General features: G+C 51.7%; 41 protein-coding genes and 1 pseudogene. 23 read left to right on the forward strand and 19 right to left on the reverse strand.

Annotation, left to right across the window (positions count from 1 at the left end; all coding sequences use genetic code 11):
* The first annotated feature begins 256 nt into the window (after positions 1-256).
* On the forward strand, positions 257-1,492 hold the full coding sequence (locus WG622_RS17940) for a hypothetical protein (protein ID WP_339404755.1): 1,236 nt from the start codon (positions 257-259) through the stop codon (positions 1,490-1,492).
* A 247-nt stretch (positions 1,493-1,739) separates the two neighbouring features.
* Here the strand turns inward: WG622_RS17940 and WG622_RS17945 are convergent, their stop codons facing one another.
* The gene (locus tag WG622_RS17945) at positions 1,740-2,573 is read right to left on the reverse strand and encodes a hypothetical protein (RefSeq protein ID WP_339404756.1); all 834 of its coding nucleotides are present in this window, start codon (positions 2,571-2,573) and stop codon (positions 1,740-1,742) included.
* 1,063 nt (positions 2,574-3,636) lie between these two features.
* On the opposite strand from WG622_RS17945, the gene WG622_RS17950 reads away from it, so the two are divergent.
* A complete protein-coding gene (locus WG622_RS17950; protein WP_339404757.1) occupies positions 3,637-4,281 on the forward strand; it encodes a DUF6915 family protein in 645 nt (214 codons plus the stop codon).
* Positions 4,278-5,396: a hypothetical protein gene (locus WG622_RS17955; protein ID WP_339404758.1), complete on the forward strand. Its 1,119-nt coding sequence runs from the start codon at positions 4,278-4,280 to the stop codon at positions 5,394-5,396. The genes WG622_RS17950 and WG622_RS17955 overlap by 4 nt, the downstream gene beginning before the upstream one ends.
* A 402-nt stretch (positions 5,397-5,798) precedes the next feature.
* On the opposite strand, the gene WG622_RS17960 is transcribed toward WG622_RS17955, so the two are convergent.
* Positions 5,799-6,925, reverse strand: a protein-coding gene (locus WG622_RS17960; RefSeq protein ID WP_339404759.1) for an IS3 family transposase whose coding sequence is annotated in 2 segments (ribosomal slippage) — positions 5,799-6,661 and positions 6,661-6,925 — 1,128 coding nt in all. Because the reading frame shifts where the segments join, the coding sequence is not laid out codon by codon here.
* Between WG622_RS17960 and WG622_RS17965 the strand changes: the two genes are divergently transcribed.
* The 4 genes from WG622_RS17965 (at position 6,915) to WG622_RS17980 (ending at position 9,240) form a co-directional block, all read left to right on the forward strand.
* A complete protein-coding gene (locus WG622_RS17965) occupies positions 6,915-7,235 on the forward strand; it encodes a 2OG-Fe(II) oxygenase family protein (RefSeq protein ID WP_339404760.1) in 321 nt (106 codons plus the stop codon). The two genes, WG622_RS17960 and WG622_RS17965, sit on opposite strands and share 11 nt — an antisense overlap.
* Positions 7,236-7,770: 535 nt before the next feature.
* Positions 7,771-8,169 carry a hypothetical protein gene (locus tag WG622_RS17970; RefSeq protein ID WP_303963516.1) on the forward strand — a complete coding sequence of 133 codons (399 nt, stop codon included), beginning with the start codon at positions 7,771-7,773 and terminating at the stop codon, positions 8,167-8,169.
* 456 nt (positions 8,170-8,625) lie between these two features.
* Positions 8,626-8,958 (forward strand): type II toxin-antitoxin system RelE/ParE family toxin, encoded by a 333-nt coding sequence (locus tag WG622_RS17975; protein ID WP_339404761.1) that lies wholly within the window; start codon positions 8,626-8,628, stop codon positions 8,956-8,958.
* 3 nt (positions 8,959-8,961) lie between these two features.
* Complete coding sequence (locus tag WG622_RS17980) at positions 8,962-9,240, forward strand: helix-turn-helix domain-containing protein (RefSeq protein WP_303963522.1); 279 nt, start codon at positions 8,962-8,964, stop codon at positions 9,238-9,240.
* Between the two features lie 231 nt (positions 9,241-9,471).
* On the opposite strand, the gene WG622_RS17985 is transcribed toward WG622_RS17980, so the two are convergent.
* Positions 9,472-14,556: an AAA family ATPase gene (locus WG622_RS17985; protein ID WP_339404762.1), complete on the reverse strand. Its 5,085-nt coding sequence runs from the start codon at positions 14,554-14,556 to the stop codon at positions 9,472-9,474.
* A 724-nt stretch (positions 14,557-15,280) separates the two neighbouring features.
* Here WG622_RS17985 and WG622_RS17990 point away from each other — a divergent pair.
* From WG622_RS17990 to WG622_RS18010, 5 genes and pseudogenes are all read left to right on the forward strand, one after another.
* Entirely contained in the window at positions 15,281-15,661 is a 381-nt protein-coding gene (locus WG622_RS17990) for a hypothetical protein (RefSeq protein WP_339404763.1), read from the forward strand.
* Positions 15,651-16,358 carry a nucleotide-binding protein gene (locus WG622_RS17995; RefSeq protein WP_339404764.1) on the forward strand — a complete coding sequence of 236 codons (708 nt, stop codon included), beginning with the start codon at positions 15,651-15,653 and terminating at the stop codon, positions 16,356-16,358. The genes WG622_RS17990 and WG622_RS17995 overlap by 11 nt, the downstream gene beginning before the upstream one ends.
* Entirely contained in the window at positions 16,351-16,947 is a 597-nt protein-coding gene (locus WG622_RS18000) for a hypothetical protein (protein WP_339404765.1), read from the forward strand. The genes WG622_RS17995 and WG622_RS18000 overlap by 8 nt, the downstream gene beginning before the upstream one ends.
* A gap of 149 nt (positions 16,948-17,096) precedes the next feature.
* Positions 17,097-17,591: pseudogene (locus tag WG622_RS18005) on the forward strand (HU family DNA-binding protein); the annotation flags it as partial.
* Positions 17,592-17,656: 65 nt separating this feature from the next.
* The gene (locus WG622_RS18010) at positions 17,657-18,157 is read left to right on the forward strand and encodes a hypothetical protein (RefSeq protein WP_339404766.1); all 501 of its coding nucleotides are present in this window, start codon (positions 17,657-17,659) and stop codon (positions 18,155-18,157) included.
* Positions 18,158-19,023: 866 nt separating this feature from the next.
* Here WG622_RS18010 and WG622_RS18015 read toward each other — a convergent pair.
* From WG622_RS18015 to WG622_RS18060, 10 genes are all read right to left on the reverse strand, one after another.
* On the reverse strand, positions 19,024-19,662 hold the full coding sequence (locus WG622_RS18015) for a hypothetical protein (RefSeq protein WP_303963334.1): 639 nt from the start codon (positions 19,660-19,662) through the stop codon (positions 19,024-19,026).
* On the reverse strand, positions 19,659-20,645 hold the full coding sequence (locus tag WG622_RS18020) for a CHC2 zinc finger domain-containing protein (protein ID WP_303963336.1): 987 nt from the start codon (positions 20,643-20,645) through the stop codon (positions 19,659-19,661). The genes WG622_RS18015 and WG622_RS18020 overlap by 4 nt, the downstream gene beginning before the upstream one ends.
* Before the next feature lie 8 nt (positions 20,646-20,653).
* Positions 20,654-21,046 (reverse strand): thermonuclease family protein, encoded by a 393-nt coding sequence (locus tag WG622_RS18025; protein WP_303963339.1) that lies wholly within the window; start codon positions 21,044-21,046, stop codon positions 20,654-20,656.
* Positions 21,047-21,066: 20 nt separating this feature from the next.
* The gene (locus tag WG622_RS18030; protein ID WP_303963341.1) at positions 21,067-21,453 is read right to left on the reverse strand and encodes a hypothetical protein; all 387 of its coding nucleotides are present in this window, start codon (positions 21,451-21,453) and stop codon (positions 21,067-21,069) included.
* Positions 21,454-21,606: 153 nt separating this feature from the next.
* Entirely contained in the window at positions 21,607-22,152 is a 546-nt protein-coding gene (locus tag WG622_RS18035) for a hypothetical protein (protein ID WP_339404767.1), read from the reverse strand.
* A gap of 1 nt (position 22,153) precedes the next feature.
* Positions 22,154-22,390, reverse strand: a complete 237-nt coding sequence (locus WG622_RS18040) for a hypothetical protein (protein ID WP_303963344.1) — start codon at positions 22,388-22,390, stop codon at positions 22,154-22,156.
* A 1,247-nt stretch (positions 22,391-23,637) separates the two neighbouring features.
* Positions 23,638-23,847: a hypothetical protein gene (locus WG622_RS18045; RefSeq protein WP_339404768.1), complete on the reverse strand. Its 210-nt coding sequence runs from the start codon at positions 23,845-23,847 to the stop codon at positions 23,638-23,640.
* A gap of 705 nt (positions 23,848-24,552) precedes the next feature.
* Positions 24,553-24,795, reverse strand: a complete 243-nt coding sequence (locus WG622_RS18050; protein ID WP_339404769.1) for a hypothetical protein — start codon at positions 24,793-24,795, stop codon at positions 24,553-24,555.
* 446 nt (positions 24,796-25,241) lie between these two features.
* Positions 25,242-25,550 carry an SLOG family protein gene (locus WG622_RS18055; RefSeq protein WP_339404786.1) on the reverse strand — a complete coding sequence of 103 codons (309 nt, stop codon included), beginning with the start codon at positions 25,548-25,550 and terminating at the stop codon, positions 25,242-25,244.
* Between the two features lie 9 nt (positions 25,551-25,559).
* Positions 25,560-25,709 carry a hypothetical protein gene (locus WG622_RS18060; protein ID WP_339404770.1) on the reverse strand — a complete coding sequence of 50 codons (150 nt, stop codon included), beginning with the start codon at positions 25,707-25,709 and terminating at the stop codon, positions 25,560-25,562.
* 363 nt (positions 25,710-26,072) lie between these two features.
* On the opposite strand from WG622_RS18060, the gene WG622_RS18065 reads away from it, so the two are divergent.
* From WG622_RS18065 to WG622_RS18075, 3 genes are all read left to right on the forward strand, one after another.
* On the forward strand, positions 26,073-26,387 hold the full coding sequence (locus WG622_RS18065) for a hypothetical protein (protein WP_339404771.1): 315 nt from the start codon (positions 26,073-26,075) through the stop codon (positions 26,385-26,387).
* Positions 26,388-26,406: 19 nt separating this feature from the next.
* A complete protein-coding gene (locus WG622_RS18070; protein ID WP_339404772.1) occupies positions 26,407-27,003 on the forward strand; it encodes an HNH endonuclease in 597 nt (198 codons plus the stop codon).
* 201 nt (positions 27,004-27,204) lie between these two features.
* Positions 27,205-28,062 carry a glycoside hydrolase family 75 protein gene (locus WG622_RS18075; RefSeq protein WP_339404773.1) on the forward strand — a complete coding sequence of 286 codons (858 nt, stop codon included), beginning with the start codon at positions 27,205-27,207 and terminating at the stop codon, positions 28,060-28,062.
* Positions 28,063-28,428: 366 nt separating this feature from the next.
* Here the strand turns inward: WG622_RS18075 and WG622_RS18080 are convergent, their stop codons facing one another.
* A complete protein-coding gene (locus tag WG622_RS18080) occupies positions 28,429-29,115 on the reverse strand; it encodes a GntR family transcriptional regulator (protein WP_339404774.1) in 687 nt (228 codons plus the stop codon).
* A 225-nt stretch (positions 29,116-29,340) separates the two neighbouring features.
* Between WG622_RS18080 and WG622_RS18085 the strand changes: the two genes are divergently transcribed.
* From WG622_RS18085 to WG622_RS18110, 6 genes are all read left to right on the forward strand, one after another.
* Positions 29,341-30,324: an ABC transporter ATP-binding protein gene (locus tag WG622_RS18085; protein ID WP_339404775.1), complete on the forward strand. Its 984-nt coding sequence runs from the start codon at positions 29,341-29,343 to the stop codon at positions 30,322-30,324.
* 36 nt (positions 30,325-30,360) lie between these two features.
* On the forward strand, positions 30,361-31,626 hold the full coding sequence (locus WG622_RS18090) for an ABC transporter substrate-binding protein (protein WP_339404787.1): 1,266 nt from the start codon (positions 30,361-30,363) through the stop codon (positions 31,624-31,626).
* A gap of 68 nt (positions 31,627-31,694) precedes the next feature.
* The gene (locus WG622_RS18095; protein WP_339404776.1) at positions 31,695-32,546 is read left to right on the forward strand and encodes an ABC transporter permease; all 852 of its coding nucleotides are present in this window, start codon (positions 31,695-31,697) and stop codon (positions 32,544-32,546) included.
* 2 nt (positions 32,547-32,548) lie between these two features.
* On the forward strand, positions 32,549-33,388 hold the full coding sequence (locus WG622_RS18100; RefSeq protein ID WP_339404777.1) for an ABC transporter permease: 840 nt from the start codon (positions 32,549-32,551) through the stop codon (positions 33,386-33,388).
* The gene (locus WG622_RS18105) at positions 33,388-34,038 is read left to right on the forward strand and encodes an aspartate/glutamate racemase family protein (protein ID WP_339404778.1); all 651 of its coding nucleotides are present in this window, start codon (positions 33,388-33,390) and stop codon (positions 34,036-34,038) included. The genes WG622_RS18100 and WG622_RS18105 overlap by 1 nt, the downstream gene beginning before the upstream one ends.
* 92 nt (positions 34,039-34,130) lie before the next feature.
* Positions 34,131-34,766 (forward strand): tyrosine-type recombinase/integrase, encoded by a 636-nt coding sequence (locus tag WG622_RS18110; RefSeq protein WP_339404779.1) that lies wholly within the window; start codon positions 34,131-34,133, stop codon positions 34,764-34,766.
* 417 nt (positions 34,767-35,183) lie between these two features.
* Here WG622_RS18110 and WG622_RS18115 read toward each other — a convergent pair whose 3' ends face one another.
* On the reverse strand, positions 35,184-36,683 hold the full coding sequence (locus tag WG622_RS18115) for an anti-phage dCTP deaminase (protein ID WP_339404780.1): 1,500 nt from the start codon (positions 36,681-36,683) through the stop codon (positions 35,184-35,186).
* 120 nt (positions 36,684-36,803) lie between these two features.
* On the opposite strand from WG622_RS18115, the gene WG622_RS18120 reads away from it, so the two are divergent.
* On the forward strand, positions 36,804-36,974 hold the full coding sequence (locus WG622_RS18120) for a hypothetical protein (RefSeq protein ID WP_339404781.1): 171 nt from the start codon (positions 36,804-36,806) through the stop codon (positions 36,972-36,974).
* A gap of 113 nt (positions 36,975-37,087) precedes the next feature.
* On the opposite strand, the gene WG622_RS19260 is transcribed toward WG622_RS18120, so the two are convergent.
* From WG622_RS19260 to WG622_RS18135, 4 genes are read right to left on the reverse strand one after another with little or no spacing between them, the layout of a single operon-like run.
* Positions 37,088-37,492 carry a ubiquitination-like system serine protease family protein gene (locus tag WG622_RS19260; protein ID WP_369077076.1) on the reverse strand — a complete coding sequence of 135 codons (405 nt, stop codon included), beginning with the start codon at positions 37,490-37,492 and terminating at the stop codon, positions 37,088-37,090.
* Positions 37,482-38,675 carry a ThiF family adenylyltransferase gene (locus WG622_RS18125; RefSeq protein WP_339404782.1) on the reverse strand — a complete coding sequence of 398 codons (1,194 nt, stop codon included), beginning with the start codon at positions 38,673-38,675 and terminating at the stop codon, positions 37,482-37,484. Before WG622_RS18125 ends, WG622_RS19260 begins: the two co-directional genes overlap by 11 nt.
* Entirely contained in the window at positions 38,650-38,910 is a 261-nt protein-coding gene (locus tag WG622_RS18130; RefSeq protein ID WP_339404783.1) for a multiubiquitin domain-containing protein, read from the reverse strand. Before WG622_RS18130 ends, WG622_RS18125 begins: the two co-directional genes overlap by 26 nt.
* Before the next feature lie 12 nt (positions 38,911-38,922).
* Positions 38,923-39,144, reverse strand: coding sequence for a DUF2188 domain-containing protein (locus WG622_RS18135; protein ID WP_339404784.1), 222 nt, complete (start codon positions 39,142-39,144; stop codon positions 38,923-38,925).
* A gap of 500 nt (positions 39,145-39,644) precedes the next feature.
* Between WG622_RS18135 and WG622_RS18140 the strand changes: the two genes are divergently transcribed.
* Positions 39,645-40,775, forward strand: a complete 1,131-nt coding sequence (locus WG622_RS18140; RefSeq protein WP_339404785.1) for a HigA family addiction module antitoxin — start codon at positions 39,645-39,647, stop codon at positions 40,773-40,775.
* Positions 40,776-40,960: the final 185 nt, after the last annotated feature.

Below are 40,960 nucleotides of genomic sequence, written 5' to 3' on the forward strand. Positions count from 1 at the left end.
ACCGCGTGGGCAATGATCGAAGGCGGGAACCGGTGCCGCTTGTAGCTGATGGAAGGTGTCTGCATCGCCGTGACCTACGTAGCAAACAGCAAGGAGGCAATCGCTACCCGATTAACGTGACAACTCCCTCTACAGATATTGGACAAAGTGATAACTAATTGCTTTGGAAGCCGGTTTACTGCTTGCGGGATTACATTTTGCGCATCTGCGCCACCTCCCCGACTCTTGCCGAAAGCAATAAATGAAGGCCGTTTTCATGAAAATATTTTACTCGTGGCAGATGGATGCCCCTCGCAAGATCAACAAGAATTTCATCCATAACGCGCTGCTACTCGCTGTTGGGAAGTTAGGCGATGATCTAGATATTGATGAAGCAGAGCGTGAAAATATTGAAGTGGATCAGGACACCCAGGGCGTCCTTGGATCGCCAGACGTCGTTCGGGTCATCCTCGACAAGATCGCTTCATCAGATGTTGTTGTCGCGGATGTTTCCCTCGTGGGCACGGGGCAAGCTCAGAAAAAGCACATTAACAGCAACGTCGCCATCGAACTCGGTTACTCTTATGGGAAACTCGGTGACTCCGCTGTCATCAAGTTGATGAACACACATTACGGCGAGGCCACTGAACTCCCCTTCGACCTTCGAACTCGCCGCCATCCTGTCCAATATTCCCTTCCCCCGGACGCAGACAAAGACACCATCTCCGCGGAGCAAAGAAAACTTGCCAGAGAGCTGACACATATTCTCAAGCTTTATTTGAAGAAAGGATCGACTAAGCAGACCGCGCAACACCAAGAGGTGTCTAGTACCAACTTTCGAGGCGCCTACTGGACATCGGATCACCCCATCGTCCCAGCGCATCGACCCTACGTTCGGAATGATACCTACTGCGGCGCAGCGAGCGTAGTCTACACGAGGCTCATTCCTGAACTAGAGTTGCCGGACATTAGCAGCCGGGAAGCAGTAGACGCCACTGCCGGCCTTTGGCCTTTGTTGTCGGAAGGAGGATGCAGTCGTTCTCGCAATCGTTGGGGGGCAGTCTCACATTGTATCGCAAACGATGGAGACCTGATAGGTTTCACCCAAATTTTCAAAAACCGTGAAATTTGGGGAGTGGACTGCTACTACGCTGATTTGTGGACAAGCGCTGAGGATGAGGGTGAAGAATCCATTCGGTACTTACCTACAGGGGCCATTCAGCGCGAGTACTATCGATCAATTGCCAGCATGATAGACACTGCCCAGAAGCTCGGCTATGGCGATAGCTTTACTGTCGAGATGGGTATTTCGGGTGCTAACGGTTTGCACCTAGCAATCGACCGGCGATATTTCTCAAAGTTTCCAGGCCCAATTTACGAAGACGAAGTTTCCTTTCGCACCACCTTTAAGAAGGGGCAGAATATTGGGGAGTTGATGAACCAATTTTGGAAGATGTTGTTTGACGAAGTTGGAAGCGAAGTTCCTGAGGAATTGATCTACTCCGCGCAGTGACTGGCAGTATGGCTCCTAAAAGGGGTCGATTCCGGTAGGGGGCAGGTTCGTATCATAAGCCCTGATCCCCTCTACGACGCAACGAGTGACAAGCTTGAGCCCAAATTGACTGATGCTGCAGCGGGAACCTATGTCGGCTATCGATTTTCCGTCAGTTTTGCCCAGTAGCTTGGGATCAACTCTATCGGTTCGATTAGCACTGGATCGTCTGAAATTATTTGTTCGCGACGTGCACCAAGGATAGCGCTCACCCCATCAGCCATGATGAACGTAAGGCGACAGCTAGCACCAAGTCGATCAGTTTCCTTGGGGTTCGGACTGTAGAAACATGTGACGCGGCTGGGACCGAGTGCGCTGTCAGCGTAGCGTTTGGCCAGTTCTGGTTCTTCGCGATCAGATGGGCCGGGCGTAGCATCTGTTCTGAACCCAAATCGCATCGCCGTTTATCAAGGCACCAGATGCTATCGGCTTGGTCAGGACGGACCTGATTGCACCATCGCTCGACTTTCTCTTGCGTGAGGCAGTAGTCATTCCCCGTGCGGCAGTCCTGTTCAACCGTTGAAATGCTGATAGTGCGGAAAACGATGGGATCTCTACGTTCTTTCAAGAGCACTTCATCGGGTTTTGTTAAAATGGAAACAGGGTTGATCAGGTTTGTAGTGCATCCGAAAAGCCCAGCTTGGACTCCCGGAGCGCAGTCATCAATCACTGCTAAACGAGGACTGGCCGGAAATGCCACTTTGTGCCCAGATAACGTGCCCTTGAAATCTGCGCGTTTGATCGCGTCAGCCAGAACAATTCGATCCTTAGCGACTTGGCGCTTTGCAGTTTCACGCTGCGCAACGGGCCAGAGTGTCACCGATGCGGTCAGCCCCGCGATTGCAACCCCAGCCGCCCATGAGACCCACTTCGGTTGTTGGCATCCGATCCACAGCACAATTGCAGCGCCTGCCATGCCGAGTGCCGCGCTGCTTCCCACAAATGGAACCAGCATTATGGGCCCGAGCGGGAAGAAAGCAAAGTTCGGAACCGAACCAATGCCCTGAACAGGAGCATTGGCCGGACCCATTAGCAAAATCAAAGGGACAACTCCCAGTATCACTCCCCAGATGAAAGCTTTAAGCGGGTTTCTAACAAATCGCAAAGTAAGCGCGAACCCATTGAGAAATCCTAAAAAAATGAATAAAAGCATACGACTTAATAACACTGGCGTCGAACTGTTGCGCTAGATCTAATCGCTCTTTTATGAGAATTCGCACTTGAATGGTCTGCAAAACTGTCTTTGGTGATTGCACAGCTGCCGCTCGTGTAACACGCGGCATCGGTTCAAACGGGATCGAACTTGCCATTCCTTGCTTTGCAGCGCATGCGGACCCGCTAAATGACCGCTTTGCGGACTTTTTTGACCTTCGCGGCAGCTTCGCTAGTGACCGCTTTTGTTATTCTTGGAGTCAAAAAACGGCTTTTCAATAAGCCAACATGTCCAATCACCGGCAATTCCAGAAAGAAGCCCAATGGACAGAATACGCACCCAAGCGACATCTACCGTTGCGGCCTCAAACGCAAAAAACTGATGCTATTTAGCCGATCAAACCTCCTGCTATGTGGGCTACGAGAAGAGGTTGTTTAAAGAAAAATAAGCCCTTAGCCATGCGCAACAAAACTAACAATGGCATGGAACCAAGAACGATGAGAAGTATGAATGGTTGTGCGATTGCCCAAACGGCTATTCCCTTAAAAAAACTGCGAAGAAACCGGCGTCCAAGAACATTATAGAGATGCAAACGACTAGAGCGCCGGCTTGCAACGAAACAAAGCAATCAATCAATGCATGTACTAGACTGAATATTCTTTCTGCAAACTCATGCAGCCCTCGATGATCTGGCCGCCATACTTAATGCAATCGTCATTTTTTTCCATAAACTCTAAAACAGATCTTTTCCCTTTGCTAAATATCCGAATTTGACTGTCAATCCGACCGTTTTGGGCAAAATTCTTCCCCTAACGAACTAAGCACTAGATCAATTGGTTATAGTTTTGAGAAAACAGAACTAGCCCAACCTTGATTCTTGCTGCGTAGTGCTTGAGTGTCAGCTTTGACTATTGCTTTCGACCAGCATCCAATTGAAAAGAAATAAAAACCAATGCGCCCATTTCAGCATGCGCAAGCAAGCGCGCCGATTACCAATGACTGGAAGAAAGACTTGGCCGTCCACGAATTTATGGATTCAACCAAATTTGCTTGTGCGGATCGACGGCATCGGGTCGTTTTGCACCACATTGATTTAGGCGCAGCCATAGTAGCACGCGCTTTCCCTCACAGACAGGATACCGCGAAATTGGTAGAGCAACATGTCTGCGAAGACCTTGGACACGCGGTTTCACTAGAAGACTGGTTTGACATTGTAGACTCCGCTCGGCTGCCTTCGCCGATCCATCGACGCGTTGACAGTGGATACGGCAAGGTCGCACAATATGTCTCAGGGCGCCTGTCGCAATCTGCCCATCCAGAGGCCAATGCGGTCTGTGAATTTTTATTCAGCCCAACAACTTATCTGTCAGCTGATCCGTTGAGGGCACTATCTTTGATGATGAATTCGTGCGGTCCAATGATTGTTCGCAAAGTCTTTGGGAAGCCTCGCACAATGCCTGACGGCAAGATCGTAGATTTTGGCTGGATCGCAGAAGCAGCAATATTTACAGCCTTTGGCAGAATTCCCGATCTGCGAGAGATTATCGATTGCTGGGACTTTGAACCCACGAGAAAAGAAATGGCGACGACCAAATGACAGAAATTGCTAGGGAAACTGAACTCCTCACCGTCCTCAAAACGGTCACAGATCAACTCAACACTCTAGGTGAAGAGTTGATCTTTATTGGCGAATGCCCGAACAAATTCAACGACGCTGACCACGACGATATTTGGTACGCCGTGCAAGCAGGTAAGACGTTTTGGGAGCAATCACATTTTTTTAAGTACAGTAGCGTACCGACAGTCCGAGAACACTCTTCGTTCACGTTGGACGCAACCGAAGAGCAAATCTTAGAAGCTGGTTCAGCCGTCGCGAGTGATCGCATCGCTTTCTTGCGAGAGCAGCTTGGACAATTGCAAAAAGCAGATTGGCGCGGACTTTGTGGCTGGGATGCACTTGCTGCACTCGTATATGAGTTAGACAGATGGTGGTTGATTTTAGAACGCCCAAACATTTCTGACGGCGAGGTTTTCACCTGGGACTTCGATGGTTTTTTCTTTGTCGGGGCGGTAGAACGCATCGATCAGGTCGTCGGCGGTAACAGCGCCCTGACTTTCAAATCCGTATCGGACGAAGAACTTGATAGGCTGAGCGGCCCCTCAAAAGCCTTCTTCTTTCCTACTTGCAAAGAAATGAGTGCCCACAAGAAACTGTCCGAGATCACTTGGTCAGCGGTTCAGGAAATCCGACTTGCTACGAAAGACGCTGTAGCTCTCAAGTCAGGAAAATCGAAAGGTTTCCATTCAACTGGTGCTCGCGAATGGAGCGCAAACATGCCGATCAGCTACTCAGGTTCGCTAAGACATCGCGAAGGTGAATACCGCAAACCGACGAACGGCAAATGGCCTAAGTATCAACAAAACCCTCGCGCGGAGCCAACAGAGTACTCTGATTTGGCAAAAGCATTGCACACTACGATTGGAAGGCTGGAGGATCACGGTTGGAGGGGGCTCTTTTCGGAAGCCTTTGGCGAGACGCTGGAAATAGGACAAACGCTTGCAATTTTTGCCGACAAAGATCTTGCTGCACTTGTACGTGACAATTCCGCTTTTCTGATTGAGCCAAAACAAATTTCGTTTTTGGGAATAGTGGACTATCCGAATTGTGGTCGTCCTGATGAAGTTCTAAGTAAGTTAAGGCTGCGTCTATGAGGCGTTACGACTTACTGGCAAACTTAGGCGGCAACAGTGATTGTCGAACCGGTTTTCGAAATTCTACTTGAAAAGAACAAACCAGACTTATTCAAAATTTTGTACGGTTCTTAGCTCATTCCTGAGCTCGGACTCCAGCCTAAGCACTTCCGTATGAGAAAGCTTGTGGTACTGGACATTTCCGAGATAGGAAAATTTGAAAATGACCGGTGCATCTATTGATCTAGTATAGTACACAGTAAATGACTTAGACACAGAAGTCGTTTTGTAGACTGAATGTCGAAACAAGACGAGCCTGTCTAAGAGGTTTAATTTTGCCAAGCCCTAATCCCCACGAAGTTAATTTTTTGTCAATAGTCCTGCAGTACTGATCAGCCCCACCTGAGTGGTCCAGTTTGACTGTTAGTGCATTATTGGCCTGGGTTCCATCGGGACGATGGTTTCCGGGGCCGGTGGGCGGTAGCCCAAGGCACTGTGTGGTCGTTTCGTGTTGTAGTGTTTCCTCCATTCTTCAATCAGGATTTGCGCCTCCCTTAGCGAGTAGAAGACCTCGCCGTTAAGCAGTTCATCCCGAAGCCTTGCATTGAAGCTTTCGCAGTATCCGTTCTCCCAAGGCGATCCCGGCTCAATATAGGCGGTCTTAGCACCGACCGCTGCAATCCAATCGCGGACGGCCTGAGCAATGAACTCCGGGCCGTTGTCCGACCGAATAAAGGCAGGAACGCCGCGCAAGATAAACAAGTCCGTCAGCGCATCGATAACCTCTGTCGAGCTCAGCTTCCGTTTCACTCGGATCGCCAAGCATTCCCGGCTGTGTTCATCCAAGACATTGAGCGTTCGGAACGCTTTCCCGTCATCGGTTCGATGATGCACGAAGTCATACGACCATACATGGTTGCGGTACTCCGGTCGTAAACGAACACACGAGCCATCGTTGAGCCAGAGCCTCCCTTTCTTCGGCTGTTTCATTGGCACTTTGAGCCCTTCACGCCGCCACAGACGTTCGACACGCTTGTCGTTCACAAGCCATCCGGCGTCTCTGAGCAAAGCTGCGATCCGGCGGTAGCCATACCGCCCATACTGGCGGGCCAGTTCGATCATATCAGCCACGAGACGCTCCTCGTCAGCACGGCCAACCGGCAAACGACGTTGTGTGGACCGGTGCTGTCCCAGGACACGACAGGCTCGCCGCTCCGATACACTGAACTGGCTGCGTACATGATTGATACAGGCACGACGACGCGAAGGGCTCAGTAGTTTCCCCGTGCAGCTTCCGACAGGATGAGTTTGTCCAACGTAAGATCTGACACAGCTCGACGCAGCCGATCATTCTCTTTTTGAAGCCTCTTTAGTTCCTTCAGTTGGTCGGTTCCCATGCCGCCGTATTGCTTACGCCAGCGATAGAATGTCTGTTCCGTTATCTGAACCTGCCTGATTGCATCAATGCGCGGCATTCCCTGGCCGCACAGCACCTCAACCTGCCGTAACTTAGTGACAATCTCTTCCGGCTTATGACGCTTGATTCCCATATCTGATCCTCCGTTTCCTAACTATAGGGGCGGACCAGTTCAGTGGGGGAGGCTCAACATCGGAGACCTCGTGCAACGCCTTACCAATGACGTCTACTTGGCGAATTTGCATCGTGTTGTGAATACTTCTGGGCGCGAGCGCTACTCCATTCCGTTTTTCATCGACGCTGACTACGAAGCCGAGTTTGCGCCGTTGCCAAGCTGTGTCAGTGCGGAAAATCCAGCCCGTTATGAGCCGGTAACCTGTGGTCGTCACAAGTTCTCTCGCTTTGTGGAAAGTTTCCCGCATCTGGCCAAAGAGTATTTGTAACCAGGGACAATTTACTATCGGCAAGACCAGCCAACAACAGATTTGCATCAACTATTAAGTGGATAGTAGGGCAAACGCTTATACGTTGACCCTAAAGTGCGGTCGTCAAAGTAAATAGTTTCCTATTTATGTATTGTCCGCAAATCTGACGTTGGCGCAGCCTGCAGCGAAAATCCGCTTTTCGCCCTTGGAAAACACGCTATCATGTCCCCTTCCAATAGATCGATGATTGCCGGTGCCCAGGCAGCCACTAGAGCGGCTATGGCTGACCAACGCAACCGGAAACCCTAGAGCAACCAGGACTCCTCTATAGCGCTTCAAGCGCTCCTTGTGTTTTCCGTAAGCACCGGGATATCGAACGAACTAGCCTTTCATTGGCTTGATGGACTGAGCATGAGAGGATCGAACTTGTGGCTAGAAATGCCGCAGGACTGGAGACAACATGTTGAATTTCAATCGTCTAATTTTCAAAAAGTGGCGCTTTTCGCCAACTTGAATATACTCGTTTCATTGAAACATTATTTTGGAGAAATTTATGAACACCAAACTTGCTGCAGCGCTTTGCCTTATGTCGTCTGTTTCTTCACCACTGATGGCTCATGGAACAAACAATCCAACAGTTTACGATTTCAGGAGCAATGCTGTGCTCGACGAGATCTGCAAAGGAGTTACGATTTCATCCCCTGCGCTATATGTCAGTTGCGCCAACTACAATAGGGTTCAGATTCACATCCCATGGCAGGAAGGGCGCACCTGTGGGAAACCTTTAGACAACGCACCATGCGACTATACTCAAGCTAAGCACGAGTGCGAACACCATGGTTTTCCTGATGCCGATTATTATTCTTCGGAGGGTGGTCTGTTCTCAGTCAACGGCGGTCCGAGAAGCGCCATTACCACGTTGATCTGCAAACGATCAAAAGAGATGCCGTAGAACGAATAAAAACCCTGCCATTCATTACAGCGGGGCGACTTTATTAACAATGAATGGCTACCTACATTTCTTCTCCAGATGGGTCGATCACAAACAGGTGCAAGTTTGAACCGGCCTCCAAAACGCACATTCGACCTTCTGGGAAATACCCTGTAGCGGTCCATGATCCGGTCGTCGGATTCATCCAAAGCTCAAACACACCAAAACTGTTGATGCCATTTCGCGACCACTTCTTCTCTGTGTCTCTCTTTGAGAGAGGCAGACATAGTCTCACGCTTTTCACACTGGGAACAATAGTTGTACGACGATGAGAGCGCCACAGCGGTAGAGAAGGTTGTGAGTATCATGGCTTTCCTCCCAGAGGGGATGTGAAGCATTGACCCATCGCTAGTATGGGTCGCCAGAAAAGTGACCCAATGGGGTTGCATTAGTAACCCAACGGGTTATATTTGTTTGATGCAAACAGTCGCGGAAATGCCCCTATTTACAAAGCAAGCTGCGGATTTGTTTGATGACGAAGAGAAAGAAGACATCATTGACTTATTGTCAGTGGACCCAGAGTGCGGAGATATTATTCCGGGAACGGGTGGTGTTAGAAAAGTGCGCTTCGCACTTCCAGGTCGTGGTAAAAGAGGCGGTGCCCGCGTCGTTTACTACTACTTAGATGACACAATCCCATTGCTGGCATTGGCTGTCTACGCAAAGAACAAGAAAATTGACTTATCGCCTGATGAGAAAAAGGCAATGATGAAATTGACTGCAGCAATCAAGGCCGCTGCTAGGAGATAAGAAATGGCAACTGTCGGTGACGAACTAATTGAATCACTGGGACAAGCTTTGGAATTTGTAAGCGGGGAAGGCGCCGCCATCGTTCATGAGCCCTCAGACCCAAAATCAATTCGAAAGAAAGCAAAGCTAACACAGCGTGAAATGGCCCCTTTAGTCGGAATGAGCCTTTCCGGCTATCGAAAATGGGAACAAGGAGAGCGAGTAGTTAGCGGACCTGCTGCGGTGCTGTTGAAAGTTCTCGATAAAGAACCAGAAGCCTTCAAGCGAGCGGTTACAAGCTAGGTTTGAAAAGGATGGATATTCCGCCAATCTTTGTTCTCGTAGAGTCCGCTTACTGCACATCAATGTCTTGTAGTTCACAAACACAAATTTGGCACCGGCAAGCTTTACGGCGAAATTTCATAAAAACAAAATGCAAAAGTGAAGGCAGAAATCGCGACCGCGCGGAAAAACTGCTAATAGAAAATCAAGGTGCGTATTCCGGATTGCGTGCTTAAAGGGTGCTGTAAAAAATTATCGCCCTGGTCCCATATCGTTCCCGCGCTCAATCTCCTGCTGCCGTTTGTGCTCTTGCTCAGCCCGCAAACGCTCAACACCTTCTTTATGTGCAATCGGCGTAAGCCGTGCTTCATACCCTCGTGACCCAGGCACTTCCAGGATCCTCGATATAAAGTTCGTCGGAATGAACTGACTGAACCAGGTGCGGGTTTCATTTTCTACAGTCATTCCGGGGGCGTTGAATGGGAGTATTGGATTTTGCATCGCTTGGACATCATGCCATCCGACAAACTTCGACAACCTCTGCAAGCGATCTTGGAATTGTTGGTCTGTGATCCGACCATCGGTTTTCCCGTGCATTAGCCGCTCTAGGTCTTTGCGGCCCTTCATGATTAGATCATAGTCAGGCCCCTGCCCGGTTTCTCTCATCACACTCAGATCATGCAACACGCGTTTCAGCCCGTCGTTTGGCAACTTCTCGGACTGCAACTCGGCACTGTAGATGAGACGGTCTATCGACTTAGCCTCGTCACTGTAAACTGCAGCTTCAACTCGGTTTTTGAGCCGGCCAATGTAGTCGTCATAGTAAGGTCGATCGACATTCCCTAGCCACTCGATATTGTCTGCGGGATCATCTGAGTAAAAGTAGCCCTTTGGGTTAAAGAACTTGTCATTTCGATACTTGTGAGCAACCGAGTTCTCAAACCGCGCTGACCGGATCTGTTCACCAGCTGCCTCGACACCCCGTACCGCCCTAGGTCCAAGTGTCTTAATAATCTCTTCCTGCTCAGCCCCAAAGGCCAGCACTCGCCTGATATCCTCACGGCTGTGCTTCATCTCAATTTGAGCTGCATCCACATAGAGCACTTCAACGTAGCGCGCGATCTCATCCGCCCGCAGCTCTCCCGCAGACAACCCGCGCGCTGCAGGACCAGAGAGCTCGCGCTCCATAACGCGCCGGCCGGCACGATTGTCGGGACCCGACATCCAACGGATCAGCATTCGGGCCGCATCGATCTCATTCTTCGGCAAACGCGGAAGCCCGTGGCTCATAGACCAATCAATCCGCGCACCACCATAACGGCGTACTTCCCGCATCATTGTGGTTGGTCGCTGACCTGAGCGATACTGAGAACTGTTGTACGCACGTTGCCCACCAAGGTTCTGCGCAGCGAAGTCTTTAAACACGCTTGGATCTTCTTTGCCGGTTGACCGGAATGGCGATAGCTCAAGGAAGTCGGCAGCTACATTCCTGTTAATCACCCGCTCTGCCGCTGTCTTGACCCAAACATCTGCATCCACGCGTGGCACGTGCAGAACAGAAGTCTCGGTTGCGCGGGTAAGCCCACTATAAAGAACACCGCGATCGCCACGTAGACCGCCTAGCATATGAACAGAGTCAATGCCTGCCGGCGCCTGGCGCAAGGTCGCGCCCCACCCATATTCCAGCTGCAGCGCGCGCGGATCCGCGTGAACAACACGACCGTCTCGCCCCTGACCGGTCCCCTGCCCCTCAAGCCTTAAGCTGAGACGGATTTCAGATGCCGCTAGGACCTCAGCGCGCTGCCCGCCCTTGACCTGAACACCACGATCCGCGCCGGTAATATGCACCATGTCGCCAGCACCAAGCGCGATGGTTTCACCATCCTTTTGCACCACTTCAAGCCGAGCCACATCCGGCGTCTCGCGCAGCATCGTGGCATTCAGCTCTTCCAACATCGCATAGGACTGCGTAAGAATAATCTTGGAGTGAGAACTATCCTCGCGATAGGCCGCAAGCGCACCATCAAGGGCTGCATCAATCCCGTCATAACCAACCAGCCGGCCGCGCTCAGAAAGACGCTCTGACAACCCATGCGCTGCTCCGGCCTCATTCATATAGACCCGTTCCAGAAGATCACGGCTGACCGGATCAAAGCCACGACCACCTGCAAGCGTATAGGTTGCTGTGCCATTATCTATAAGATGCGCAAAGGCATTGGAGCGCTCATAAGATCCAATGGCACGCTCATCGCCAGACAACACAACATTTGCCCCTGACTGACTTGCGTGATCAAGCAACTTGGAAAGATCCTCAAACCGCATGCGATGCGCATCATCCACTATATAGAGAGCTGCATCTTGCGAGACCGCGCGATCGACTGAGGACAAAACCGTGTTTTCAGGAATGCCGGTCCCCATCTTACGATGACGCTCCTGCGCCTGGTCACGGCTCCGCGCATCCGGCAAAACCATCACCGACTTGAAGTCACTCGCCTCTGCTGATCGCATGAGCTGATCCGCCAACAGAGATTTCCCAACACCCGCGTCGCCGCGCAGGATCTGCAACCGATGGGTGCCACACCGGATGGCGTCAAAGGCACGGTGCTGCGCCCCGGTTAGAATGCCCGCGCTCTGAACAGAGCTGAATGCCTGACCCTCTGAGGTCAGCAATCGCGCATGCGCATCCGCAAAGATCTTCTCGCGACCCAGCTGCGCTTCGCTGGTCATAACACGCACCGGCACTTCGCTATCTTCCGGCCCCAAAACCACGGCCTCCTGCGACGCCAGCGCCTCCATCACCACGCGCCGGAAACTCATGCCGTCCGGAACATGGCTGGCCACATGCCCTGCCAGGTCTTGAACTGAGAAGGCCGGCAGATCACGCGCCAACGTTTCCAGCGCCTGCACCGGATCCCCAAGCATTTGGTGCCCCAGCTCGGTAACATCTTTCAAACCAGAAGCAGCTGACTTAATGAGCCCCTCATAGTGAGAGACCACTGCCGCAATGTGACCATCTTGATTGATATTGCCGTGACCGCGTTGACCCTCTGTGACCAAGGCATTCTGCTGCACCGCAACTTCCGAGAGTGCGCTTTTGAGCCGCTCCGGATCACCAACACCACGCGCGGACTTGCCAATCTGTTCGGCAAATCCGGCAACGCCGTTTTGGATTTCATCCTCGGGGAGCCACAGGTTCATCGATCCGCGATGGCGCGTCAAAGCCACGTAACCCAAATGGCTATCCATCATGCCAGACCCAAGCACCATCGCGTGTTCCACGGTGATACCCTGAGATTTATGAACCGTCACAGCATAGCCATGCGTCACACGATCAAGATCTGAGGCTTCGACAAAGACCGAAGCCTCAGATCCATCAGCACGAACCTGAACACCCGAGACATCCAAACCAACCACCGACACAAAGGTGCCTTTGGAAAGACCGGACCGCCCGACACCGCGCTGAACATAAAGACGCTCGCCAACAGCCAATTCCAGATTCAAGCCCGAATGTACCTGATAGGTCGCAACATCCCCAAGATGCCCGCCCCTAAGACCCGCCGAACGGATTGCTACGTTGAGATCCCGCACATCCGCATTCCGATGCGCCAAGGCCAAAACCTGACCCTCAAGCGCAGGATTGACCCCTGCCCCATCATCAGCCCCGTCACCGCGAGACCAATAAGCCTCACCCATGCCGGCAACCGCCTGACCAAGCTTGGCGACCTCATGCACAGATCCCTGCGCGTCATAATAGTTCAGGACCAATTCAGGATTGCGCCGCGCCAGCTGCACCGAAGCCTCCCGCTCAAGCGGGTTGCTTTGACGACGCACACTATCAATGGTCACACCGTCAAGCTGCAGGCGCATATCCGCATAAAGCCCGATCTCGCCCACCGGCTGCAGCTGACCCTCATCACCCACAAGCACCAACTTACCGCCACGCCGATCGACAGCTTCAAGCACAGCCCGCATTTGAGATGCACCAACCATCCCCGCCTCATCCATGATGAAGACAAACGGGCGCCGCCCATGATCCGAACTCGTGGCAAAGTAAGACTGCCATGCCGCCAACGTGCGCGCATCCAACCCATCGATTGCCATCTCGGCGGTCGCACGTCCAGACAAAGCACCACCCATCACCGGGATGCCAGCCTCGCGTAGCGCCTCAACCGCCTTGCTCATTGTGAAGGTTTTACCAGCCCCGGCAAAACCCGTCACAAGGCTCAGACGCCGATCACTCAGCATCTCGTCAAGCGCCGCCTGCTGCATTCCATCTAGCTCAGACACCTGCATTGAAGGCATAGGGATACCAAGACGAGACTCTTGCATTTCCCGCGCGCGCACCAAAACACCCGCCCGAATATTCTCACGCATGCCGCTCGCATAAACCGTGCCATCCACACTATCCGGAAGACGCTCAGCCCAGGGCAATGCACCAACCGCAATTGCATCCCCAGACGCCATCACCTGATCGACATATGCCTCACGCGCTTCTTTGGTCTCAAACACCAGACGCGAAGACACCTCCAGCCAGACATCCTCACGCGTAAACTCAGACTTTTGACCAGACACGATCTGCAACATCTGAGCTGGGTTCTCACGAAGATACTCAGCGTTCGCTGCCCGGATCTCCACGTTCCGCGCCATCAGCTCCGCACGCACCTCGGCAGCATATTCATTGCGCTGCTCTGGCCCCACCTTCCGCGTTGGCTCGATATCCAAACCACGATCCGCATAGCTGCGATGATCCACCCGATACTCAAAACCATGCATCTCAAGATGCGCATTGATCACCTCCGCCAGAGCCTCACGCTGCTCCACCAAAGCCTGACGACGATTGCCCAAACGGATCTTGTTGCCCCAGCCATCAGCATCAAGAGACCGCTCAGCATACATCAAATGCACATGCGGATTATTGCCCTTCTCGTGAATAACCCAGTTCGCTAGGTAACCGCGCGCCGTAATCTCACGCGCAACATAGTCACGTACCAGCTCCACATTCTGCTCAACGGAAAGATCCTTCGGCAATGCTATGATCTGCTCACGCGCAAACGTCGCAGTCGCGCGACGATTATGCTCCTGCTCCCGTGCCTCAATATCATTCCACAAACGCGCCGAACGCTCCGCTACACTCTCACCACGACCATCACCATACGCCTCAACAGCCCAGCCCGGCGCACCCTCTGGCAATGCGATCTCTGCATGCACGCAATCTTTCTTCGCCCGAAAGTCAGCAACATCGCCCGTCAGATCCCGATCCATCTTTGCGCCATGACGATAGGCTGCGGCAGCAACCGCGCTCTGCCCTTTCGCTGCAGAAATCACCTTTTGGCTCATATGATAAAAGTCACCTGACATCGCAAAAGCACGCTACACCCCATTGAATGCAAATTCAATATCTAAGTGCGCCGTTATTGACATCGAAAGGTCGATCCCTTAGTCTGCTATTACACCAGCCCGGAACCCAACCAACGTATCACCCTTTTCGAAACAGCTAGGAACTCTCAAAACACCAATAAAACAACGCTACATATCATCCGGGCGGACGCGGGAGCGTCGTATTGCCAGCGTCTGCGCAGGAAAAGTGAATGCGAGAAACAAAAAATCAAAAACGGGCTCGAAATCCCGTTCGACCGAAGGGAGAGGCAGGGAATTTGAACACCTCAAAGCACGCATTCACTTGTCCGGAACGCGCAGACTCAATTTCCGGCGCGAGCCTGCCCCTTAGATCTCGCCAAACATCCCGCCAGGGCATCGTTTGCGGATCTTTGTGCAAGGGTGGGAACTCCACGCCCCCCACCCTGCACAAACAGGGCTCCGCGCCCATAGGGCTTAAAAACAAGGATTGTTGGAAAGCCATTTATAAGAACAGGCTTTGCCTAGTTGCTGCAATGCTATTGCCAGTGCAATGCCTTGCTTTTGTATGGCAGATACATGTTTTGCCTATGCAAGAAATGCTAATGCAATGGCAATGCCATACAAATGTATGCTTTAGCAGTCTTTTGCCATTGCATACGCAGTGCAATGGCATACGATGACTTTGCAAAAGGAGTGCAATGCAATGGCTGGGCAAAAAGGCGCGTTTGAAAACGCTCTCGCAGAGATCGACAATACGAAGTCTAAAAGTGTTCGTGAAACTAAGCCAAAGCCAGCACCCAAGCCATCGACCAATGTGGAACAAAAGGAAGCTCCAAAAGCAGCACCGCGGAAGGCGGTTGCTTCATCTTCTGAGGACTCCGCATCTGGCAAGCGGCGCAAAAAGAAACGGGCGACAAAGACAGTCCCGTTCAGTCAGCGCGTAGATAATGACGTGGTTAATTATTTTTACGACATAGCCAATCAAGAAGATTGGACAATGAATTCTACCCTGCGCCGTGCCGCGAAAGCGCTGGCCGAAAGCAGGGGCGACAATTTAAGTATGAAGGTGAAAGATGAGCTGTAAAATTTGGGCCTGCGTAAACACAAAAGGCGGCACCGGCAAAACAACACTCACCGCAATTCTCGCAAGCGAAATTATCCGTCTGGGCGGCTCCGTCGCATTGGTGGATACGGATCCCAATCAGCCACTGGAGAATTGGCAGAACAAGTTTCCGAAGGAGTCCAGGCTCCCTGTTCTCTTAGATGATGATCCCGATGGCGCGACCCTTGCTGACACCATCGAGCGCGCAACCGAGCTCGCCGATTTTGTGCTGGTCGATACAGAAGGATCTGAGAACATGCGGATGGCACGCCTACCCCGCTTCGTGGATTTGATCTTATTGCCCATGCAATATTCTGAGCTCGACAGACAGGAAGTCGAGAAGGTCGAGGCTTATCTTCAAACCTTGGATGAAAGAATAGACGAACCTATTCCGCGCATCGTTGTTCCTACTCGGGTATCTGCTGCCATTCGCACCAAGACAGAAAAGCAGCTGCGATCTTCACTCACCCAAGCCGACATCCCTGTGCTTGATCCTCCCATATTGGACAAAGACGCATTCAAGCAAATGTTCACTCAAGGCAAGCTTCTGCAGGATCTCCCCTCCTCGTCTGGCATTAAGTCAGCACAGGAGAATGCGCGTGCGGCTTTCGAAGGTTTGGCAAAGACCTACTCAGCGCTCAAAGCGCAGCACAGAGAAGATCAAACCGTAGATGCTTGAGTTCGTAGTCGGTCTGGTTAAGCGCATCATAGCTGTTGCGGTCTTTTGGATTGCCTTGGCAAGTCTGAGCCATGCGCTGGACAATGCAGGCTGGGCATACGCCAACTATCTGTTGGTTGCCCTGCTTGCGCACATCACAATCATCTTAGCGGTACTGTGGATCTCCCAGCCGGAACACCTGCAAAGCCCTGTAAATGCCGTGACCTGTTTGACCGCATTGGTGCTCTTTGTTGTCTGGCCGGTTGTTAAGCTCGATGGTGGGATTGCTGTGACCTTTTTTGAGCGCCAGTACGGGGTTCTTGCGGGATCCGGTTTTGACCGTCTTCTCTTTGCAATCGTGAGTTTGACCGAAGATATCCTGCCGTGGTGTTTATTGGTGCTCTCCGCGTTGCTCATCATTGGAAACATCATTCGCGGCATTCTCTATGTGAGTGATCATCGCAAACAACATCCCAGATCAATCATGGTCAGTTTTGAAAACCGTCAGGGTTTGGGTGAGCGAAAGAAGCGGAAGCAAGGTAGCTCTGTTGAGCCGGATGATGTCCACGCTGATTCAAATGCCAATCCGTTGGATGTTTTCAAAAGCTGAGCCCTCTTCGTTCTATGCAAAGCAGGAAAGCGCGTACCTGGTAATCCCTCGGGGGTGGACCTGATCACGTCAGGGATCAGGGTGGGTACCGCCCACGATCCAACAGCCGCCAAGAAAACGCCGGGGCGCAGACCCCGGCCCTGGTTGGGATGTTTGCGCTAAGACGACAGCCGGTTAGCATACAAACTGGGGGTTCGACGGCTCTCGCGACAGCCAGAAAAACACGGCATGCTGAAGTACTGAGTTATGTAAGGTTGTCGAGAACTTATAGTTCGAATGGCGGTCCAGAGTTGCAAAATTCACCCGAAGCAATTAGCTTAGAAACACGATGCCATCGTATTGGAACTAACTTGCGAACAGAAAAAACCGTTAGTCGGCATGAGCTTGCTCGTAGAATTGCTCGCGAAGACCGAAGCTTGTCTGCGGTCGAAGCTGAGCGAATTGTAAATGCCATATTTGACGAGATTACTGCAGCATTGCGAAGCGGTGAACGCGTAGAGTTGAAAGGATTTGGAGCGTTTTCTGTAAGAAAACGTAGTGCGCGAGTTGGCCGCAACCCAAGAACCGGTGAACCTGTTTTCGTCGAAGAAAAACAAGTGCCTTTCTTCAAGACTGGTAAGCTGCTTCGAGATCGTATCAATGGAACGTCCCCTAGTGGAGACGACGATACGGATGATCCAGGCCCCGGCATAAAGACGGGTATAAAGAGATGAACGACTCTAAGGACCAAGATACCGCAGATGAGATCACACCCGGTATGGCTGCAAAGGATTCAGCAGCCACACCAAACTTGGCACCCGACATTTTAGCAGACCGCAAAAAAGCGGTTCTGGAGCAGAAACAGTACGTGACTGGCAGGGTCAGTGAGACATGCAGGTTTATTGGCTTTGGCCTAGTTGCCATTTACTACACGCTTACAGTTTCTGGTGAGCAGTACGCCAAAGAGCTTTTTGAAAGCTACACTTGGTACATCAGAGCATTCGGAGCCTTCGGAGCTCTGACTGTGTTTCTCGACTACATACAGTATATTGCTGGTGATCGGGCTGCGGCACGAGCTTTAACAAGAACCAACGATGGAAATAACTCCTATCGCTACAGCAAAAAGTGGCTTTCATACAAAGTTCGAGGCTGGAGCTACTTTGCAAAGCAATTGTTCTGTTTTCTGGGTTCCGCGAGCCTTGTTTATGTGATGGTGACCTCGCTTTTTTAGCCCGTATTTGTTCAGTAGATTAAAAATCGTTTCCCCACGAAGCAGTGATCAAAAGGCATTGTCTTAGGTGCGGAATAGTAGGCTACGCGAGCCATACTTTTTCAAAAGTTCATCGATAAACTTCTCTTGGTTGGCTCGGCAGACGCAAAGAAAGTAACGTCGTTCTATCATCTGTTCTATGATGTCTTCCAACGCGTAGATGAGCTTCCAAATAAAAAGAGAGCGCCCTAGTACACTCAGAATGATGGCAAGCGGGTTGAGGAGGCTCTTGCTGAGCCAGTTTGATACCAAATTACTCCGACGAAATCTTTATGGTGCTTCCTCCACCCCTTAGGTTTCGACAGTCTGGGCTATAGTAAATCTCATTGGAGTTAAAAACGGCCAGTACCCCAGGTCCAAACGGATTCTCAATTAGATCTTTAACTATTGCCTGTCCACCATACACTCGCTCCGTGCTTCCACCGCCATGTGGGTTCTGGCAATCAGGCGAATACCGAATCCACACCGAACCATTGTGTAGATTATTTCTCATGGCAACAACAACGCCTTCGCCACAACTCGCGATTGCCCATAGTCTGTGACCTTGACCATAGATTTTTTGGATTGAACCATCATTGCGCTTCCAATAAATCCCGGGAAAATCTTCATAAACTTGTCCTCCTCGACATTGTGCCGTTGTGGCCGCAGTCTGGGCGATTACAGAAGTGTACGGTGTCAAACATAAGACGAAAGCTGAAGCAAAGAAGGAATTCCATTTCATACATTGTTCTCCAAAGGCCGAGTCGCAAATCAATGCCAGTTATTATAGCGGTGAATTGAGCTTGAAGTAATTTGTCGTGTTTTTGGTAACGCCTGGCTAAATGGCCCTACTTTTTAATCGCTCTTAGGTTGCGAGGTTTTGGTTTTTCCTTAAACGTACACCCTTCCCGCCCGTCATACATCACAACCGGTTGCCTGCGTCGCCCACCTACTGGCCCCCAAATATACCACGCATGATCTTCGGTGCCGGTCTCGCCATTGCCTTCCCATGAGATCCGATCGGTTAGAGCGAGCTTTGCTCTGAACTTTGGATTGTCGCGGAATAGATGACTGCGGGTACTTCCAAAATCAAATTTGGCTGTGAGCAGCAAAGCGACCACGCCAGGACAACGCTGCAGTGCTTTGGCCGCAAACTTTGACGCTACAAAATTCCGATGCCCGTATGGCGGATTGGTGATGAGATCAAAATCGCCCATCTCCGTGATTGGAAAGTCATCACTGAGAAAATCAAAGTGGAAGGCATGCGGCTTTGAGTAGGTCGCGATGTCAGAGGCCAACACGGTGTTGGCACCAGAGGATAGGAATGGCTCCATCAATGCATGATTGCCTGCGGCAGGTTCCCAGATCTTGCCGCAACGCCAGAGGCCAAGCTTCTTGAGAGATCTGATCAGGGCATAGACGGCCCAAGGTTCGGTCTCATAAAGATCATTTTCCTTGAGCGCATAGTTTGACGCGGTGACGGTCATACCAGCTGATCAATCCATTTCTGATCCATAGTGTCGGGCTTAATGCCATCGGGGAGATCGATGCGCCGAACCATCATATAGCCGGCGAGATCAATTGTGGCTTTCTCAGCACCGAGCCTGCCGGCTTCGTCGCCATCAAGAACGACATAGGCGCGTTTGAACCCAGAGGTGACAATAAGATCGAGCTGTGTCTGACGCGCGTGAGATCCCATCAGCGCAACACAAGGAACTCCGAGCATGTGAAGTCGGATCGCTGACCAAAAGCCCTCTACGATCACAACGTAGTCGAGTTTGAGCGCCATGGCGCGATGCAGGTTGAAGAGTTCCAACCCCTTATTGAAGTTCTTGGGCAGCTTATAGCGGGGTTCTCCTTCCGGAGGGTATTCACTGGCGAAACGCCCACAATAGGCCACGAGCTCGCCATTCCTATTGTGAATTGGAATGGCAATGCGCCCGCGCAATGTCCCTCGTTTGGCCACACCCAGCCCAAAGACGCGTTCTGCTTCTTCGCAGATCCCACGGGATTTCAGGAAAGGGATATTGTGCGCTAGGTGCAATTGAAAGCTTAGTGGCTTATTCACTTCACTGACTTTCTTTTCTTTTTTGGTAGTTTCTGTGTGCACTTTTGAAGTGCCTCTGGGCTTTCGTAAGGAAGCTCGATTGCCGGTCACGTCAGACAAGGGAATGTCGCAGACGTCCATAATGATCTTGGAGATAATCCCGAGTTCGTGACCACTATCGCCGAGGTTTTCCTTGAGACGGACAAACTCAAATATATTCCCTCCTATCCCGCATCCAAAGCATTTAAACAGTCGCTTTTCAGGATGGATAAAACATGAAGGTGTCTTGTCTTCATGGAACGGACAACTGCATACGAGCTCGTCACCCGCTGGCTTTGCCTTAATCCCATAGTGCTTGAGGATAGCTGGAAAATCAGCGCGGGCCTGAACCTCGCTAAACTTTGGATACTTTGAGCGTGCCATGATCCAACTCAGCACCAAGACCGACGTTTGCCGCTGACATATCTACGAGCCAATCCTTCGCTGATTAGGATGTCGCCCAGATCTTGACCTTGTATCAGGATGCGCGCGAGGCCACGGCCGTATTTGTCTTTGCCTGGCAATACAATGAGATCGATGGCGCGAGCGTCGTTGACCAACTCCCGCGCTCGTTCGGTTGCGGCCTCACCAAGCGCTTTTTCAAAGCCGCACTTGGGCTTCCAGGTTTCTGGGGTGTCATAGCCAACGAGGCGATAGTTCTCACCCCTGTACTTAGCGGTATCTCCATCAACGAGATAGATCGATCTTGATGGTATGGTTTCCGCATGTGCGACTGGTACGGCAATGAATAAAGCACAAAGTGCTCGAAGGAGAGTTCGAAACATAAAGCTGTCCTTAGATTGACTTAGGCGGCCAGAGCCATCGGCTCTTGATAAGCGTTTGGCATTTGCACCACTTCGGGTTGATCGGCCAAACCGGCGACCATTGCACGTTTACCGCTCTGCGCTGAAAAGGTCATAATACCTGGCACGCGTGTTGCGGTTGCCCCCCAGATGAGGGTGAAGGAAATTCCAAGTCCGACCAAGACTTTGATCAGGCAGCTTTCCAGGGTGAGCAGATCTTCTTCCTTCAATGTGAGGAAAGATCCTGCACCGTTCACGATAAGATCGAGCAGGGTGTCGCGACCTTCAAACTCCACTTTCGCGAGCTTCAGGGCAGCGGAGAGGGCTGGAAAGTCATCTTTCGCGACAGAGCCAAAGAGCTGCAATTTGAAATCAGAATTCATATCCATTTTACGTCATCCGTTCTAAAATCAAGCCGTTAAAACAACGCGTTAATTGTACACGAAACCTCTGTTTTTCACAAGGAAATGAGGCGCTAATACACTGTTTTTTATAGATAATAGCGCCACACATCACAAAGATTTCTTTTCCTTTTTCCTTCATTACTGGCGCGCCTTCATCGACTTTCGATATCCGTCCGCTTGGGTTGCTAGTTGCGAACGCTCGGCTTCGTCCCAAAGCTCAATGAACCATTCTGCAAAAGAGATCTGGCGATATGGGGCATTGGTTGCGATCAAATCCAGCAGCGCCTCGTCCATGGAGGCGGGCGTGATTGAGTGGTGTTCAAACCAGCCGGTCGCCAACTCGGTGAGCGTGTCCAGCGTCCAGCTTTCGCGGTCGACATGCTCGGAGCAATACCATTCGTAGTATAGGAACGCGGCGACCTTGCTTTGGCTCAAGCTGGCAAACTCGTCACGGGCGACAAGGGTCCAGAGGTATCCGTCGTTCTTTTCGATCAGATATAGGGCATCGGCATAAATCCATACCCGGCGCGTTCCTCCCTTTAGCTCGAAGATATCGCGTTCAACGCCCATTTCTTCACAGGCCTGCGCAATCGTTACCGCGCGCCCTGTTTTGTAAAACTGGGCAAAGGTCATTGGAAGCTCACGGATTGATTGCGGCTTTGAAGCGGGCTGAGCCTTGTCCATCTCAAACTCTTTCTTCATAGCCGATAGCCCGATCACCGTTTGCGCATCGGCCCATCAGGAGCGGGCCTTTGTAGCCAATGAGATATGGCAAGTGAAACGTCTGATCTTTGTCGATCAATGTAGCCGGTGGTCGTGTGGCGACATCGACTTCAAAGCCAGTTAGGAATTGCTCAAGCTCGTCGGTGTGAACCGTTACCGGACCGCACTCGGTCTCCACTGTGAATGCAAACGCTACCATGGCCTATTCCTCCACGGAAAAGACGACGGCCTCGTCTTCGACTTCATAAGAGACGTTCTGCTACAGAAATTGCTTTACAGCATCAACAGGTAGCGTTGGGAACGTATCCCCAATGATGCCAAGTATCGTTGCTCGATCCTGTTCAAATGCGTAGCCATTGATGGCCCAAGCGATAACGCCAGGTGAATGCACAAATTGAGATGAGTTCAATCGATATGTTGTCATAAAGTCCTGCCTTTCGAGTTTTGAGGCGCGACGGTTCATCCCGTGCGCTTACCTTTTTCTCTCGGCAAACAGGGGGGAGAGGGTCACACTGAATCTTCCTCGCGCAACCGATCCTCACCCACACCCCTGAGAAGGCGGGATTTAGATGCCTGCTTTAGACAGAGTTTTGCCGAATATTCCGTTTGACGCTCGGGGGGCGGAACGCCCCCATTTGCAACATCGCCACAAGCTCAACATTTGATGAGGCTGAGTAGAACCAACCTTCCCGGAGGGCGAGCTTTGCTCGGGTTATGCGAAGCCGTGTTCGCTCGGGTTAATCATCCACCCGACCTTACTTTCAGAGCCACTTCTTTCTTGCTTTTGAGCTTCAGCTCGACTGGACGCCCGCCGCGTGTTTTCCAGCGCGGATTGTTTCGACCTCGGGAGAAATCATCCCAGCGCCGCAGCAGGTCCTGAGCGCAGACCCACACATCGGAGCGTGGGCCTGTGGTAAACCGCGGCCGCGTCATGGGATCGTGACCTTCGGCGGAAATAGGAGCCTGTAAATGACCATGGGACAAAGGGTTTGGATTGGCTCGGAAAGACAAGTCAAAGTCTATTGGCGCAGGGATTGTCAGGGTTTGAGTTCCGGTTCCAGCTTGGCGCATGGCGCTGAGGTGGGACTAGAGCCCGGTGACTGAACTTGTTCAGGCAGACGCCCAGAACTTCAGTATCGACACATTTAAAATCAGCACTCGGCACATCCAAACCACACGACTTCTCTTGATGGGTCAGGTTTTTCCGAAGTCCCATGAATTACACTCTATACTTGCGCCAAATACCCGCTAGGTTGTGCTCACCACACTCTCGCTATGCCCACCCGCGAAGCGGGTAGCCTGTGCGGCAGCACAATGTCCCAGTTATTGGGCTTTCGTAGAAACGCGAAGAATGCCTGATCACTGGGACTACTTACCACCACTGAGGTCGCAAGGTTAAAGAGGGCAGCTTCTGCTGCCCTCTTTGCCAGGGAGGAGGAGGGAGTGTTATTCGATGACGTTGTCGTCGTTCTGCTCGCGGTCCCGTTTGGGGAAGGCAACCATTTCGACAGTTGGGAACATGTTATGGCGTACGGTGATTGAGGTGATGTCGCCTTGGTCGTTGGTGTGAACGAACGCGACGCCGCATGTGTCCCAGTAGGAGCGTCCGTCTTTTTCGCCTGTCTTTACGTTGAGTTTGAGAGTTTGCTGAGCCATTTGGTGTCTCCAATCTGAGTGTTTCGATGAACATGCCCAAAAGCTCGGCCCAAGGAGTTGTCAGCCGAAAAATTGCTGCGCGAGGAATGAAGCGGAACACGATCAAAAGGAATATGCATACAAAATCCCGTTCGAGCGCCGCGAGAGGCAGGGAACTTGGATCCTATTCATCGTGTCTCCGCATAAGGGGAATTTTTCTGTTGAAGCAAACGCCCGCGCGTTTGCCGCCTCTCCGACGCCGCGCTTATGTTCATCAAGAAGAAACACGAGTTATGGAGACCAGTCGGCCCAGCTTCACAAACTGACTGTATTACGAACAAGACGGATGCTCCGTTGGAACAGATGTGATGATGACTGACGCAGCAATGACCAAGGTGGGATCACCGGAGCGTCCGGTAACATGATCACGCGGACGAGCGTTTCCTTCCCTGGGCAAGATCAGATTGCATTCGCCACATAGTTCGGCGCGCCTTTGAATGGTGAAGAAACAGCCAAAGCTGCCTGGAGCGTTTCCACGTCTTGTTGAGACCAAAATCCTTGCCTCTAGCTTCGCTCGAATGGGATTTTGGCCACTCTTTTGGTTTAATGTTTCGTGGAAACGCTTTAACCACCGAAGTGGGGGACACAGCGTGCAAGCGCGTAAGACGCAACTGACAAAATAAAAGGGTCGCCAGAAGGCGACCCAATTCAATCCCGAAGGGCGGCTCAAAAGAGCCGGATTACCGCGATCAACAAGGCGGTTTGACCCGCCAAGGCACCGAACATCCATTTGAGGATTTCGGATTTCGCGTCTGAAATCTCAACTTTGATATCTGCCTTTGTTGCAAAGCCAGATGCATCGGCGCTCGACATGGTTTGCACGATCGCATCCGCTTGTTTCTTGTCGAAACCCGCGTCTTGAAGAGTGTTGGATGCTTTCAGTGTATCGATCTGCATAGCTTGAGCCATTTTGCTAACTCCTGATCTTTACATAAGTGAATTGAGCTGATTTTTCCGGCCAAGACCGCAGCATGCGGTCGCCGTCTGAGGGCCGTGCAGAGTCAAGGATCGGCGCAGCCGACGTGCGAGCCTGCCGATTTCCGCCAGGTGAAAGCCTTGACCAGTATGAGTCAATGACGGGACTGTTTGCCTGCGTCTCGTTCGGCCCATGAATCTGCTCAGCGGATTCATGGTAATCAGCCGAACACCACCTGCATCGTTTGTTCCTGATGTACCGAGTCTGTATTTCCGGCCGCGCAAGTCGGCCTGGTGCGCGCCTCACAGGCGCGTGGCCTGCAGCCGTGCTGGGGGCGTCCCGGCCCCCGGCTCGCTTCAGGTCGCACACCGTCGGCTTCTCGTTTCGGGAAAGGCCCACTCTGCCGAGTGGGCCTCCCTGAAAATTGAGCAAGAGCGCTCTAGTCTCTTGGGCGGTCAATTCGCATGACTTTTATGCCTTCGTCCTCGGCCTTTTGACCAAGGTTTAAAGCGATGCCTGTTTTGCCAAAGATGGCAACACCGCCTAGCGGGTTTGGTGTGTCGAGCATTTGGTCAATCGCTTTAAAGCCTGCGGCTTTGCCAAAGGCGCGCCAATTAGGCACGAAAGTGACTTGAGCAACCTTACGCGAGCGCGCCCATGCTGCTGCGATTGCATCCACTCCGATTTTGTCCGCCTTGTGAAACAAGATCAGCTCGGAATTTTTGTTCTGACGAAAGCGCTCGCGGATTTTATCGAGTTATCCCCAGATTAGGGCCGTATCGGTCCATTCGCGTTCACCTGCCACGGCCAAAGGTATGCTTTCGATTTTGAAGGCTTTGGCGGCTTGGCGCTCGTGTGCTACTAGCCACCCTTTGGTCTCAAAAACGCCGCCAGTGAGTTGCGCCATGTTTGATGTACGCCCACCAGTGGGTGGGATAGCCGTCAGCCTTCTGACCAGTTGACCAGGAACGAAGGCCTTGGGACCTCGCATAGCAGTGGGACGCAATATATATCCCCCTGGGTTTCGTACAGTAATCCCACTAGGGCATCCCGCCTTTGTCATAGTAAGCACTGAGATCTCGATGGCGGTTTTCGCCGAAAGGCTTTGTGTAGACGCTGCGGTTCTTGGACATGACTTTCTCCTGAATGAAATTCACTCATCACAAAGTCCTCTTTCTCTATCACAATATATTGTGATCAGAAGCTAACTAACCACAACATACTTGCATTTGTTCCCGTTTTGATCTATATTCAAAATAGGAGATGAGACATGCAAAACACCGCCGAACACACCGCAAATACCAACGTATTACCGCCCACCGCAAAGCAAATGGCATACGCTCGTAAGATTGCTGGAGCGCGTAATCTGGTGTTGCCATGGGATGTTCGGCAGGATCGTCGGGCGCTTAGCTGTTGGATCGATCAGTCAAAGCAGCTCGCGGCTGTGCGTGATGATCGGCCAAGCTCCAAACAGGTTGCCTATGCGGAGAAAATTGCGCGCATCAAGCGACGCAATATTCCAGATGAGTGTTTTCTGAACCGCCAGTTGATGTCGCGCTGGATCGATTCAAACGGGTTTCGGTGATCAAATCTTGAGAAATTGCTTGCGGGAACCCATCGCCGAGATCTTCGAAAGGGCAAATTTGCTACGTCAAGCAGTGGACGCACACAATGCTGGGGACCATGAAACAGCTGCAAGTTATTTCAAGGAAGCGAACAGGGATGAAATCCGTGCTTGGACTGAATCTCTTTGGGGCGCCAACAGCGAACAATTTTTGAACCTGCGGCCAGAATTGAGAAGGCATCCTGTTTTAGCGAAAACTGAACGGGTCGTTAAAAGAATGCCAAATGCTGAAGAGCAAAGGCTCATTCTTAAACGCGACGGCTTTCATTGTCGCTTCTGTGGTATCCCCGTTATTCACAAACGCATTCGCGAAAAGGTTCGTCGTACTTATCCCGTCGCGGTGCCATGGGGCAAAACCAATGTTTCACAACATGCGGCGTTCCAAGCAATGTGGTTGCAATTCGACCACCTCATTCCACATTCCGCTGGCGGAACAAACAGCATCCATAATGTGATTATAACCTGCGCTCCCTGTAACTATGGTAAAAAAGATCACACAATCGAAGAGCTTGGTCTGAGAGATCCATTTAGTCGAGAGCCATCAAATTCCGACTGGATCGGGTTGGAAAATTTCTAGCATTTGCTGGTGATCCTTAACCGGAAAGATTGAGATGAATATTCGCAGCTAATTTTCCTAGGTCTAACCGGACCAGTGAGGTCGCTGAAAAAGTGCAACAACAGTCCAGACCGTATCCTGCGAACAAATCAATTGCGTTACGTTCCCATCTTCTTAAGCTGATTACACTTTAGAACCTCAATTACATTCAGGAATTTGCCAATGCTTAGAGCTATCATCTACAGTTTTTCCGCCATCGCACTTGCCGGGTGCATTAACAGTTCGACTACTGAAGCAGAACATTTTGAAAATAGCGTCACATCTGGTCAAGAATACGCCAAACCTAGCCGAGAACCAATCTTAGTAGACTACGCATCACAATTTCAAAGATGTGATCGCGAGAACATTTTCAATGGTCGGCAAATGAAAGGTAACAAACGTTGCCGGCATCCAAATCCTCGGCGCAGAGACCTTAACATGCTGGATGGGTTTTATCGTCTTGAAGGCACCGCCATAAGCTTCAAAGCGAAAATGTCAGTGGATGTTGATGGAGGCTATCCACCCTGTGCTGGTGTAAAAGGCGCCACCGATCAATGCCCTACGACTTATCGATATAAATCGCTCTCTCCGGGAGATGAAAACCTACCCAAATGGAGGCGCACATATGTGACGTCGGATCTCGTTCCCTATGTCGTAATTCCATACGATAGCTTGAAATCAGGTAGGCCAAATGATCGTGAGTCACGTGAATTTCGAGACAATACTGGCGTCCAGATTGGAGATGTTGGGGTCGTTGTCTTCGAAGACAAAGTGATCCCGGTCCTAGTTGCGGATGGCGGGCCACATAATAAGATCGGCGAGGGTTCTTTAGCGCTTTTCGACGCGCTTGGTCATACACGTTGTGCTGAGCGGGTTGCCAATGACCCTAAGTTCTGCGCGAAGGTTAAAAACTATAGTTTGGGCAAAACCGTCGAGTATATCCTATTTCCAAACTCCTCGATAAATGGGCTGACGCCATCAAATACCAATCAATTGGTAAGAAAAAAGGCAATTCAGCTTTATAATGATCTATTTCAGTAAGGTTAAGCCTGCCGCAAAATTGTCGCGCACAAAGAAACAGAAATAACAACAATCGCTGTGCTGCCACATCCTTCGTTACGGCTCCCAACGTGGGCCGTTTCCGTCTTGCGCTTCATCAAGCAACACCTTGCCCAAGATCTCCACCGCCTTCACTGCTGGCAGAAACACCCCAGCGGATAGGCATCAATCTCGGTGATCCACCCCAGACGAACGCTTAGGTCGTGTTAGCAACTGCCCTTGATATCGCTCTCGTCCCAGAGCGGTCATTGGCTGGCACCTATCAATGCCGCAGCTGCAGCCCCCATTCCGGACATTCGCTGTGACGTATCGTTTAAGTGTAAAAACCGACTGTGTTTCGAAAGTTCTTTATTTCCGCAACGCCTCTTTCAAAGACGTTGCCCCCTTATCACATTCGCGCAAGTCGAGCTGGGAATAGATGTCCAGAAGGTGGCCCTTCATAAGGGCTTCGGCGGCGGAACCGTCATGGCTGCGCAATGCATCAACAAGGGCGTGGTGAGCGTTGCTTTCGCACAAGGCATTGCGCCGTTTCCAGTAGAGCGCGATAACCAGCGAGGAACGAGACACGAGCTGTTTTAGGAATTGCTCAATCGTTTGCTGATCCGCAATTCGGGCGATTTCCAGATGAAAGTCCCCCGAAAGCTTCAATGCCAGACCAGGCTGATCTCGATCAAGCGCCTCATGCTCTTCCTTAATGTGCCGTTCAAGCAGGGCAATATCATCAACTGTAGTGCGTTCGGCGGCGGACCGTGCTGTGCTGGGTTCCAACAGCGCGCGGGCCTGAAACACTTCATGGGCTTCTTTCAGCGAAGGCTTTGAAACGAACGCCCCGCGGTTTTTTTCAATTGTCAGCAGGCCTTCAAACGCCAGTGCTCGCAAAGCCTGCCTAACGATAGTCCGACTGACGCCAAAGACGTCGCTCACCTCATCTTCGCGCAGCTTAGCTCCGGGCTTGAGCCGATGCTCATGCACAGCGTTTGTCAGCTGTGCAGCAATGTCCTCTGCCGCGAGCTTCTCTTTGGTGATGTTTGACATTTCGGTTCCTCTGCCAAAACCCTGCTAACTTCACTGATCAAGCACAACATCTCAAACAATACGAACCCATATTGTATACAATTAATGCCTGTTTTTTATACACACGTGCTTGGCCGTGCTTGATTTCTAACCGCTCAGCGTAGCTCCTTCACAAGTTTAGCGGATTAATCTTTGTTGTAACAATCGGCCTAGGGCAGCGTTGCCACACTACCTTTTGGGGGCGGCATGAAGCAAAAGATCGATCTCGAACTGATCAGCCTGACGAAGCGCTATGGCACTACTGTCGCAGTTGACGCGATCAGCTACCATTTTGACGCGGGTACGTATGCTTGTCTATTGGGGCCGTCAGGGTGCGGGAAGTCTTCGACCCTGCGTATGATCGCCGGACATGAAACAGTGTCTGATGGGTCGATCACCCTCGGCGGTCGAGACATTTCCACCTTGACGCCAGCTAAACGTGGCACAGCCATGATGTTTCAGAACTACGCGCTGTTCCCGCACTTGAGTGTGCTCGACAATGTCGCCTTCAGCCTGACCATGAAAGGCGTCGACAAAAACACCCGTCATGCCCGTGCCAAAGAGCTACTGGAGCTCGTTGATATGACGGCCATGGCGGACCGTCTGCCTGCACAGCTTTCAGGCGGGCAACAACAGCGTGCGGCCTTGGCACGGGCGTTGATCACTGAGCCCGATGTCTTGCTGCTGGACGAACCTTTGTCAGCGCTCGACCCTTTCCTGCGTATTCGTATGCGCGCCGAGTTGAAAAAGCTGCAACGAGAACTGGGCATAACCTTTGTTCATGTGACCCATGGTCAGGATGAAGCCTTAGCGCTGGCCGATGAGATCGTTGTCATGAACGATGCCAAGATTGAGCAAGCTGGCAAAACGCGCGCGGTCTTCGATGCGCCTAAGACAGCATTCGTGGCCCGGTTCCTTGGGTCACATAACGTTATGGCGATGCCAGAGGGGATGGTCGCCGTGCGTTCGGACGCGTTGACGTTGACAACTGCGAAGGCAGCAAAACTGCCGGGCACAATCACAAACATCGAATACCAGGGCACGCATGTTGCCCTGACCGCTTCGGTTCCGGGCGACCAAGAGGTGACGGCACTGCTGTCTGACAAGGATTTCTTCGGCAATCCGAAGGAGTTGGGCGAGGCAATCGGCCTCGACTGGGAGGCTGAGGCGGCACATGCCTTGGCTGGATAACGAACCGTTCAACAGAGAGGACGAACCATGACGACAATCTCCAAAGTACGCTATTCGCGTCGCTCGCTGCTGAAGTCGGGTGGCGCGGCGGTGGCGGCCGCCGCGCTTCCGGCTCCAATGGTATGGGGACAAGAGACGAAGAATATCACCTTGCGCCAGTTTGGCACCGGGGTGTCGAACTTGAACGACGTGGCCCTGAAAGTCAAAGAGGATTTAGGCTTTGATCTGGAAATGACCGCGCTGGATACCGATAGCGTGACCCAGCGTGCGGCAACACAGCCCAACAGCTTTGACATCGCTGATATCGAATACTTCATCTGTAAAAAGGTCTGGGCCGCAGGCAACCTGCAGGCGATGGATACCTCCAAAATCGCCCAATACGATAACATTGCGGGCACGTTCCGCAGTGGTCTTTTGACTCCTGAAAGCACTATCGCCCAGGGGACCGCACCGCACACTGTCGGGTTCACTACAGGCGTCGACGGCACCGAGTTCGTGCAGGAAGAATCTGGTTGGATGACTTTGATCCCGACAATTTACAACGCCGACACCCTCGGCATCCGTCCCGATCTTATCGGTCGTCCGATCAACAATTGGTCCGAGTTGCTGAACCCAGAGTTCAAGGGCAAGGCGTCGATCCTCGATATCTCTTCCATCGGGATCATGGACATGGCGCTCGTCGTCGAATCTATGGGCGAATACACCTATCCCGACAAGGGCAACATGACCAAAGAGGAGATCGACCTGACGCTTGGTATCTTCACCGAGGCCAAGAAAAACGGCCAGTTCCGCGCGTTCTGGAAATCCTTCGATGAGAGCGTGAACCTGATGGCTTCGGGCGAAGTCGTCATCCAGTCTATGTGGTCGCCAGCCATTACCGCAGTACGCTCGCAAGGTATTCCATGCGTCTACCAGCCGCTGGAAGAAGGCTATCGTTCTTGGGGCGGCGGTCTTGGCCTGTCGGCATCCCTTTCCGGCATGGAGTTGGACGCGGCTTATGAATACATCAACTGGTACCTTTCTGGTTGGGTCGGCGGCTATCTGATGCGTCAGGGCTATTACTCTGCTGTGCCAAGCACCTCCAAAGAGTTCATGTCCGAAGACGAGTGGGGGTACTGGTACGAGGGCAAGGAGTCTCAGGGCGACATCGTCTCCCCAACTGGAGCGAAACTGGCCGGGCCCGGCGAAGTGCGCGACGGTGGATCCTTCCTCGACCGCATGGGCTCTGTTGTGTGCTGGAACTCCGTCATGGATGAGAACCAGTACATGGTCCGCAAGTGGAACGAATTCATCGCAGCTTAAGCGATGCACGCCGGAGGGCTTCGGTCCTCCGGCATACAGAAATTCTTCAAAAGACGGCAGGGGCAGATTTGCGAAACAATACAGTCATAGGCTGGCTCTTGGCTGCGCCATTGTCCTTGGTGCTGCTGATATTCCTTGTCGCTCCGATTTTGATGATCGTCGTGGTCAGCTTCTGGGGCGCGACAGAGTGGTCGATCTACCCTGCATTTCTATTCGATAACTACGAATTCCTGCTGACCTCGGATGTGACGTACCGGGTCTTCCTGAACACATTCAAGTACGCCCTGATTACGTGGGTCTTCACGCTATTGATCGGCTTTACGGTGGCCTATTACCTAGCCTTTCACATACGCAGCCTGACATGGCAAATTGCGCTTTTCCTGCTCTGCACGATTCCGTTTCTGACCTCGAACATTATCCGTATGATCTCTTGGATCCCGTTTCTGGGGCGCAACGGGATTGCCAATTCGACGCTGATCTCAATGGGTGTCATAGATGAACCACTGGAATGGCTGCTTTTCAGCGACTTCAGCGTCATCCTTGCTTTCGTGCATCTCTACACGCTGTTCATGGTCGTCCCGATCTTCAACACCATGATGCGGATCGACAAATCTCTGATTGAGGCGGCGGTAGACGCGGGGGCAACTGGTTGGCAAACGCTTTGGCATGTGATCATTCCGCTTACCAAACCAGGGATCATGATCGGAACAATCTTTGTCGTCGCACTTGTAATGGGCGATTTCATCACGGTGCGTTTCATGTCGGGTAGTCAATCCGCCAACATGGGGCGGCTGATCCAGAACGACATCGCCTTGCTGCAATATCCGTCTGCGTCAGCAACCGCGGTGATCCTGCTGGTCACTGTCCTTATCCTGATCGGAACGCTTCTGCGCTTCGTCGATATCCGCAAGGAGCTATGATAATGGAGCCGCGTCCTAAGTCTTTCTACGCACTGACAGCCTTCTTCGTGCTGTTCCTGATCTTTCTTTACGGCCCAACCGTGACGATTGGGATTCTGTCGTTCCAAGGCCCGGGCGGCGGTTTGACCTTCCCGATGCGTGGCGTTTCGCTGCATTGGTTCCGTGACCTGTTCGAACAACAAGCTGTGGGCGATATATGGGGATCATTCAGCCGCTCACTGGTGCTGGGACTAATGGTGATGGTGACGACTGTTGTGGTCTCGGTCATGGGCGGGCTGGCCTTTCGCAAGCGCTTTGTAGGGTCCACGGTCCTGTTCTACCTCATCATTACGTCGCTGGTGATCCCTTCAATCCTGATATCTCTGGGCGTTGGACTCATCTGGTCACAATCCGGCCTGCCAGTGCACTGGTCGAGCTCCGGTTTTGGCGCGCAGCTGACTTGGACATTGCCGTTCGGCTTGCTGATCATGTTCGCTGTATTTAATCGTTTTGACCGCTCTTACGAGGAAGCTGCACGTGATCTGGGGGCAAGTCCGTGGCAGGTCATCCGTCATGTAGTGCTGCCCATTATCGCGCCATCACTGATCGGAGTTGCTCTCTTCGGCTTCACGCTCAGCTACGACGAATTCGCCCGAACCTTGCTGACCTCCGGCAGCTACAACACGCTGCCGCTCGAGATTTTCGGCATGACGACTAACGTGACTACGCCGGTGTTGTTCGCCTTGGGCACGCTGACGACCTTGTTTTCCCTGCTTGTGATCGGTGTATTTCTGCTTGTCGTTTGGCTATTGAACCACCACCGCGCACGGCAAGGGTCCGATGCTGGCAAAGGCATGATCTAATGGCCGTGATCATCATAAACCCCAACAGCACGCGCTCAATGACTGATGCCATGCTAGCCCAAGCACGCAGGTCAGCCCCCAAGTTGGCGTTCGAGGGCTGGACCTCACATGAAGGCCCTCCTGCTATTCAAGGCGTCACCGACGGAGAAGCTGCGCGCGCGCCATTGCTAAAGTTGGTTCAGCAAGCGTCGGCGCAAGGCGCTGACGGCATCATTATTGGGTGCTTTGATGACACTGCGCTTGAGGATGCAGCAGACTTGGCAGATTGCCCAGTGATCGGCATTGGCCAGGCATCCTATCACTATGCGGCCCTCAGAAACTGGCGTTTCAGCGTCGTAACAACTCTTTCAGTCTCAAAGCCAATCATTCAGTCAAATATTGAGCGGTATGGGTTCGATCACGTTTTATCGAAGGTCCGCGCGTCGGAAATTCCGGTTCTGGAATTAGAAACGAACACCAAACGTGCCTGTAAGGTGGTTGCACAAGAAGCTCTGCTTGCGGAACAAGAAGACGACATATCCGCAATCATTCTTGGCTGTGCAGGCATGGTCGAAGTCGCAGATACGGTTAGAAGCAATCTGTCTACTACGGTTATTGATCCCGTCGAATGCGCGGCGCGATGCATGCTGTGGATGCGTCGGATAGATTAAGGCCCGAAGGCTCTTTTGAGATTTGTGCTACCGTCGAAATGGCAACGCGGGGTTGTCGTTCTGGGAGGGCATGGCGGATCGGAGGATCAGCCATGGGAACCACACCGAACCTACCAGCCATTCGCGCACTCCGTCCCGCTTGGAACAAGGGGCGGATCGTCGACAGGAACCGACCGTTGAAGCCAAAACATGTCTGGGCGATCCGGGTCCGACTTGAATTGGCCGAAAATCATCGCGACCTTGCACTATTCAACATGGCGATCGACAGCAAGCTGCGCGGTTGCGACCTTGTGAAGATGAAAGTCGTCGACGTCATGGCGTCTGCTCAGATCAAAGAACGGGCATCTGAACTACAAAGCAAGACCAAGAAACCCGTGCGGTTTGAAATATCCGAAGGCACATGCGCCTCTGTAGAAAAGTGGATGGAGGATGAACTCATGGTCGGCTCGGAGTACCTATGGCCGGGTCGGTTCCATGAACGTCTGCACATCTCGACACGCCAGTATGCCCGGATCGTCCGGGATTGGGTCACGTCGATCGGTCTGGAGGCCAGCGCGTACGGAACGCATTCGATGCGAAGGACCAAAGTCACACAGATCTACAAGAAGACTGGCAACCTAAGGGCGGTCCAGCTCCTACTTGGGCACACAAAAATGGACAGCACCGTCCGGTATCTCGGCGTTGAATTGGAAGATGCCCTTGCGATCGCAGAGGCCATTGAAATCTGACAACTTGGGCCGTCTTCGCGGACGGCCCATAGCTGTACGACACGTTCAGTGCGAAACTTAGTTTCGGAAGCAACCGGTAGTGGTTCTGAACGGCTGCTTTGCTGAATTGCCAGCGTTTGCCACGCACCTGCAGCGAATGTCGGCAACCCGCCCATAATACACAGTCCGCAATCGGCCCATACCTGCCATTGGCCGAAGGCCCGCATCACTGCAGCCCGGCCCTTCAGAGGAGACATTCGCTGCAAATGCAAATCTGACGCCACCGATGCAAAAAGTTGAGCACCAAAAAATCGTGATTGTCGCTAGAGGGCAGATGACTCCACGTTGCTTGCGGCTCGGAGCATTTATGCCAAGATCAAAAGGTCTAAATCACATCTGTTGGACCAACAAGCTCCGAAACCAAAACTGATCGCGGCGTTAACTGTATAGGTTCTCAATTATCGCAAATAGCTCTCGCGGAGTGCCCCCAACTTCTATGTTGCCCAAGCGAGGAGCGGCATAACCCTCGTACCATTTTTCGACTTCTCCTTCGTCAGTCTGTCGGCTCCCCTTCTCAAAAATGTCGCGGTAACGCCGCGGGGAGACACCATAGAAATGTTCGATCGAAACTGTGGCGGTATCAGGCGTGTCAGGCACGATGATATCCTGGAACAGACTTTCGGTTTTGCTCTTTGGGTAGGGCTCAATGAACACGATGCGTTCGATCCCTGACGCTACTAGATGCTTCGCACAGTTATGACATGGATATGTCGTCACAAAAATGGTGGATCCTTTGACCGACCTACCAAGACGTGCAGCGTCTGCAAGTGCATTCATTTCAGCATGAACCATGCGCCCGTACTCAGTGACTCCTGAAACAAGAGACTTCTTGATAGCCTTACGATGATCGGGATCGTTCAAGATCTCTTCAACTGTAAGATCTCCAGTTATTAGACCTTGTTTTTTCAGGATGCCCAGGAAGTCAAAAATCATGCGATTAATCTCATTCTTGTTAGCTTCGCCTCCAAGATCGATGTCGCGTCGCTTATTTTCCTCTTCGTCCCAGTAATTGCCTCCGCCGTACTTTGGGACCTCATTGCATCCAATAGAAATGAGATCACCCAACGAAGTGCAGATCGCCGCACCGACTTGTCTCGACAAATCAACTGACCTGAGCGATGCAGCCTTCGCCATGTAGCTGCCAAACTCGTCTGAAGTTGGAGCAACGTTATTTCTTCCGAAGAATGCCTTGATGAACCGTTGGCTAGAATGCTCAATTGAAGCTTCAGAGGTTCCATCGAAGAAAACATCTCCAAGATGGAATATTTTTGAAATCCGCTGACCTCGGTCTTCGGCTTTTTCGTTTTGATCGATGGCGATCAATTCATCCGCATGCTGCTCACATCTTTCATTGTCCCAACCATGTTGTTCAGTCCGAATTCTTCCGGTCAAAGACCGTTTTCGTTGTTCCAAGGGGGTGACAACAGAGACCTGCACAAAGCGCTTTCCGAACGCCTTTGTGAGAAGCTCAATCTCTTCGGGCAACTTAAGTTGATCAATGATGAATGCATGCTCATCAAGCGGTACAACGGCTTGCTCATCCAGTTTTGCCTCATCCGTTTCGCCGCCGGCTGCGGCCGCTGAACGTCTATAGTCGACAATTTGTCTGATAGCCTCTGATGCAAGAACGGCGTTGTTCCCGAATGCCTCTCTAACGGCATTACCTTTCCTGATCTTGTTGTGGAGCACGGATGTCGGGGTCTCCTCAAAGTCTGTACCCTTGGCAGCCAGCAGCCGATCCATCTCCTTGCTGAGAGAAATTGTGGTCGGGGTGTAGTCCATCTTTTTCAAAGTCGCGGCAAGGCTTTCGCTCGCTTCGTGAATCGGGCAACCGATGGGACCCACTAAACCAAAAACTAGCTCGACACGGCTTCGCATGAAGGAAACTTTCCATAGTTATCAACACAATATTTTGCCTATTCCTACCTTCCGTCAAGGCAAGTCTTGATCTGGACGGGCCAATGCATCACAGTGGGGTTGCTTGGTGGGGAGGCAAAGATGGACCGTGAAATGGATCAAAATGTGATGCAGAACAACCAACCACAGGCCCAAGCACAAGGTGATCAGACACGTGATTTGGAGCAAGAGCGCCAAGTCTACGAACGTATGCTTGAGCGACAATCCGAGGCGTCGCGTCAATACAGCGTGGGAAAATTCAGATCTGCTTGAGGTCGGTTCGGTAGCACCTCTTACCAAGCCGAAAAATGGGATGCTAATTCCCGTCGTGAACGGTCTAGTCCGGGCCCAAGACATCCACAAGAGCGGCAAAGACCGATCAGTTCTTAGTCCAAGATGGACTTGATCCAGTTCCATACTCGAACAAAAATGTTGGGAGTAGGATAGTGCTCTTTGAAGTATGCTTCTCGCCTTGACTGCTCTGCTGCTCTCCCAGCAAGCACCTTTTGTTCACTCCATTGGCCCGCCCATTCTACCTTCCCGTTGGTTATCAGGTAGTGGGATCTACAGTTCTGCTGCCAGTTTCCAACCGAGGGCCTCAAAGTTGGCCCAGACTCAGTATCTCGAACCAACCATTCTGTCGGCCCCAGCGGTGTCCTAACTTTTACACCGCACCCACACGCACAAAGATGTGCCGCGGTTTGGAATTCCTGTGAAATGTACAAGACCGAAGGCTCAAGTTTCTTGGGCATGTAGCCCACTCTTTCAAGTCTGAAGCGCTCAGTTTTCATCGGGCAGGACTTCCCCAACTGTTCCAAGATCGCTCAGATCAAACAACAAGTGCTCATAGGCCTTATCTTGAAAGTAAAACCCGCGAAGCTGCTTGTATCTTATGATCGCCAAAGCGGCGTTCAGAGCGTTCAATTCTGCTATCTGGATGTTGGTGCGATACAAGTCGTCAGGACCATCAGCGAGTTCAGCATAGCCCTTTACCAAGGTTTCTCCGCCCGTTTTAGAACCAAAGTAGGTGACTCTTGCCATTCCGTTCAGGGCTCCGCTTCTGCGCTTCAGTCCCATCCCTACATCAATGAATGGAATCCCCCGGCTGATCAAAGCATCGAAAATCTCTGAGCGCGACGACCCTTTGTCAACGCATACGAAAGCAAAAGTAACTCCATCAAGCAAGTCCGCGGTTTCTTCATCTATGAAGGTTTCATGCGATGAGAAGCTGTTTCTGAAGTTTTCGTATCTATCGCCATACACGTTTGCCTTCGGACGCCCAAGTTCACATTCATCGAGTCGCCCGGGCGATCTAAATGCGTTGTGCACGTGAAACACATCCGCGTCGAAAGCACGGATTTCTTTTACGGGTGTCTTCACCAAAAAGTCCAAAAGGTAGCCGCCCGTTCCGCCAAGCCCTACTACCGCAACAATCTCCTCGCTAAATTCTTCCGACAAGTCGGTGATTTCGGCGCGGCTAGTCAGCGTGTCATGAAACTTGAAGACAGACTCTGACCCGCAGTCTTCTTGAACTCGAAAAGTAAAGGGGTCAGCCCCTTTCATCGACATGGCTGGGCCGGAGATGATCGAAATATAAGTGTCGATTTTATCAAAAAAGTCCCGATATCTCCCAGTGTTCTTGGGTTTGTTAGAAAACCGCCTCTGAACAACTACGTCCTTCGCACCGGCACTGAGCGCAAGACTACACGGCCCACCGCCCAAGTTTCGGATAGGTGCGCCATCAAGGCCATAAGGCACTCCGCCAGCGAAGAAAACTTGGTGGTCGTCTTGAACAAATCTAAGCTTGTCGACTGCGACCAACTTCGCGACGATCGCGCCCCAGGCCAAGTCCAGGCGCTCATCGAGATAGGGTACATCACGCACGACGAGATAATTGCTATCGCAGCCGACTGCGTACCCCTTGCTAACAAGGCGGCCGATGTCGTCGTTATGATTGACCAGTTTCTGATACATTGAAGATCATGCCTTCTTTCACTTTGACCGAACCGCCTGGTGCAAGAACGCCGACTGGCTTGTTGCCGTTACCCTTGGTGAACTTCACCGAATAAGTGATCTCCGGGTGCTGCGAGTAGTCAGGAACCTCAAGAGCGACCAGCTCCGCATAGGTGATCTCCTGCTTCTTCGGCCAGTCGTGAGGGGTGCCTTCCACAATGATTGTGACTGTCTTCTGCTCTTTGCCGTTCTTCATGGTATGTGGCTCCTAGCCTTTGGGTGGATACGGATCATTGCCGTAAGAGTTTGCGTCTCGGATTCTGCCGTCGGGACGGTGGATGATGACTTCGCCACGCTCGCGCATGGCGGTAGAGCGGGCCGCGCTTGTCGCCTCGGTCTGGGTTGCATGAGTTGAACCAACTCTCGATGACCCTTCACGCCGGGTCGCCCAAGAGCCGTTGTGTGGCACCACATGAATTCGCTTAGACATCTTATCCTCTTTTTTCGACACACGATGTGTTACTTTTTTATGTCAGGCGAGAACGAGTCGTCAAACCTTTTTTCATCCCATGTCGTGTTATGTTTTATTTTTTGACATCTGGGCAAAAACAAGTACAATCATCGTTATGAAAACAAGGCGCTCCAAGGCGTCGAGCAGTGTCAAGGGTCCCACATGCAGGTCGGTTTCGAGTCCCCATCCGTCGGGGCCCTGTGCAACAGCGGAAGGGATCTCATCAAAGCTCTTGGTGATGAGGCGGCGGAGAATGTGAAAGATCTTTTGTACTTTCTGGATGCCGCTCCAACCTTAGCCGATCTAAGCACATCACCTCCGGTCCTTCGAAAGAAATTGGCTGAAAAGTCCCTGCCCTCATTCTCGGTCGGGCGATCCGGAAAGGGACAAGTTCTGTTCAAACCAAGAGGATTTAGGGTGGGTCAAAGTCTTCGAGACATAAAAAGCATCAACGTCATTTCTGTGGGAGGAACAGTATAATGACAGATCGATTTACTGAGTTTAGACCCGACTACGCGCCAAGGGTACCGGGTGACTACCTGCGCCGGTTCCTCAATGAGCGCGGCATCAAGATCGTAGACTTTGCCCGCCGGACCGGTCGGCCGACAAAAGCTATAAGTGAGATCATTTCCGGCAAGGTTTCGATTACACCAGAAACGGCAATTCAGTTTGAAAGAGTGCTTGGGGAAAGTGCCGGCTTTTGGCTCGCCCTAGAAGCAAAGCATCAATTGTCGCTTGCACGCTCAAAAGAAGAACAAGCTGCGTCATCGAAGAAGGCAATGTGTTGGGCCAAACGATTTCCAGTAACGCAGATGTTGAAGCTCGGTCTGCTAGACAAAAAACCTGATCCATCGGAACTTGTAGACCATATCCTCAGGGCTTTTGGCGTAAGCAGCATTTCCGCATGGGAGCAGCACTGGCAAAAGCGGCTCGACTTATCTCGTTTTAAACAACAAGATCATAACGGTATTGATCCTCTGGGAGTTGCAGTTTGGCTTAGGGCAGCTGAGATTAGGGCCGACGTCATCGAAACAGAGCCTTACTCTGAAGCGACATTTAGATCGACGCTTCCGCGCCTTAGGGATCTGTCAAAACAGCCTTGGCGCAAGATCTCGAATGAATTGATATCTCTTTGTGCGAAAGCTGGTGTGGCCGTTGCCATGGTCCCATCAGTTCCTCGCACTGGACTTCGTGGTGCCGCATATTGGGCGACCAAAGACAAAGCCGTAGTCGTTGTGAGTGATCGACTGGGATATGAAGCCAACGTATGGTTCGCGTTTTTTCATGAGTGCTGCCACATTCTTGAGCATAGCAAGAAATCTGTCTTCATCGATAAAGATAACAACGGCACCGCAGGAAGAGACCTTGAAGCGGAGGCGGATAGATTCTCCGCGGAGACAATCATTCCGGGATCGATAGTCTCGGATTTCAAAGCGATTTTTGGGTCAAAAGTTCCGAGATTCAGTTCAAAATCGCTCACGCAATTTGCAAGCCAGCATGATGTCGACCCGGGACTACTTCTTGTTAGGCTACAGCGCGAAGAGGTTATCAGCTACAAAACGCAGCTAACAAAAGTAAAGAGACGCATCACCTTCAGCGCTAACGGATGAATGTCTGTATTGACCTTAGCTACGGGTTTGTCTCGCAGAAGCAGCGAATGTCTGGTTCCCGCCGATTCTGTGGAAAAACAACGTGTTGCTGACGCAGAAAGCGCGGTGCTGAACATAGCGCGAGCGCCTTTTCTATCAGGCTTTGCGCGTTTGCTGCGGTGCGGGAAAGATCTTTGCCAGTTTGC

The organism is Cognatishimia coralii, assembly GCF_037478305.1.
Lineage (GTDB): Bacteria > Pseudomonadota > Alphaproteobacteria > Rhodobacterales > Rhodobacteraceae > Cognatishimia > Cognatishimia coralii.

Coding starts and splice junctions, on each gene's coding strand:
- WG622_RS17940 (WP_339404755.1), top strand. CDS start 257: ATGAAAATATTTTACTCGTGGCAGATGGATGCCCCTCGCAAGATCAAC.
- WG622_RS17950 (WP_339404757.1), top strand. CDS start 3,637: ATGCGCCCATTTCAGCATGCGCAAGCAAGCGCGCCGATTACCAATGAC.
- WG622_RS17955 (WP_339404758.1), top strand. CDS start 4,278: ATGACAGAAATTGCTAGGGAAACTGAACTCCTCACCGTCCTCAAAACG.
- WG622_RS17970 (WP_303963516.1), top strand. CDS start 7,771: ATGAACACCAAACTTGCTGCAGCGCTTTGCCTTATGTCGTCTGTTTCT.
- WG622_RS17975 (WP_339404761.1), top strand. CDS start 8,626: ATGCAAACAGTCGCGGAAATGCCCCTATTTACAAAGCAAGCTGCGGAT.
- WG622_RS17980 (WP_303963522.1), top strand. CDS start 8,962: ATGGCAACTGTCGGTGACGAACTAATTGAATCACTGGGACAAGCTTTG.
- WG622_RS17985 (WP_339404762.1), bottom strand. CDS start 14,556: ATGAGCCAAAAGGTGATTTCTGCAGCGAAAGGGCAGAGCGCGGTTGCT.
- WG622_RS17990 (WP_339404763.1), top strand. CDS start 15,281: ATGGCTGGGCAAAAAGGCGCGTTTGAAAACGCTCTCGCAGAGATCGAC.
- WG622_RS17995 (WP_339404764.1), top strand. CDS start 15,651: ATGAGCTGTAAAATTTGGGCCTGCGTAAACACAAAAGGCGGCACCGGC.
- WG622_RS18000 (WP_339404765.1), top strand. CDS start 16,351: ATGCTTGAGTTCGTAGTCGGTCTGGTTAAGCGCATCATAGCTGTTGCG.
- WG622_RS18010 (WP_339404766.1), top strand. CDS start 17,657: ATGAACGACTCTAAGGACCAAGATACCGCAGATGAGATCACACCCGGT.
- WG622_RS18015 (WP_303963334.1), bottom strand. CDS start 19,662: ATGACCGTCACCGCGTCAAACTATGCGCTCAAGGAAAATGATCTTTAT.
- WG622_RS18020 (WP_303963336.1), bottom strand. CDS start 20,645: ATGGCACGCTCAAAGTATCCAAAGTTTAGCGAGGTTCAGGCCCGCGCT.
- WG622_RS18025 (WP_303963339.1), bottom strand. CDS start 21,046: ATGTTTCGAACTCTCCTTCGAGCACTTTGTGCTTTATTCATTGCCGTA.
- WG622_RS18030 (WP_303963341.1), bottom strand. CDS start 21,453: ATGGATATGAATTCTGATTTCAAATTGCAGCTCTTTGGCTCTGTCGCG.
- WG622_RS18035 (WP_339404767.1), bottom strand. CDS start 22,152: ATGGACAAGGCTCAGCCCGCTTCAAAGCCGCAATCAATCCGTGAGCTT.
- WG622_RS18040 (WP_303963344.1), bottom strand. CDS start 22,390: ATGGTAGCGTTTGCATTCACAGTGGAGACCGAGTGCGGTCCGGTAACG.
- WG622_RS18045 (WP_339404768.1), bottom strand. CDS start 23,847: ATGGCTCAGCAAACTCTCAAACTCAACGTAAAGACAGGCGAAAAAGAC.
- WG622_RS18050 (WP_339404769.1), bottom strand. CDS start 24,795: ATGGCTCAAGCTATGCAGATCGATACACTGAAAGCATCCAACACTCTT.
- WG622_RS18060 (WP_339404770.1), bottom strand. CDS start 25,709: ATGGCGCAACTCACTGGCGGCGTTTTTGAGACCAAAGGGTGGCTAGTA.
- WG622_RS18065 (WP_339404771.1), top strand. CDS start 26,073: ATGCAAAACACCGCCGAACACACCGCAAATACCAACGTATTACCGCCC.
- WG622_RS18075 (WP_339404773.1), top strand. CDS start 27,205: ATGCTTAGAGCTATCATCTACAGTTTTTCCGCCATCGCACTTGCCGGG.
- WG622_RS18080 (WP_339404774.1), bottom strand. CDS start 29,115: ATGTCAAACATCACCAAAGAGAAGCTCGCGGCAGAGGACATTGCTGCA.
- WG622_RS18085 (WP_339404775.1), top strand. CDS start 29,341: ATGAAGCAAAAGATCGATCTCGAACTGATCAGCCTGACGAAGCGCTAT.
- WG622_RS18100 (WP_339404777.1), top strand. CDS start 32,549: ATGGAGCCGCGTCCTAAGTCTTTCTACGCACTGACAGCCTTCTTCGTG.
- WG622_RS18105 (WP_339404778.1), top strand. CDS start 33,388: ATGGCCGTGATCATCATAAACCCCAACAGCACGCGCTCAATGACTGAT.
- WG622_RS18110 (WP_339404779.1), top strand. CDS start 34,131: ATGGGAACCACACCGAACCTACCAGCCATTCGCGCACTCCGTCCCGCT.
- WG622_RS18115 (WP_339404780.1), bottom strand. CDS start 36,683: ATGCGAAGCCGTGTCGAGCTAGTTTTTGGTTTAGTGGGTCCCATCGGT.
- WG622_RS18120 (WP_339404781.1), top strand. CDS start 36,804: ATGGACCGTGAAATGGATCAAAATGTGATGCAGAACAACCAACCACAG.
- WG622_RS19260 (WP_369077076.1), bottom strand. CDS start 37,492: ATGAAAACTGAGCGCTTCAGACTTGAAAGAGTGGGCTACATGCCCAAG.
- WG622_RS18125 (WP_339404782.1), bottom strand. CDS start 38,675: ATGTATCAGAAACTGGTCAATCATAACGACGACATCGGCCGCCTTGTT.
- WG622_RS18130 (WP_339404783.1), bottom strand. CDS start 38,910: ATGAAGAACGGCAAAGAGCAGAAGACAGTCACAATCATTGTGGAAGGC.
- WG622_RS18135 (WP_339404784.1), bottom strand. CDS start 39,144: ATGTCTAAGCGAATTCATGTGGTGCCACACAACGGCTCTTGGGCGACC.
- WG622_RS18140 (WP_339404785.1), top strand. CDS start 39,645: ATGACAGATCGATTTACTGAGTTTAGACCCGACTACGCGCCAAGGGTA.